The organism is Amycolatopsis sp. NPDC051106 (genome assembly GCF_040682775.1).
In the GTDB taxonomy this organism is placed as follows: Bacteria; Actinomycetota; Actinomycetes; order Mycobacteriales; family Pseudonocardiaceae; genus Amycolatopsis.
On the sequence record NZ_JBFBBQ010000002.1, the window covers coordinates 280,468 to 327,528 of the forward strand.

The 47,061-nt window shown below is 70.6% G+C and carries 47 protein-coding genes and 1 pseudogene (1 of these 48 only partly in view); 28 read left to right on the plus strand and 20 right to left on the minus strand.

The window, feature by feature from the left end:
* On the minus strand, positions 1-445 hold the beginning of the coding sequence (locus AB0M83_RS03045; RefSeq protein ID WP_364511584.1) for a DHA2 family efflux MFS transporter permease subunit. Its footprint begins 962 nt before the window's first position; the window shows 445 of its 1,407 coding nt (coding positions 1-445); the start codon lies at positions 443-445; its stop codon lies off the left edge, out of view.
* Positions 446-549: 104 nt separating this feature from the next.
* On the opposite strand from AB0M83_RS03045, the gene AB0M83_RS03050 reads away from it, so the two are divergent.
* A complete protein-coding gene (locus AB0M83_RS03050; RefSeq protein ID WP_285479989.1) occupies positions 550-951 on the plus strand; it encodes a helix-turn-helix domain-containing protein in 402 nt (133 codons plus the stop codon).
* A 101-nt stretch (positions 952-1,052) separates the two neighbouring features.
* Here the strand turns inward: AB0M83_RS03050 and AB0M83_RS03055 are convergent, their stop codons facing one another.
* Positions 1,053-2,417, minus strand: a complete 1,365-nt coding sequence (locus tag AB0M83_RS03055; RefSeq protein WP_364511587.1) for a cation:dicarboxylase symporter family transporter — start codon at positions 2,415-2,417, stop codon at positions 1,053-1,055.
* A 157-nt stretch (positions 2,418-2,574) separates the two neighbouring features.
* Between AB0M83_RS03055 and AB0M83_RS03060 the strand changes: the two genes are divergently transcribed.
* Entirely contained in the window at positions 2,575-4,149 is a 1,575-nt protein-coding gene (locus AB0M83_RS03060) for a sensor histidine kinase (RefSeq protein ID WP_364511590.1), read from the plus strand.
* Positions 4,146-4,814 carry a response regulator gene (locus AB0M83_RS03065; protein WP_364511593.1) on the plus strand — a complete coding sequence of 223 codons (669 nt, stop codon included), beginning with the start codon at positions 4,146-4,148 and terminating at the stop codon, positions 4,812-4,814. The genes AB0M83_RS03060 and AB0M83_RS03065 overlap by 4 nt, the downstream gene beginning before the upstream one ends.
* Before the next feature lie 4 nt (positions 4,815-4,818).
* On the opposite strand, the gene AB0M83_RS03070 is transcribed toward AB0M83_RS03065, so the two are convergent.
* Positions 4,819-5,928, minus strand: coding sequence for a hypothetical protein (locus AB0M83_RS03070; protein ID WP_364511595.1), 1,110 nt, complete (start codon positions 5,926-5,928; stop codon positions 4,819-4,821).
* Positions 5,929-5,990: 62 nt separating this feature from the next.
* Positions 5,991-6,638, minus strand: coding sequence for a hypothetical protein (locus AB0M83_RS03075; protein WP_364511598.1), 648 nt, complete (start codon positions 6,636-6,638; stop codon positions 5,991-5,993).
* A gap of 63 nt (positions 6,639-6,701) precedes the next feature.
* On the opposite strand from AB0M83_RS03075, the gene AB0M83_RS03080 reads away from it, so the two are divergent.
* Together AB0M83_RS03080 and AB0M83_RS03085 are read left to right on the plus strand one after the other, a co-directional pair.
* Positions 6,702-8,456, plus strand: coding sequence for a M64 family metallopeptidase (locus tag AB0M83_RS03080; protein WP_364511601.1), 1,755 nt, complete (start codon positions 6,702-6,704; stop codon positions 8,454-8,456).
* Positions 8,457-8,475: 19 nt separating this feature from the next.
* Positions 8,476-8,718: a hypothetical protein gene (locus tag AB0M83_RS03085; protein WP_364511726.1), complete on the plus strand. Its 243-nt coding sequence runs from the start codon at positions 8,476-8,478 to the stop codon at positions 8,716-8,718.
* 27 nt (positions 8,719-8,745) lie between these two features.
* On the opposite strand, the gene AB0M83_RS03090 is transcribed toward AB0M83_RS03085, so the two are convergent.
* The 8 genes from AB0M83_RS03090 to AB0M83_RS03125 all read right to left on the minus strand — a co-directional run bounded on the left by AB0M83_RS03090 (position 8,746) and on the right by AB0M83_RS03125 (position 18,724).
* On the minus strand, positions 8,746-10,116 hold the full coding sequence (locus AB0M83_RS03090; protein ID WP_364511604.1) for a beta-N-acetylhexosaminidase: 1,371 nt from the start codon (positions 10,114-10,116) through the stop codon (positions 8,746-8,748).
* A gap of 1 nt (position 10,117) precedes the next feature.
* On the minus strand, positions 10,118-10,972 hold the full coding sequence (locus AB0M83_RS03095; protein ID WP_364511606.1) for a carbohydrate ABC transporter permease: 855 nt from the start codon (positions 10,970-10,972) through the stop codon (positions 10,118-10,120).
* Positions 10,963-11,907 (minus strand): sugar ABC transporter permease, encoded by a 945-nt coding sequence (locus tag AB0M83_RS03100; RefSeq protein ID WP_364511609.1) that lies wholly within the window; start codon positions 11,905-11,907, stop codon positions 10,963-10,965. The genes AB0M83_RS03095 and AB0M83_RS03100 overlap by 10 nt, the downstream gene beginning before the upstream one ends.
* Before the next feature lie 2 nt (positions 11,908-11,909).
* Positions 11,910-13,193, minus strand: coding sequence for an extracellular solute-binding protein (locus AB0M83_RS03105; protein WP_364511611.1), 1,284 nt, complete (start codon positions 13,191-13,193; stop codon positions 11,910-11,912).
* A 77-nt stretch (positions 13,194-13,270) separates the two neighbouring features.
* Positions 13,271-14,398 carry a lactonase family protein gene (locus tag AB0M83_RS03110; protein ID WP_364511614.1) on the minus strand — a complete coding sequence of 376 codons (1,128 nt, stop codon included), beginning with the start codon at positions 14,396-14,398 and terminating at the stop codon, positions 13,271-13,273.
* A 47-nt stretch (positions 14,399-14,445) separates the two neighbouring features.
* Complete coding sequence (locus AB0M83_RS03115; RefSeq protein ID WP_364511617.1) at positions 14,446-15,834, minus strand: gluconate:H+ symporter; 1,389 nt, start codon at positions 15,832-15,834, stop codon at positions 14,446-14,448.
* Positions 15,831-17,426: a D-aminoacylase gene (locus AB0M83_RS03120; protein ID WP_364511620.1), complete on the minus strand. Its 1,596-nt coding sequence runs from the start codon at positions 17,424-17,426 to the stop codon at positions 15,831-15,833. The genes AB0M83_RS03115 and AB0M83_RS03120 overlap by 4 nt, the downstream gene beginning before the upstream one ends.
* Positions 17,426-18,724 carry an amino acid deaminase gene (locus AB0M83_RS03125; RefSeq protein WP_364511622.1) on the minus strand — a complete coding sequence of 433 codons (1,299 nt, stop codon included), beginning with the start codon at positions 18,722-18,724 and terminating at the stop codon, positions 17,426-17,428. The genes AB0M83_RS03120 and AB0M83_RS03125 overlap by 1 nt, the downstream gene beginning before the upstream one ends.
* A gap of 113 nt (positions 18,725-18,837) precedes the next feature.
* Here AB0M83_RS03125 and AB0M83_RS03130 point away from each other — a divergent pair, with 113 nt between their 5' ends.
* From AB0M83_RS03130 to AB0M83_RS03140, 3 genes are read left to right on the plus strand one after another with little or no spacing between them, the layout of a single operon-like run.
* Positions 18,838-19,809, plus strand: a complete 972-nt coding sequence (locus AB0M83_RS03130) for a sugar kinase (RefSeq protein WP_364511624.1) — start codon at positions 18,838-18,840, stop codon at positions 19,807-19,809.
* Positions 19,806-20,564, plus strand: coding sequence for an IclR family transcriptional regulator (locus tag AB0M83_RS03135; RefSeq protein ID WP_364511626.1), 759 nt, complete (start codon positions 19,806-19,808; stop codon positions 20,562-20,564). Before AB0M83_RS03130 ends, AB0M83_RS03135 begins: the two co-directional genes overlap by 4 nt.
* Entirely contained in the window at positions 20,564-20,947 is a 384-nt protein-coding gene (locus AB0M83_RS03140; RefSeq protein ID WP_364511628.1) for a RidA family protein, read from the plus strand. The genes AB0M83_RS03135 and AB0M83_RS03140 overlap by 1 nt, the downstream gene beginning before the upstream one ends.
* A gap of 38 nt (positions 20,948-20,985) precedes the next feature.
* Here the strand turns inward: AB0M83_RS03140 and AB0M83_RS03145 are convergent, their stop codons facing one another.
* The 3 genes from AB0M83_RS03145 to AB0M83_RS03155 all read right to left on the minus strand — a co-directional run bounded on the left by AB0M83_RS03145 (position 20,986) and on the right by AB0M83_RS03155 (position 23,303).
* Positions 20,986-21,981, minus strand: a complete 996-nt coding sequence (locus tag AB0M83_RS03145; protein WP_364511630.1) for a 1-aminocyclopropane-1-carboxylate deaminase — start codon at positions 21,979-21,981, stop codon at positions 20,986-20,988.
* Positions 21,978-22,613 carry a GntR family transcriptional regulator gene (locus tag AB0M83_RS03150; protein WP_364511632.1) on the minus strand — a complete coding sequence of 212 codons (636 nt, stop codon included), beginning with the start codon at positions 22,611-22,613 and terminating at the stop codon, positions 21,978-21,980. The genes AB0M83_RS03145 and AB0M83_RS03150 overlap by 4 nt, the downstream gene beginning before the upstream one ends.
* 330 nt (positions 22,614-22,943) lie before the next feature.
* Positions 22,944-23,303, minus strand: a complete 360-nt coding sequence (locus AB0M83_RS03155; RefSeq protein ID WP_364386120.1) for a DUF1844 domain-containing protein — start codon at positions 23,301-23,303, stop codon at positions 22,944-22,946.
* 186 nt (positions 23,304-23,489) lie between these two features.
* On the opposite strand from AB0M83_RS03155, the gene infC reads away from it, so the two are divergent.
* The 7 genes from infC (at position 23,490) to pheT (ending at position 30,283) form a co-directional block, all read left to right on the plus strand.
* A complete protein-coding gene (gene infC / locus AB0M83_RS03160) occupies positions 23,490-24,128 on the plus strand; it encodes a translation initiation factor IF-3 (RefSeq protein WP_364511729.1) in 639 nt (212 codons plus the stop codon).
* A 67-nt stretch (positions 24,129-24,195) separates the two neighbouring features.
* Entirely contained in the window at positions 24,196-24,390 is a 195-nt protein-coding gene (gene rpmI / locus AB0M83_RS03165) for a 50S ribosomal protein L35 (protein WP_086672342.1), read from the plus strand.
* 70 nt (positions 24,391-24,460) lie between these two features.
* Positions 24,461-24,835 (plus strand): 50S ribosomal protein L20, encoded by a 375-nt coding sequence (rplT, locus tag AB0M83_RS03170; protein ID WP_364511634.1) that lies wholly within the window; start codon positions 24,461-24,463, stop codon positions 24,833-24,835.
* 23 nt (positions 24,836-24,858) lie between these two features.
* Complete coding sequence (locus AB0M83_RS03175) at positions 24,859-25,647, plus strand: RNA methyltransferase (protein ID WP_364511636.1); 789 nt, start codon at positions 24,859-24,861, stop codon at positions 25,645-25,647.
* A gap of 48 nt (positions 25,648-25,695) precedes the next feature.
* A complete protein-coding gene (locus AB0M83_RS03180) occupies positions 25,696-26,526 on the plus strand; it encodes a DUF6159 family protein (protein WP_364511639.1) in 831 nt (276 codons plus the stop codon).
* A gap of 134 nt (positions 26,527-26,660) precedes the next feature.
* Positions 26,661-27,722: a phenylalanine--tRNA ligase subunit alpha gene (gene pheS / locus AB0M83_RS03185; protein WP_364511641.1), complete on the plus strand. Its 1,062-nt coding sequence runs from the start codon at positions 26,661-26,663 to the stop codon at positions 27,720-27,722.
* A complete protein-coding gene (gene pheT, locus AB0M83_RS03190; RefSeq protein ID WP_364511644.1) occupies positions 27,722-30,283 on the plus strand; it encodes a phenylalanine--tRNA ligase subunit beta in 2,562 nt (853 codons plus the stop codon). The genes pheS and pheT overlap by 1 nt, the downstream gene beginning before the upstream one ends.
* A gap of 370 nt (positions 30,284-30,653) precedes the next feature.
* On the opposite strand, the gene AB0M83_RS03195 is transcribed toward pheT, so the two are convergent.
* Positions 30,654-31,343, minus strand: coding sequence for a DNA alkylation repair protein (locus AB0M83_RS03195; protein WP_364511647.1), 690 nt, complete (start codon positions 31,341-31,343; stop codon positions 30,654-30,656).
* Positions 31,344-31,536: 193 nt separating this feature from the next.
* On the opposite strand from AB0M83_RS03195, the gene AB0M83_RS03200 reads away from it, so the two are divergent.
* The 3 genes from AB0M83_RS03200 to AB0M83_RS03210 all read left to right on the plus strand — a co-directional run bounded on the left by AB0M83_RS03200 (position 31,537) and on the right by AB0M83_RS03210 (position 34,198).
* Positions 31,537-33,120 (plus strand): alpha/beta hydrolase, encoded by a 1,584-nt coding sequence (locus AB0M83_RS03200; protein WP_364511650.1) that lies wholly within the window; start codon positions 31,537-31,539, stop codon positions 33,118-33,120.
* Positions 33,121-33,333: 213 nt separating this feature from the next.
* Positions 33,334-33,831 (plus strand): helix-turn-helix domain containing protein, encoded by a 498-nt coding sequence (locus tag AB0M83_RS03205; protein WP_364511653.1) that lies wholly within the window; start codon positions 33,334-33,336, stop codon positions 33,829-33,831.
* A gap of 55 nt (positions 33,832-33,886) precedes the next feature.
* Positions 33,887-34,198: a hypothetical protein gene (locus tag AB0M83_RS03210; protein WP_364511656.1), complete on the plus strand. Its 312-nt coding sequence runs from the start codon at positions 33,887-33,889 to the stop codon at positions 34,196-34,198.
* Positions 34,199-34,241: 43 nt separating this feature from the next.
* Here the strand turns inward: AB0M83_RS03210 and AB0M83_RS03215 are convergent, their stop codons facing one another.
* Positions 34,242-35,204: a YafY family protein gene (locus AB0M83_RS03215; RefSeq protein ID WP_364511659.1), complete on the minus strand. Its 963-nt coding sequence runs from the start codon at positions 35,202-35,204 to the stop codon at positions 34,242-34,244.
* Between the two features lie 83 nt (positions 35,205-35,287).
* Here AB0M83_RS03215 and argC point away from each other — a divergent pair, with 83 nt between their 5' ends.
* The 8 genes and pseudogenes from argC (at position 35,288) to argH (ending at position 42,756) form a co-directional block, all read left to right on the plus strand.
* Complete coding sequence (gene argC / locus AB0M83_RS03220) at positions 35,288-36,316, plus strand: N-acetyl-gamma-glutamyl-phosphate reductase (RefSeq protein WP_364511662.1); 1,029 nt, start codon at positions 35,288-35,290, stop codon at positions 36,314-36,316.
* Complete coding sequence (gene argJ, locus AB0M83_RS03225; protein WP_364511664.1) at positions 36,313-37,473, plus strand: bifunctional glutamate N-acetyltransferase/amino-acid acetyltransferase ArgJ; 1,161 nt, start codon at positions 36,313-36,315, stop codon at positions 37,471-37,473. The genes argC and argJ overlap by 4 nt, the downstream gene beginning before the upstream one ends.
* On the plus strand, positions 37,470-38,387 hold the full coding sequence (argB, locus tag AB0M83_RS03230) for an acetylglutamate kinase (RefSeq protein WP_364386098.1): 918 nt from the start codon (positions 37,470-37,472) through the stop codon (positions 38,385-38,387). Before argJ ends, argB begins: the two co-directional genes overlap by 4 nt.
* On the plus strand, positions 38,384-39,586 hold the full coding sequence (locus tag AB0M83_RS03235; protein ID WP_364511667.1) for an acetylornithine transaminase: 1,203 nt from the start codon (positions 38,384-38,386) through the stop codon (positions 39,584-39,586). Before argB ends, AB0M83_RS03235 begins: the two co-directional genes overlap by 4 nt.
* A complete protein-coding gene (gene argF, locus AB0M83_RS03240; protein ID WP_364511669.1) occupies positions 39,586-40,512 on the plus strand; it encodes an ornithine carbamoyltransferase in 927 nt (308 codons plus the stop codon). Before AB0M83_RS03235 ends, argF begins: the two co-directional genes overlap by 1 nt.
* The gene (locus tag AB0M83_RS03245; RefSeq protein ID WP_364511672.1) at positions 40,509-41,021 is read left to right on the plus strand and encodes an arginine repressor; all 513 of its coding nucleotides are present in this window, start codon (positions 40,509-40,511) and stop codon (positions 41,019-41,021) included. Before argF ends, AB0M83_RS03245 begins: the two co-directional genes overlap by 4 nt.
* Positions 41,022-41,056: 35 nt before the next feature.
* A pseudogene (locus tag AB0M83_RS03250) lies at positions 41,057-41,143 on the plus strand (argininosuccinate synthase); the annotation flags it as partial.
* Positions 41,144-41,340: 197 nt separating this feature from the next.
* A complete protein-coding gene (gene argH / locus AB0M83_RS03255) occupies positions 41,341-42,756 on the plus strand; it encodes an argininosuccinate lyase (RefSeq protein WP_364511674.1) in 1,416 nt (471 codons plus the stop codon).
* On the opposite strand, the gene AB0M83_RS03260 is transcribed toward argH, so the two are convergent.
* The 3 genes from AB0M83_RS03260 to AB0M83_RS03270 are packed head-to-tail and all read right to left on the minus strand — an operon-like array spanning position 42,749 to position 44,612.
* The gene (locus AB0M83_RS03260; protein ID WP_364511676.1) at positions 42,749-43,399 is read right to left on the minus strand and encodes a TetR family transcriptional regulator; all 651 of its coding nucleotides are present in this window, start codon (positions 43,397-43,399) and stop codon (positions 42,749-42,751) included. The genes argH and AB0M83_RS03260 overlap by 8 nt on opposite strands.
* Entirely contained in the window at positions 43,399-44,055 is a 657-nt protein-coding gene (locus AB0M83_RS03265) for a DUF4166 domain-containing protein (protein ID WP_364511679.1), read from the minus strand. Before AB0M83_RS03265 ends, AB0M83_RS03260 begins: the two co-directional genes overlap by 1 nt.
* Positions 44,052-44,612, minus strand: coding sequence for a hypothetical protein (locus AB0M83_RS03270; protein ID WP_364511681.1), 561 nt, complete (start codon positions 44,610-44,612; stop codon positions 44,052-44,054). Before AB0M83_RS03270 ends, AB0M83_RS03265 begins: the two co-directional genes overlap by 4 nt.
* 107 nt (positions 44,613-44,719) lie before the next feature.
* Between AB0M83_RS03270 and AB0M83_RS03275 the strand changes: the two genes are divergently transcribed.
* Both AB0M83_RS03275 and tyrS read left to right on the plus strand, forming a co-directional pair.
* Positions 44,720-45,358, plus strand: a complete 639-nt coding sequence (locus AB0M83_RS03275) for a DNA-3-methyladenine glycosylase (protein ID WP_364511684.1) — start codon at positions 44,720-44,722, stop codon at positions 45,356-45,358.
* A 32-nt stretch (positions 45,359-45,390) separates the two neighbouring features.
* Positions 45,391-46,665, plus strand: a complete 1,275-nt coding sequence (gene tyrS / locus AB0M83_RS03280) for a tyrosine--tRNA ligase (RefSeq protein WP_364511686.1) — start codon at positions 45,391-45,393, stop codon at positions 46,663-46,665.
* Positions 46,666-47,061: the final 396 nt, after the last annotated feature.

The following is a 47,061-nucleotide window of genomic DNA, read 5'->3' on the forward strand; positions in this document are numbered from 1 at the left end:
CCGCGGCCTGCGTGAAGCTGTAGACGCCGATCGCGCGAGCCCGGGCCCGCGGCTCGGGGTACATCGTGACGATCATGCCGAGCACGACGGCCGACGCGAGCGCGCCGCCGACGCCCTGCGCGAACCGCGAGACGACGAGGACACCCGCGTCCGAAGCCAGGCCCGCGACCAGGGAAGCGAAGGTGAACAGGCTGAGGCCGCCGAGGAAGACGCGGCGGCGCCCGAGCAGGTCGCCGAGCCGGCCGGAGATCAGGAGCAGGCCGCCGAAGGCGACCAGGTACGCCGTGACGACCCAGGCGAGGCCGGCGGGCGTGAAGCCGAGGTCGGCCTGGATCGCGGGCAGCGCCACCGCGACGATGCTGCTGTCGAGCACGACCATCAGCGACGCGGCGCACAGCACCGCCAGCGCGAGGCCGCGGGAGCGGATGGGATGGTTCTCGGCCATGTCAGACCTTCCAGTCGAGCGTTCCCCCTGGTCGTCGCCAGGGCACTTCTTGTAACAGTGCCCATCATGTGTGACCATGGGTGCGCCCGGAAGGAGGCACTTCCATGTCCCAGGGGAACATCGGTGTACCTGTCCAGGTCACCGAGATCGACCCGGAGAAACTCGACGTCTGCACGGTGCTGGAGGTCATCAACCGGATCAGTGGCAAGTGGGCGATCGGCATCCTCCTGGAGGCCATCCGCGGCCCGGTGCGCTTCACCGAGCTGGAACGCGCGGTCAACGGGATCAGCCGCCGGATGCTGACCCTGACGCTGCGCAACCTCGAGCGCGACGGCTTGCTGGAGCGCACGATCTACCCGACGGTCCCGCCGCGTGTGGAGTACGAAGCCACGCCGATGGCGAAGGAGCTGTACCAGTCGCTGAGCGGCCTGCTCGGCTGGGCGGAGCGGCACCGCGAAGACATCGCCGCCGCGCGCGTCGTCTACGACGGGCACGCCGCCTGCTGAAGCGGACGTGGAAACGGGCCGCTGCGCGAAGTCGGGGAACTCGCACAGCGGCCCGTCGTGGTTCGTGCTCAGCGGGAGCGTGAGCACGAACGTTTTCGGTGTTACCTGGCGGGTTCCTTGACGTCGTCCAGGTCGTCGGTGCCGGCGGCGTGGCTGTGCTCGTCGAGCATCGTGGCCTCGTCGAAGGGTTCCTGGCCGGAGAAGACGCGGTGCGCCTTCTCGCGGTCGAACTCCTTCGTCCAGTTTCCGATGAGGACGGTCGCGACGGCGTTGCCCGCGAAGTTCGTCAGCGCACGGGCTTCCGACATGAACCGGTCGATGCCGAGGATGAAACCGACGCCGTTGACCAGTTCCGGCCGGTGCGACTGCAGGCCGCTCGCCAGGGTCGCGATGCCCGAGCCGCTGACGCCCGCCGCGCCCTTGGACGCGATGATCATGAAGGCCAGCAGGCCGATCTGCGAACCGATCGACAGCGGTTCGTCCTGGGCCGCGGCGATGAACAACGTCGCCATGGTCAGGTAGATCGCGGTGCCGTCCAGGTTGAACGAGTAGCCGGTCGGCACCGTGATGCCGACGACCGACTTGCTGACACCGACGTGCTCCATCTTCGCGATCAGCCGCGGCAGCGCCGACTCCGACGACGACGTCGACAGGATCAGCAGGAACTCGCGGCCGAGGTAGCGCAGCAGGTTCCAGATGAACACGCGGGCGCCGAGCCACAGCACGATCCCGAGGACCACGAACACGAACACCAGGCAGGTCGCGTAGAACCCGATCATGATCACCGCGAGGCTCTTCAACGCCGCCCAGCCGGTCGCGCCGACCACGGCCGCGATGGCGCCGAACGCGCCGATCGGGGCGGCCCACATGATCATGGCGAGGATGCGGAACACCAGGCGCTGGATGTGCTCGATGCCCCGCAGGATCGGTGCGCCCTTCGGGCCCAGCTTCTGCAGCGCGAACCCGACGAGCAGCGCGACCAGCAGGGTCTGCAGGACCTCGCCTTCGGTGAAGGCGGATACGAGTGTCTTCGGGATGATGCCGAGCAGGAAGTCGACCGGGCCTTCGGCGCCACCGGCGGACTTCTGGACGCTCTTCACGTCGGCCGGGTTGAGGTGCAGGCCGGTGCCCGGGTGCAGGATGTTGCCGACGACCAGGCCGATCGCCAGGGCGAAGGTCGACATGATGATGAAGTAGAACAACGCCATCAGACCGACCTTGCCGACCTTGGCCGCCTTCGCGACCGAGCCGACGCCGATGACGATGGTGCAGAAGATGATCGGCGTGATCATCATCTTGATCAGGTTGACGAAGCCGTCGCCGAGGGGCTTGAGGCCCTTGGCGAAGCCCGGGAAGAGGAAGCCCACCAGGATCCCGAGCGCGACCGCGACGATCACGGCCAGGTACAGGTAGTGGGTCTTGTCCCGCTTGCGCGGGGTCTCCTCGGTCGTCGGTGGGGTCGGCACCGTTGCCTCCAGCTCAGGGGTGTTCCAGGTTGCGGCACACTGTAGGCCCATCCGGGTGACCCGGCTCACTTGTGTTCATTGAGTTCGCGATGATCGCCACCGTCCCGTTCGGACACCCGGTGAGCCCGTGTGCTGGTATGAGGAGGTGCCCCCGACGATGCGGTCCCGCTGGAGCCTCGCGCGCCAGCTGCTCGTGCTGCAGCTGGTGGTGCTCTGCGTGCTCGCCGGCGCCGGGATCACCTTCGCCTACCTCGACGCGTCGCGGGCGGTGGACGAGAACGCGCGCGACCAGGTCCACACGGTCGCCTGGACCGTCGCCGACGCGCCGACCGTCGCCGCCGCGGTGACGACGCCGGACCCGAGCGCGACGCTGCAGCCGTTCGCGTTGCGCGTGCAGGCCCACACCCACGTCGACTTCATCACGATCATGAGCCCGGCCGGGATCCGCTACACGCACCCGACTCCGGCGCTGATCGGCCGGCACTACATCGGGACCATCGACCAGGCGCAGCGGGGCCGGGAGCTCACCGAGACCTACACGGGTTCGCTGGGGCCGTCGGTGCGCACGGTCGTGCCGGTGTTCGACGCGGGCGGCCGCGTGGTCGCGCTGGTGGCCGTCGGGATCACCGTCGTGGCGATCTCGGCCGAGCTGCGGGAACGCCTGTGGCCGCTGTTCGGCGTCGCCGGCGCGGTGCTGCTGGTCGGCGCGCTCGGGGGCTGGCTGATCAGCGCCCGGCTGCGGCGCCAGACGCGCGGCGTCGCGCCGGACGAGCTGAGCAACCTGTTCGAGTACCACGAAGCCGTGCTGCACTCGGTCCGCGAAGGGGTCCTGCTCGTGGGCCGCGACGGCCGGGTCGGACTCTGCAACGACGGCGCGCGCACCCTCCTCGGCCTCGAGGCCGACCCCGTCGGGCGCGAGCTGGCGGCACTGGGGCTGCCGGACGAACTGGCGGAGGCGTTCACGTCGGCGGAGAACCGGGCCGAGCAACTGCACCTGACGGACTCGCGCGTGCTCCTGGTGAGCACGACGGCTGTCCGCTCGGGCGGCCGCTCGCAGGGCACCGTCGTCGTCCTGCGCGACCACACGGAACTGCAGGCGCTGACCGGCGAGCTGACCACCGCCCGCGGCCTCGCGGAGGCGTTGCGGTCGCAGGCGCACGAGGCCGCGAACCGGCTGCACACCGTCGTTTCCCTGGTGGAGATCGGCCGGCCGGAGCAGGCCGTCGAGTTCGCGACGGCCGAGCTCGCGCTCGCCCAGGAACTGACCGACCGGGTCGTCGGCGCCGTCGCCGAGCCGGTGCTCGCCGCGCTGCTGCTGGGCAAGGCCGCCGAAGCGAGCGAGCGCGGGGTCGAGCTGACGATCACGCCGGACACGGTGATCGACGACGTCTCGCTCGGCGTCGCGGCCCGCGACCTGGTCACCATCCTCGGCAACCTGATCGACAACGGCATCGACGCGGCCGTGCGCGGCAGCGGGCATCCCCAGGTCGTCGTCACAGCTCGCACGGACGACGACGGGCTGCTGCTGCGCGTCGCCGACACCGGGCCGGGCGTCCCCGAGGACGCCGACGTCTTCCGCCGCGGCTGGTCGACGAAGGCCGGCGACGGCCACGGGCTCGGCCTGGCGCTGGTCGGCCAGGCGGTGCGCCGCTACGGCGGCACGGTCGAGGTCGGGCACGACGGCGGCGCGGTGTTCACCGTGCGGCTGCCGCGGCAGGAGGCGGACCGGTGATCCGGGTGCTGGTGGTGGAGGACGAGCCGGTGGCCGCCGAGGCGCATCGCGTCTACGTCGAACGGCTGCCGGGCTTTTCGGTGGCGGGCGTCGTCCATTCCGGCGGTGACGCGTTGCGGTTCTGCGAACGCGAGCCGGTCGACCTGGTGCTGCTGGACTTCTACCTCCCCGACACGCACGGGCTGGCGGTGTGCCGCTCCCTGCGGGCGGCCGGGCTCCCGATCGACGTCATCGCGGTGACGTCGGCGCGCGACCTCGGCCTGGTGAAGGCCGCGGTCTCGGTCGGAGTGGTGCAGTACCTGCTGAAGCCGTTCACGTTCGCCACCCTGCGCGAAAAGCTCGAGCGCTACCGGGAGTTCCGCGACGCGTCGGGCGAGGTGACCGGTCAGGCCGAAATCGACCGCGCGCTGGGTGCGCTGCGCACGACGGAACAGCCCCCGCTGCCGAAGGGGATGAGCGTCCAGACCCTGGAGGCGATCACGGACGCGCTGTCGGGCGCCGCGGAAGGGCTTTCCGCGGGCGCGGCGGCTTCGGCGATCGGTGCGTCGCGCGTGACGGCCCGGCGGTACCTCGAGTACTTGGCGGACAACGGAATGGCCCACCGGGAGCCGCACTACGGCCAGGTCGGACGGCCCGAAGTCTGGTACCGGCTGACTCGCGTATAACGCCTTACATCCGGTCGGTCAGCTTGCGGATTAGCTGCACTGACCGCCGCTCGACGTGCGTGCGCCCGAACCGCCTGATTAGAGCGAGATAGAACGCCGCGGGCGCCACGGGCGTCCAGTTGTCGCGTCGATCCATTCGCAACAAGTGGCCCACGACGTCCGAGACCGAAAATCGAACAAACTCCGTTTCGTCGTGCTCCCACTTATCCGCGACACCACGGGTACGGTGTTCCGCGAGCTGGGTTCCCGAGATTTCGTGCAGGAAAGCAACGAAGATACACCCCCATTGGTTCGTCCGACGATCGACGTCGAAGGCCAGTAACTCGATGCGGTAGTCGGTTCGGTCTAAGCCGAGTTCTTCCCTGAGTCCTCTCCTGGCCACGTCGTAAAGGCTCGGCGGGGTACGCCCATGTGAATCCAGCGACCGGGATAGCGCCTCGTTGGCCGAGACGTCCCAACAACCAGGGAACGCGCCGACGGCCTGACTGCGCTTGGCGAACACGGTCAGATCGTCAGCGGTGACGACGACCGTGTACGTGCCGAAGCTAGCTCGCATGAACTCCGGTACTTCCGCCGGAGCGAATGGGTCCACGTACTTGCCGCGAAGCGTCGTCCCGTCCGGCAATTCTCGATCGAGTTGCTGTGTTGCGAGGAACGTGAAATAGTCGCTGCTCTTCAGTCGAAGGCGGACACCTGGGGACTCGTCCACTCCGAGTCGACGGATTGACAAGCCGGAGACGGCATAGGTCGGTCCGTTCCACTGGGCATGCAGACCAGTCTCCGTCAATGCAGCCTGACGGGCGGCGACTTCGAGCCGAAGCTGGTTCACCTCGTCCGGCAGCACAACCGGATCCGGATCAACTACCACGTCCACTGCCTGTTCGCCGATCACCTGGCTTCCGTCGCCTTCGACGATCATGACAGTGCTCTGCAGCGGTCCGAGCCTGAATTCGGTCCGCAATTGGGATGCGACTGGGTCAGCCAGCGCGCGGCGAACGGCCTTGACAGACTTGGCGATTTTGCGTTTCAACGCGTCTTCGAAGAACACCGAGAGCGCCAAGCCGAGCACAGCACCCACGACAAGCCCGATCACACCGGAACTGAGCTGCTCCATGATGGCATCAGTCGGTGACAGCGGGAGAAGTGTTTCATTGCAGCTGACTCGCGTATAACGCCTTACATCCGGTCGGTCAGGAGCTGCGCCAGCTTGGTGTAGACCTCTTCGGTGAAGGGGCGGAGGTAGAGCTCGGCCAGGCGGGTCTGGCCGTGCGACTTCTTCGCGACCAGCACCATGACGTCGCCGGAGTTGGTGCCGTCCAGCGAGCAGGTGCGGGTGGTGCCGGCCACTCCGCCGATCGGCTTCGCCGGGCCCTTGCAGTCCTTGGTCCACTCGGTGACCAGGGACGCGACCTGCCGCGTGCCCGGGACGACGGTGACGTACAGGTCGAGCAGCTGCCGCCCGCCGGTCCGGCTGGCGTAGTCGCAGTGGTAGGTCGTGGCGTCCTGCTGGGTGGTCGTCGCCTCCTCGACCGCGTAAGCGTCCAGGACGACGCCCATCGTGGCGCTCGACTCGGTCACGCCGAGGAACGGGCAGGCCGACGTCACTTTGGCCGGCGAGTTCGGCGGTGGTGGCTGCGGTGTCGTCGGTCGCTGCGAGCCCGGCCCGGGGCCCAGCGCGGGCGCGTCGGACGCCGGGGCCGGCTTCGTCGTCGACGGCGCCGCCGAAGTGGTGGTCTGCGCGACCGGCGCGGGCGCCGGAGTCGAGCACGCGGTCGGCAACGCCAGCGCGGCCGCCGTCGCCACGATTCCCCCTCGATTCCCCATCGCGGCAGAATAGCCCGACTTCCGGCGGTTACGGCGGCTTTTCCGGTGCGGTAGACCGGGACCATGTCGAAGTGGGCCGGGTTCGTCGCAGCGCTGCTGATCGCCATCGGAGTCGCCACGCCCGCACAAGCCGCCGAACCGGCCGCCTCCGTCACCGACGTCCAGGTGACCGGGCCGGCCGCGCAGCGGTTCAGCCTCGTCGTCCTCGGAGACGGCTACACGGCGGCCGAACAACCGAAGTTCTTCGCCGACGTCCAGCGGCACGTGAGCACCCTGTGGTCGCTCGAGCCGTTCAAGTCGTACCGCAGCTACTTCAACGTCTACGCCGTGTCGATCGCCTCGCCCGAGTCCGGTGTGGACTGTGACCCCTCGCTCGACGCGCCTCGCCGGGACACCCCGTTGAACATGGGTTTCTGGGGCGGCTGCAACGCGCAGAGCGTCCAGCGGCTGCTGACCGTCGACGACGACGCGGCGCAGCGGTACGCCGACCTCGTGCCCGGCACGACCCGGGCCAACCGGCAGATCCTCGCCCTCGCGAACAGCGGCACCTACGGCGGCGCGGGAGGCACGTACGCGACGGCGTCCGGCGGGAACGCGCTGTCCGCGCTGATCTCCCCGCACGAGCTGGGGCATTCGCTCGGCGGCCTCGACGACGAGTACGACTACTACGCCCGCAACGTCCCGGGTGGCGCCTACGAAGGCGGCGAGCCGGACTCGATCCACCACACCGTGCTGACCGAGCGGCAGCTGCGCGACCAGCACGCGAAGTGGTACCGCTGGCTCGGCGAGCCCAGCGACTCCGGCGGCCGGATCGGCCGTTTCGAAGGCGGGCTCTACACGCAGACCGGCGTCTGGCGGCCCAGCGCCCACTCGATGATGAAGACGCTCGGCTACGCGTTCGACCAGGTCGGCCGCGAACGGATGACCCAGCGCATCTCCGCGAAGGTGCCGCTCATCAGCGGCGGCACCCCGGCCGGCACGATCGGCGCCGACCGCGTCGTGTGGGTCCGCCCGATGCACCCGGTGAGCCACCGCCTCGACGTCACCTGGACCCTCGACGGCGTTCCCCTGCGCGGTTCCGACGCGCTCGACCTGCGCCAGGCCCACGTGAAGCCGGGGACGCACACGCTCGTCGCGAAGGTGACCGACCCGACGCCGTTCGTCCGCGACCCGGCCGTGCGGCCGACGGCGACCCGCACGTGGATCGTCGACACCGCGGTGACGACCCCGCCCGCCGGCGGCCCGGCGGTCGTCGCGTCGACTCCGGCCAATGCCCCGCTTGGCGGTCACGACGTCGTGTACGTCGAGACGGGGGAGCCGACGGGTTCGATCCCGCAGATCCGCTGGGCGCTCGACGGCAGGCCGGTCGGAAGCGGCCCCGACTTCGCTCTCGAGGAGTCACGCGGCCGGCACACGCTCACGGCGACGACCGGCGGCGCCACGTTGACCTGGAGGGTGGACGCGGACGGCCCGACGACGACGGTCTCGCTGCCGCCGTCGAAGGACCAGGTGTTCCACGGTTCGTTCACGATGCGGCTGACGGCGTCCGACGGAATGCCGGAGTTCCGCGTGGACGGCGACGGCTGGCACAAGTACTACGGCTGGCCGACTGACCCGAACGCACCGTACGTGTTCACCCCGCGCGGCACGGAGATCGACGGCCTGGCGTACGGCAACCTCGGTTCGGGCGGCCTGACGGTATCCCCGTTCGCAGACCGGACGCCCGGCTACGGCCGCCACCGCATCGAGTACCGCTCGATCGACGCGGCCGGCAACGTGGGCCCGACCCGGTCGGTTACGGTGACGTTGTTGCCGTAGAAGGAGGCCGGGCCGAGTGATGGACGACGGTGGCTTCCGTGCCCGGTTGCTGGCTTCGGTGGAAGCCGGGCGGAGCGTCATCGAGATCAGGCCGCTGCTCGTCGAGCAGCTCGAGCGCGGGGTGAAACGCGAAGACCTGTATCAGGAGCTGCTCGACACGATGATGTTCTTGCGCGCCGAGGGCCGCGAAGACGACGAGGACAGGGTGGCCGACGTAGCCGATCTGCTCTCGAACTGGGTGCTGCCGGAATTCCGGCTTTGAGCCGTCGAGCAACCGGCGAGGCCGTGATCAGCGCGGCCGGCCGGGTACGCCCGGCCGGGTCTGCCACGGGTGCGGCCCGTCCAGCGGCCGGTACTCGACCCCGAGCGCGTCCAGCCGCGGCAGGTGGTGGTCCCGCAACCGCGGCAGGAACTCGGCGTAGTCCCGGTCCCCGCTGCTCCACGCCACCTCCGCGAACGCCGACAACCGCGGGAAGGCCATGTAGTCCACCCGCCGCACGCTGTCCAGGTGCTCGCTCCACACCTGGGCCTGCACCCCGCGCAGCCGCGGCCCGGTCAGCGCCGGCTCGTACGCGTAGACGTCTTCCAGCGTGTGGACCATCCCCACCGGGATCGGCTCGTCCGGGTGCGACGACTGGCGGTGGTCCAGGTACACGTGCTGTTCCGGGCACATCACGACGTCGTGCCCTTCCGAAGCGGCCCGAACGCCCGCCGCCTCGTTCTGCCACGAGCCGATCACCATCGGGGGCAGGCCGGGGATGTCGAGGACCTCGTCCCAGCCCATCGGCGTCCGGCCGCGCGCCACCAAGTGCTCGGCCAGCCGCCGGACGAACGCGCGGTGCTCGTCGGTCGCGCCCGGCGTCTCGTCGCCGCCCAAGGCGATCACCGGGGACGGGAAGATCTCCAGCAGGTGGTCGAACACGCGGCGGAAGAAGTCCAGAGTGGACTCGGTGGGCGACAGCAGCGAAGTGCTGATACCCCACGAAGTCCAGATCTCGTACGACGACGAAGTCCCCAGGGAAGGGTAGGCGGCCAAGGCGGCTCGGGCGTGCCCGGGGATGTCGATCTCCGGCACCACCGTGATGGCCCGGGAAGCAGCGTAAGCCACGATCTCCCGCAGGTCGTCGCCCGTGTAGAACCCGCCGTGCGGACGACCGTCCTGCTCGCCCCCGCTCCCCGCCATCGACGACGGCCGCCAGCCACCCACCGACGTCAACCGGGGAAACTCGGGGACCTCGAAACGCCAGCCCTGGTCGTCGGTCAGGTGCAGGTTGAGCACGTTCAGCTTGTGCGCGGCGAGCAGGTCGACGAACCGCAGCACCTCCGCCTTGGTCCGGAAGTGCCGGGCGACGTCGAGCAGGCACCCGCGCCAGCCGAACCGCGGGTGGTCCTCGACCACGCCGCACGGCACGGACAACGCGCCACCGAAAGAAGCTGCGCGAAACGCCGGAGGACCCGCGAGCTGACGCAGCGTCTGCCGTCCGTAGAACTCGCCGGCCGCGTCTCCACACGACAAAACCACGCCCGAAGGAGTGATCTCCAACCGGTACCCCTCCGCCGGCAGCGAAGCGGACCGGACGTCCACAGTGGACGGCCACGGGCAGGAACCCGCTGAAGGCGTCACCGAGACCGGGCGGGGGAGCAGGGTGTCGAAAGCCATGTCAGCCCTTCACGGCGCCGGCCATCCCGGACACCAGCCGTCGTTGCACGAGGACGAAGAACACCAGGACCGGGATCGTCATCAGCGTCGAGGACGCCATCACCGCACCCCAGTCGGTGTCCTCCGGCTTGAAGAACACCAGGATCGCCTGCGGCAGCGTCTGGTTCTCGGTCTTGGAGATGATGAACGTCTTGGCGAACAGGAAGTCGTTCCAGGCGTGGATGAACGCGAGCACGCTCACCGCGACCAGACCCGGCGCCACCAGCGGGAACAGGATCTGCCACGTGAACCGCATCCGTGACGCGCCGTCGAGCTTCGCCGCTTCTTCGAGTTCCACCGGCACCGCGGCGACGAACCCGCGCAGCATCCAGATCGCGAACGGCAGGCTGAACGCCAAGTGCACCAGCACCAGCGAGCCCAGCTCGTTGAGGCCGAAAGCCGGCGCGACGCCGCCGATCTGACGCATCAGGAAGAACAACGGGATTGTCAGCGCCTCCACCGGAACCATCTGCGCGACCAGGGTCATCACCAGCAGCACAGTCCGGCCCTTGAACGAGAACCGCGTCAGGGCCACCGCCGAGAGGAACGACAGCAGCAGTGACAGCACCACTACAACCAGCGCGACCACCAGGCTGTTCACGAAGAACCGCCCGAAGCCGGACACCGTGAGGACGCGCGAGAAGCTGTCGAACGACGGGTCGAACGTCCACGGCTTCGGGTTCGCCGACTGGATCTCGCCCGGCGGCTTGAACGCCGAGAGCAGCATCCAGTACAGCGGGAACGCGACGATGCCGGCGATCACGACCGTGATGATCTCCGCGATCAGCCGTCCGGGGCGACGAACGGTTACAGCCATGCCGCGCTCCGGCGCTGCGACCGGACGTAGAGCCCGGTGATCGACAGCAGCAACAGCGTCATGACGACTCCGATCGCCGAGCCGAGGCCGTACTCCTGCCCGGCGAAGGCCTGTTGGTAGGCGTAGACGTTGAGGACCAGGTTGCGGCCGGCGACACCGCCGCCGTTGGTCATCACGTAGATCTGGGTGAACACCTTGAAGTCCCAGATGATCGACTGGACGGTCGCGATCATCAGCAGCGGCCGCACGGTCGGCAGCACGATCGAATAGGTCGTGCGCCACACCGACGCGCCGTCGAGCGACGCGGCTTCGAGCACCTCGTCGGGCACGCCCTTGATCCCCGCGTACATCGTGACCAGCACGAACGGGAACGAGCACCAGATCACCTCGGCGGCGACCAGCCCGAACGCGCCGAGCGTGCCGAAGGTCCACGAGTGGTGCTCGAACGGCAGCCCGATCCCCGAGAGCACCTCGTTGACCAGGCCGAAGTCGGTGTCGAAGAGGAACAGCCAGACGTAGGAGCCCGCGATCGCCGGCGTCGACCACGCACCCAGCGCGGCCAGGAACAGGAGCGTCCGGGGGAGCGAGCGCACCCGCGAAGCCAGCACGGCGAGCCCGGTGCCGACGATGAGCGAACCGAGGACGCAGGCCGCGGCGAACCCGACCGTCTTGCCGAGCACGGTCCAGAACTGCGTCTGCGACAGCAGATCGGCGTAGTTGGCGAAGCCGAGGAACACCAGTGGCGCGTTGCCCGCGGCCTGCGGCTGGCCGTAGTCGTAGAACGAAATGAGGACCAGCTGGTAGATCGGGTAGGCCAGCATCGCCGCGAGCAGGATGCCCGCCGGGGCGAGGTAGAGCGCGGCGGCCCGGCCGTCCCCCTTCCGTCTCGGCCTCCGTGCGGGAGCCGTGACGGAAGGGGCTTCCTGGACGGTCACCACTACCCGAAGGCCTTGTCCATCGCCGCGGCCGCGTCGGTGAGCGCGGCGGCCGGGTCCTTGCCCCCGGTCGCGATCTGCTGGACGGCCGTCGGCAGCACGTTCTGGCTGTCGATCTTCGACCACGCCGGCGTCGCCGGGACGAACTTCGTGCCCGCCTTGAGCGTGTCGACGAACGGCTTGAGGAACGGGTCGTTCGCGGCGAGCTTCTGCTGCACGCTGCTCAACGTCGGCAGGTTCCCCATCGCCGTGTACATCTTCTCCTGGTACTTCGCGCCGCCGAGCAGCTCGACGAACTCCAGCGCCAGGCCCCGCCGCTTGCTGGCGTTGAAGACGCCGAGGAGGTTGCCGCCGGCGAACGCGGGGGCGACGCTGCCCGCGGCCGTGCCCGGGATCGGGACGACGGCGTACTTGCCCTTCACCGCGCCCTGCTCGACGGCCTTGCGGTTGAAGTCGCCGCCGATGGTCATCCCGGCCTTGCCGCCGGCGAACGCCGTGACGCTCTGCGTGCCAGTCAGGTTCGCGCACTGCGCGGGCGGGCAGATGTCGTCCTTCAGGAGGTTCGCGTACTGCGTCACGCCGGCCTTGGCCTGCTCACCCGTGACCGTCGACTTCCACTTGCCGCCCTCTTCCTGCGCCAGCTCGCCGCCGTTGGCCCAGAGGAAGGGCAGCATCGCGTAGGTGTACTTGCCGCCGACGGAGATGCCGTAGAGGTCCGGCTTGGCGGCGCGGATCTTCCGGGCCTCCTCGGTGAGTTCCGAGAGCGTCGTGGGCGGCTTGAGGCCGAGCTCGGTGAAGACGTCGGTGCGGTAGTACAGCGCGCGGATGCCGGTGTACCAGGGCAGGCCGTAGGTCTTGCCGCCCGACTTGGCGGTGTCCAGCACGGTCGGGATGAGGTCCTTGCCCTCGCTCCACGACGCGAGGTCGCCGGTCAGGTCGGCGAGCGCGCCGGTGGCGGCGTAGTTGGAGACGTCGGTGTTGCCGAATTCGGCGACGTCCGGCGCGTTGGCCGGGTCGTTGAAGGCGCCGGAGAACTTGTCGGCGCGGCCTTCCACCGGCACCCACTGGACGTCGACCTCGACACCTTGGTGCGCGGCCTTGAACTCGGTGATGGCCTCCTTGACCGCCGCCTCCTTCGGCGCGCGGTTGGCCTCGTCGAACAGCCAGACGCGGACGGTGCCGGTCTTCTCGTCCCCGCCGTTGCCCGCGGGCGCGGACTGGGTGGGCGCGCAGCCGGCCAGCAGGGCCAGCCCGGCGACGACGGGCAGGGTGCGTCGCAGTCTCATGGGGATCCTCCAGTAAGTGCCCCTCGTGAGTGTTCAGCCGGGTTGGAACCTGGCTGAACACTCACGAGGGTTCGTGCTCAGGCGAAGTAGACGGAGTTGACGTCGGGGACCGCGAGGCTGCCGGCGACCGCGCCGGGCAGGCCGGTGGCCGGGTCGCGCGGCAGCCAGGTGACGGTGCCGGAACGCTGGTTCGAGACGTAGAACCAGTTCTCGCCGGGGTCGAGGGCGACGTGCCGGGGCCAGTTGCCGCCACTGGACACAGTGGACACCAGCTTCAGCGTCTCCCCGGCGACGGAGAACGTCGCCAGGGTGTTGGGCCCGCGGACGGTGGCGTAGGCGAACTTCCCGTCCTTGGACAGGGTGATCTCGCCGGGGAACAGGTCGCCGGTGCTGCCCGGCGGCACGGCGGGCACGACGGAAAGCGCCTTCAGTGTCCCGGCGGCCGCGTCCCAGCTCGCGACCGTCACCTCCGGGCGCAGCTCCTGCAGGATGTAGGCGAACGTCCCGGTCCGGTCGAACGCGAGGTGCCGCGGCCCGGCCCCGGCCGGCAGCTTCAGCTGCTGGTGCAGCGAAAGCTTCCCGGCGGCGACGTCGAGGGAGTAGACGTACACCGAGTCGGCGCCGAGGTCGACCGACAGCACCCAGCGCCCGGTCGGGTCGTTGACGACCTGGTGGGCGTGCGCCTGCCCGGAATCGGCCCGGTGCGTCACCAGGTCCGTGGCCGCGCCGAGCTTGCCGCCGGCCAGGATCGGCAGCACGACGACGCTGCCCGAGCTGTAGTTCGCCGCCAGCACGTACTTCTGGCTCGAGTGCACGCTCAGGTGCGTCGGCGCGCCGCCCTTCGACGAAACCTTGTTGAGCGGCTTCGGGTTCGCGGCGTCGGCGATGTTCAGTGCCGAGACGAACCCGTCCGGATCGCCTTCGTTGGTGACGTAGAGGGTCTTGCCGTCGGCGGCGCGGTCGAACCACGACGTGTCGGTGATGTCCGGCACCGTGCGGACCGGGCCCAGCGTGGCGCCCGACCGGCTCGAGACGTCGAGGCCGTGGCCGCCCGCCCCGCTGGTGTAGCTGCCGATGTACACGGTCCCTCCGGCGATGCAGCCCTTCGAAGTGGTGGCAGCGGAAGCGAGCTGCGCACCGAGCACGGTCGCGGCACTCGCCCCCGCGGCGGCGCCGAGGAACGTACGACGGGAAAGTCCGGTCATCGTCATTGTCTCCCAACGGTTCGGGCGGCGGCTCCCTCCAGTATGGTCTAGACCACGGCCATGAGCAATGCCGAAACCGCGAAACCGGAAACGGAAAGCACGGTTTCCAGTGCCGTCCACGACTTCAGCGTCTGGACCACGCTCATGTTGAAGTACCGCGAAACGATCCAGAAGCCACCGTCGTTGACGTGCGACGCGATGATCGACCCGGCGGAGATCGCCATGACCAGCAGGGCCAGCTGCACCTGCGAATACCCGAGCTGCGCCACGGTCGGCGCGATGATCCCGCTCGTGGTCACGATGGCGACGGTCGCCGAACCCTGCGCGATCCGCATGCCGCAGCTGATCACGTACGCCGCGAGCAGCACCGGCAGCCCGGCGTCGTGCAGCGAGTCGGCGACGGCCTTGCCGATGCCGGTGGCCGAAAGCACCGCGCCGAAGAACGCGCCCGCGCCGACGACGAGCAGGATCATCGCGACCGGCCGCAGCGACTTCGCGGCCAGTTCGTTGAGGTCCTTGCCGGTGAACCCGCGGCGCAGCCCCAGCAGCCAGGACGCCAGCAGCACGGCGACGGTCAGCGCGACCGCCGGCGTGCCGATGAACGCGGCGACGCCCGAGAGCGCGGAGCCCTTCGGCAGCCAGATGCTGCCGAACGTGCCGGCGAGGATGAGCACCAGCGGCACCGCGATGATCGACCCGACCAGCGCCAGCGACGGCACGCTCTCCTCTTCTTCGCCTTCTTCTTCGGCGACGATCATCTCCTGGGGCACCTCGACGTCGATGCGCTTGCCGATCCAGGTCGCGTACAGCACGCCGCCGACGAGGAACGCGGGGATGCCGCAGGCCAGGCCCATCAGGATGATCCAGCCGAGCTCGACGTGCAGCAGCCCGGCCGCGGCCACCGGGCCCGGGTGCGGCGGCAGGAACGCGTGCGTGATCGACAGGCCCGCGATCAGCGGCATCGCGTAGAGCACCAGCGAGCGCTTACCCTGCTTCGCCGCGACGTACACCAGCGGCGCCAGCACGAAGATGCCGATGTCGAAGAACACCGGGATGCCGAAGATGAACCCGGCGACACCCATGGCCAACGGTGCCCGCTTCTCGCCGAAGCCCCGCAGCAGCGCCCCGGTGAGCACCTTCGCGCCACCCGAGCGTTCCAGGATCGACCCGAGCAGCGTGCCGAGCCCGATGATCGCCGTGATGTGCCCGAGGATGCCGCCGAACCCCTTTTCCAGCAAGGAGTCCGACGACTTCTGCGCGGTGCCGACGATGGTGCCGACCGGCAGGCCCGCGGCCAGCGCGGTGAGCAGGCCGACCACGATCAGGGCGATGAACGGCTCGATCTTGAGCTTGACGATCAGCACCAGCAGGACGGCGATCGAGACGGCGGCGAGCGTCAGCAGCCCGCCGGTGGTGTGTTGCAGCCAGTGGATCATCGAGCTCTCCGGGGGTTGCGCAGGGACGCACCGGCGAGGGCGCCGGTGGGACGGCCGTCGTCGAGGGCGGCGACGCCGTTGACGAACACGTGGGTGATCCCCGCGGCCGGTTGCCGCGGGTCGTCGAAGGTGGCGGTGTCGGCGACCGCGTCGGGGTCGAACAGCACCAGGTCGGCGGCGTACCCGGCGCGGACGAGGCCGCGGTCGGTCAGCCGCAGCCGCCGCGCGGCCCGCCCGGTCAGGTGGGCGACGCACTCGGCGAGGTCCAGCACGCCCAGCTCGCGGACGTACCGGGCGAGGTAGCGGGGGAACGTGCCCCACGCGCGCGGGTGCGGCCGCGCGCCGACGAGCAGGCCGTCGCTGCCGCCGGTGTGCGTGCGGTGCCGCATGATCGCCTGGACGTTCTCCTCGTGCCCGACGTGCATCAGGCACGACGTGCCGAGGCGTTCGTCGAGCAGCGTGTCGAAGTACAGCGCCGCGGGTGCCACGTTGTGCTGGGTGGCCGACGCGGCGACGCTGTGCCCGACGAGGTGGGCGTTGTGCTCGTTGCGGACACCGTTGATCTCGATGGCGTCCCAGTCGATCGGCACGCCGTGCGCACCGTCCGAACCGGACTCCTCGATCTCGGCGCGGATCCGCTCGCGTGCGTCCACATCGGACAGCCGGGCGAGGGTCGCGTCGAGCCCGCCCTCGGTGGCCCAGCTCGGCAGCAGCGCCGAGAGGTAGGTCGCGCCCGGCAGGTACGGGTAGGTGTCGAGAGAGATGTCGCAGCCGTCGTCGAGCGCGTCGTCGAGGAGCTTCAGCAGGTCGGGCGCTTTGCCTTTGTTCACCGAGAAGTTCATCGTCGCGTGCGCCAGGTGCAGCGGACAGCCGGAACGCCGGGAGACGTCGATCATCTCGGCGAACGCTTCGAGCGCGCCCTTGCCGTAGCTGCGGTGGTGCGGGCTGTAGAACCCGCCGCCCTCGGCGACGACCTTGCACAACTCGACCAGCTCATCGGTTTCCGCGTACATCCCGGGCGTGTAGGTGAGTCCCGACGACATCCCCATCGCCCCCTCGGCGAGGCCGGTCGCGACGAGCTCCTTCATCCGGGTCAGCTCGGCGTCCGTCGCGGGCCGGTCGTCGAAGCCGACGGCGAGCATCCGGACCGTGCCCTGCGGCACCAGGTACGCGGCGTTGACCGCGATGCCCCGATCGAGCCGGTCGAGGTACTCGCCGACCGAACGCCAGTTCCAGTCGAAGCCGGCCGGGTCGTCGTTCCACCCGGCGAGCTGCTGCCGCAGCGCTTCGAGCACGGCGTCGTCGACCGGTGCGTACGAGAGCCCGTCCTGGCCGAGCACCTCCGTCGTGACGCCCTGGGTGATCTTGGCCGGGTGCTCCGGGGTCGCCAGCAGCTGCAGGTCGGAGTGCGAATGCATGTCGATGAACCCGGGCGCGAGCACCAGCCCGCCGGCGTCGATCGTCCGCCCGCCGGTCAGCGAGCCCGCGTCGGCGACCTCCGCGATCTTCCCGCCGGCAATGCCGACGTCGTGACGGGCGAGCGGTTCGCCGGTGCCGTCGGCGACCAGCGCGTTCTTGACGACGACGTCCATCAGAACCACGTCCGGACGAGGTCGACGACGGTTTCGCCGTCCGCGGCGGTCACCGGCAGCAGCGGCCACTTGTCGAACACCGTGCACGGGTGCGAGAGACCGAGCCCGATCCAGTCGCCGACCTCGACCGGCGACCCGGCGGGCAGCGTGAGGAACGCGTGCTGGTCGTTCATCTTCGCGACGACGTGCCCTTCGAGCGGTTCGGCGGGGCCGGTCGGGGTGCGGCGCAGCTGCGGCTCGGGCATGCCCTCGTCGAAGGACGCGTCGCGCTTGCCGATGGTCAGCAGCGCCAGCTCGTCCGACGGCTTGGACGTCACCTGCGCCCAGGCGCGCAGAGCGGGCCGGAACGACGCGACGCCGTCGATGCGCGGGTGGTCGCCGAGCGGGGAGATCTCGCGGTAGAAGCCGTCGTCGTGGGTGACGTACGCGCCGCTGCGCAGCACCGGCAACACGTCGAGGCCGTCCGGCCACGGCTTGGTCAGCTCGTTCGCGACCTGGTCGAAGTACGCGCTGCCGCCGGCGGTGACGATGATCTGCCCGTCGAGCAGTCCCTTGTCCGCGAACGTGATCGCGAGGTCCCGGAGCCCGTCCACATACGAGCTGATCTTCGCGAGCGCGGCTTCGTCGGTGTCGTGCGAGAGCGCGCCTTCGTAACCGCCGGTGCCGCGCAGCCGCAGGGCCGGGCTCGCGTGCACCGCTTCGGCGACGGCCAGCGCGGTCGCGGTGTCGCGCACGCCCGTGCGGCCGCCGTCGGCGCCCAGTTCGAGGAGGACGTCGACCGGCCGTTCGGTGCCTTCGAGGGCTTCTGTCATCAGCTGGACGCCGCGAACCGAGTCGACCCAGCAGACGAACTCGAAGTCCGGGTCGGCCGCCAGCTCGGCGGCCAGCCAGCGCAGGCCCGACGGGTCCAGGAACTGGTTGGCCAGCAGGATCCGGGAGACGCCGAAGGCGCGGTAGATCCGCAGGTGACCGGCATTCGCGCAGGTGATGCCCCACGCGCCGTGCTCGATCTGGCGGGCGAACAGCTGCGGGGCCATGGTCGTCTTGCCGTGCGGGGCGAGCACGACGCCGCGGGCGGCGCACCACGCGGCCATCGTCCGCAGGTTGTGCTCGAGGGCGTCGTCGTCGAGGACGACGAAGGGTGCGAAGAACCCGTCGGTGAACAGGTTCAGCCGCCGGTCCGCGGCTTCGGTGAGCGTGAGCCCGGTCAGGGCGGGGGCAGCCGAGCGGAAGCGCCAGTCGATCCGCTCGTCGCGGAGGGCGGCGAGCGCGGCGGGGTCCATCAGGCAGGGTTTCATCGGCGGCGACCTCGGTTGCGTATGTTGCAACGACTGTTGCGCATTTTGAGTGCCATAGGTGTAGCATCCGGGTCGCCACAGGTCAACGGGGTGACGAACGGGGGAGACGGAAAGTGACGAGCGGGCCCGAGGTGCTTTGTGTCGGCGAGACGATGGCCCTGTTCGTGCCCGCCGAACCCGGCCCACCGGACGAGGTGAAGCGGTGGACGCGCACGATCGGCGGCGCCGAGTCGAACGTGGCCTGCCACCTGCCGGCCCTCGGCGTGCCGAGCGGCTGGGTGAGCACGGTCGGCGACGACCCGTTCGGCCGGGCGATGCTGCGGGAGATCGCTTCCCACGGCGTCGACGTCAGCGCGTGCTCCGTCGACCCGGTGCGCCCGACCGGGCTCTACATCAAGGAAAGCGGCGCCGGCGGCAGCCCGGTGCGCTACTACCGGGCGGGCTCCGCGGCGTCCGGGATGGGCCCTTCGCTGCTGGACCGGCTCGATCTCGACGGTGTCCGCGTGCTGCACCTGTCCGGCATCACACCCGCGCTGTCCGAGAGCTGCCTCGCGCTGGTGCGCGCCCTGCTGGAGCTGCCCCGCGGCGACCGGCTGATCTCGTTCGACGTCAACCTGCGCCCCGCGCTCTGGGCGGGCCGCGACCCCCGGCTGCTCGCGGAGCTGGCCGGGCAGGCCGACATCGTCCTGACCGGTGACGACGAGGCCCAGCACGTCTGGGGGACCGGCGACCCGGCCGAGCTGCGGGCGTTGCTGCCGGGGCCGCGCACGCTCGTCGTCAAGCACGGCGAACGCGGCGCGACGCTGGTCGAAGGGGAGCCGCTGTTCGCGCCGGCGCTGCGGGTCGACGTCGTCGAGCCGGTCGGCGCCGGGGACGCGTTCGCCGCGGGTTTCCTGGCCGCGACGCTGCGGGGCGCCGAACCCCTGGCGCGGTTGCGGCAAGGTCATCTGCAGGCCGCGGCGACCCTGCTCACCCACGACGACGTCGGGGTGCCCCTGCCGCGCACGGTCGTCGATAGCCTGCTCCGGGCGGATCCGGACGAGTGGCGTTCGGCCCGGCTGACCGGAGAGGGCGTGCTCGCTTGAGTCAAAGTCTCGATCGCGCGCTGACGCTGCTGAATTCGATTGCGAAGGACGCGTGCACGCTCGACGACCTCGCCGACGAGATCGGCGTCCACAAGTCGACGGTGCTGCGCCTGCTGCGCACCCTCGAACAGCACCACTTCGTCCGGCGCGAGGGCACGCGGTACTACCGCCTGGGCAGCGCGATGTTCGACCTGGCCAACCAAGCCCTCGACTCGATCGACGTCCGCCGCAGCGCGCAGCCCGCGCTGGCCGCGCTCAACGCGCGCACCGGGCACACTGTGCACCTGGCCAGCTACGACGACGGCGAAGTCGTCTACATCGACAAGTACGAGGGCCGGCACTCCGTGCGGATGTACTCGCGCGTCGGCAAGCGCGCGCCGCTGCACTGCACCGCGGTGGGCAAGGTGCTCGTCGCGGCGATGCCGCCGGCTCGCCGTGAGGAGATCGCGCGGTCCATCGAGTACCCGGTGCTGACGCCGAACACGATCAAGACGCCGTCGGACTTCCTGGCGGAGCTGGAGCGCGTCGGCAGGCTCGGGTACGCCGTCGACAACGCCGAGCACGAGGACTTCATCCACTGCATCGCGGCACCGGTCCGCGGGGCGGACGGCGAGGTGCTGGCCGCCGCGTCGATGTCGGTGCCGAAGGTGCTGCTCGACTACGAAGGCCTGCTGGCGCTGGTCCCGGACCTGCGCGCCGCGACCACGGAAGCTTCCGTCCACAGTGGATGGACGGAGAACGGAAAGGGGCACTGATGAGCAAGACGGCAGTTTCCACCGAGAACGCGCCGAAGCCGCCGGCGAAGTTCTCGCAGGCCGTCCGCAAGGGGAACCTCCTGCAGGTCGCCGGCCAGGTCGCGTTCGACCCGGCCACCAACGAGATCGTCGGCGACGACGTCGCGGGCCAGACCCGCCAGACGTTCAAGAACATCGAAGCCGTGCTCGCCGAAGCGGGTGCGAGCCTGGCCGACGCGATCATGGTGCGGGTGTACCTGACCGACACGGCGCACTTCGCGCCGTTCAACGAGGTCTACAACGAGCTGATCGGCGACGCGCCGCACGCCGCCCGCACGACGGTGTACGTCGGCCTCCCGGGCGAGCTCCTCGTCGAGATCGACGTGCTCTGCGTGCTGGACTGAGGTCTTTCCCTGGGGCCGGTTTCCCGGCCCCAGGGGGCTCAGCCGAGCACGCTCGTGTAGCCGTTGAGCGCGGGCTGCCCGCCGAGGTGGGCGTAGAGGACGTTCGAGCCGCGGTCGATTTCGCCCCGGCCGACCAGGTCGATGAGTGCCGCCATCGACTTGCCCTCGTACACGGGGTCGGTGATCATGCCCTCCAGCCGGGCGCACGTCTCGATAGCGTCCACAGTGGACTTGTCGGGGATGCCGTAGATCCCGGCGTGGTAACGGTCGTCCAGCTCGACTTCCGCGATCTCGCCGGCGCCGATCAGTTCGGCCGTGTCGCGCGCGATGCGCGTGATCTGCTCGCGGGTCTCGTCAGGCTTCGCGGAGGCGTCGATGCCGAGGATGCGCCGGTTCTTGTTCCCGGCCACCCCGGCGACCATGCCGCCCTGCGTGCTGCCGGTGACCGAGCAGACGATCACGGTGTCGAAGAAGACACCGAGTTCCGCTTCCTGGGCTTCGAGTTCGACGATCCAGTTCGCGAAGCCGAGCCCGCCGAGCCGGTGGTCCGACGCGCCGGCCGGGATGGCGTACGGCTTGCCGCCATTGGCTTCGATCTCCGCGACGGCGTCCTCCCACGCCTGCTTGAACCCGATGCCGAAGCCGGCTTCGACGAGCCGGACGTCCGCGCCGAGGATCCGCGAGAGCTGGATGTTGCCGACCTTGTCGTAGAGCGGGTCGTGCCAGTCGACCCAGCTTTCCTGCACCAGCACGGCCTTCAGCCCGGCGCGCGCGGCGGCGGCCGCGACCTGCCGGGTGTGGTTGGACTGGACGCCGCCGATGGAGACCAGGGTGTCGGCTCCTGCTTTCAGGGCGTCCGCGACGAGGTATTCGAGCTTGCGCGTCTTGTTGCCGCCGTAGGCCAGGCCCGAGTTGACGTCTTCGCGCTTGGCCCAGACCTTCGCGCCGCCGAGGTGCTCGGTGAGGCGTTCGAGGGGGTGCACCGGCGACGGGCCGAACAGCAGCGGGTAGCGCGGGAAGTCGGCCAGGGTCATCGGTCCTCCAGCAGGTCGGTCCAGATGGTCGAGATCACGGAGACGGCGGTCCCGGTGTCGTGGGCCTCGAGCGCGTCGATGAGCTTCGTGTGGCGCTCGACCGAATTCCAGGCCAGCGCGGAGCTGAACCGGGCGTGCTCCAGCCGGCGCAGCAGCGGCGTGTAGCGGTCGAGGGTCGCGGCGACGGCGGCGTTCCCGGCCAGCCGGACCGGGACGTCGTGCAGCTCGTCGTCCGCTCGGACGGCGGCGGCGATGTCCCCGGCTTCGATGGCCTTGGCGAACCGGTCGTTGGCCGCGCGCATCGCGGCGACGTCGGCCGGACGGCACCTCGAGGCCGCCTCCCGCACGGCGAACTCGTGCAGGACGCGCACGATCTGCCGGGCATCGATGACGTCGCGGGACATGACGTCGGAGACCCGCGTGTAGCTCTGCGGCTTGGAGTCGACGAGGCCGTCGTCCGCCAGCCGCCGGAGCGCTTCCCGGACGGGTGCTTTCGAGAGTCCGAGCTGGTCGGCGAGGTCGGCGTCCCGCAGGGGAGCGCCGGGCGGCAGCGTGCCGTCGACGATGGCCTGGCGGATGCGGTCGTACGCCTCGTCGCGCAGGAGCGGGCGAGTGACCTTCGAGAGACTCACATCTAACATGTTAGATGTCGGATGGCTCGGCCGGCAAGCTTCGCTCGGAAGGTTGTCCACAGGGCATCCGTGATGTGGGCAGCTCGCCCGGGCCGCCCCCTTTCCCCGGGATTGCGTCGGGCACCCCCGATACGCTGGACAAGGGCACGCCCCCAGGGAGGGCGGGGTTCCGGCAAAGTCACCCAGCCTGGCTGCCCCGGCGCAGGCCACGGGCGCGGCGCCAGACGTCCCCAATGACTCATTTGCGACAACCGAACCACTGCCGAGCTCGCCCGGGAGACCGCCGAGCAGCCCCGCCCTCCCTGGACCTCGAGAGGGTGGGGACTGCGGTCAGTAGACGGGGCCGGTGTACTTCTCGCCGGGGCCCTTGCCGGGCTCGTCGGGCACGGCCGAGGCCTCCCGGAACGCCTTCTGGAGCGACTGCAAACCGTCCCGCAACGGCCCGGCGTGCAGGCCCAGGTACTCGGCGGACGCCGTCACGAGCCCGGCCAGCGCGGTGATGAGCCGGCGGGCTTCGTCGAGGTCGCGGTGCGGGGAGGTCGCCGGGTCGGGGTCGGCCAGGCCGAGCCGTTCGGCCCCGGCCGACAGCAGCATCACGGCCGCGCGGCTGATCACCTCCACGCTGGGGATGTCCTCCAGGTGGCGGGCTTCGGGGGAATACGGGGGCTGTTCGGAGGGTTGATCTGACACGTCTGGTACCCTTCCACGAGCGACCAGCCCCCGAGCGATCGGGGGCGGCAAGTGGAGCCCCGCTCCCACCCGTGTCACCGTACAGGTGTCCGGGTCCGGTCTCGCCCGGACGTCAAGTCCAGGGTGAAGTGTCAGGCCTCGCGGCCCGGCACGATCGGAAACAGAGTGGGCCCCGCGCACCGCAAGGTGTCGGGGCCTTCGCTATGTGGGCACCAGGTCGATAACGAGAACAGGAAACATTCCTCGGACCAAGGAGGCCCCATCAGCTCCGAGACACGCATCAACGACCGAATCCGGGTGCCGGAGGTCCGACTCGTCGGACCCGCCGGTGAACAGGTCGGCATCGTCCGGATCGAGGATGCGCTGCGCCTGGCGCAGGAGAACGATCTCGACCTCGTCGAGGTCGCGCCGCAGGCCCGCCCGCCGGTGTGCAAGCTCATGGACTTCGGCAAGTTCAAGTACGAGAGCGCGCAGAAGGCCCGCGAGTCGCGTCGCAACCAGCAGCTGACCGTCATCAAGGAACAGAAGCTGCGCCCCAAGATCGACCAGCACGACTACGAGACCAAGAAGGGTCACGTGTCGCGCTTCCTGGCGGCGGGCAACAAGGTCAAGGTCACGATCATGTTCCGCGGCCGCGAGCAGTCCCGGCCGGAGCTCGGCTACCGGCTGCTGCAGAAGCTCGCCGAAGACGTCACGGAGCTCGGCTTCGTCGAATCGTCGGCCAAGCAGGACGGTCGCAACATGATCATGGTGCTGGCCCCGCACAAGAACGTGAAGCCGAAGGCCAAGGCCGAGGCGGCCCCGGAGCCGACCCCCGAGGCGTAGGCGCCGACCAGCACAGTCAGCGGCTCACCGGAATTTCCGGTGAGCCGCCGCACGAAAGAGGACTGAAATGCCGAAGATGAAGACCCACAGCGGGACCTCCAAGCGGATCCGCGTCACGGGCACGGGCAAGCTGCGCCGCCAGAAGGCCGGTCGCCGCCACCTCATGGAGAAGAAGTCGAACCGCCTCACCCGCCGTCTCGAGGGCACCACCGAGCTGGCGAAGACCGAGGCCGGCCGCGTCAAGCGCCTGCTCGGCATCTGATCCCGCAGAACTTGCTGTAACCACCCGGGGCGGCTCCCCTTTCGCCCCCTGAGATCGACAGGATGGACCCGTGGCACGCGTCAAGCGGGCGGTCAACGCCCAGAAGAAGCGTCGCGCAACTCTCGAACTGGCCAGCGGCTACCGCGGCCAGCGTTCGCGGCTGTACCGCAAGGCCAAGGAGCAGACGCTTCACTCGCTCAACTACGCCTACCGGGACCGTCGTGCCCGCAAGGGTGACTTCCGCCGCCTCTGGGTCACCCGCATCAACGCGGCCGCCCGTGAGAACGGCGTGACCTACAACCGGTTCATCCAGGGCATCAAGGCCGCGGGTGTCGAGGTCGACCGCAAGATCCTCGCGGACCTCGCCGTCAACGACGCCGCCGCCTTCACCGCGCTGGCCGAGCTCGCCAAGGCCAACGTGAACACCGAAAAGAAGTCGGCCTGACCGCCAGTTTTCCCCGGCCCGGGGTGGATCCGTTCACCGAACGGACCCCCCGGGTCGTTGCTGCGCGCAAGCTGACGCGGCGCGCGGAACGTGACAAGACCGGCCGTTTCCTGGCTGAAGGTGCCAACGCCGTCGAGGCGGCCCTCGACCACGGCACCGTGCATGAGCTGTTCGTCACCGAGCGCGCGGCGGCGCAGCACGCGGACCTGGTCGACGCGGCCCGCGCGGCCGGCGTCGCGGTCTCGCCGATCACCGACCGCGCCGCCGACGGCCTGTCCGAAACCGTGACGCCCCAAGGCATCGTGGCGGTCTGCGCGCTGCTCGACCGTCCGCTCGACGCGGCCGTGGCACCGGGCGCCCGGCTCGTCGTGGTCCTGGTGGACGTCGCCGACCCCGGCAACGCGGGCACGGTGATCCGCGTCGCCGACGCGGCGGGCGCCGACGCCGTCGTCCTGGCGGGCGACACCGTCGACCCGCACAACGGCAAGTGCGTCCGCGCGGCCGCCGGCAGCCTGTTCCACCTGCCGATCGCGCGCGTCCGCGACGTCCCGGCAGCCCTGTCCGCCTGCTCGTCGGCAGGCCTGCGCACGTTCGCCGCGCACGGCTACGCCGACGCCGACCTCGATCGGGTGGATCTCACCGAGCCGACGGCCTGGGTATTCGGCAACGAGGCCCACGGCCTGTCCGCCGACGTCCTCGACCGCGCCGACCTCGCCGTCCGGATCCCGCTCTACGGCAAGGCGGAGAGCCTCAACCTGGCCACCGCGGCGGCCGTCTGCGTCTACACGAGCGCGATGGCGGCACGCCGCTGACCAGCCGCTAGGCTGCCCCGGTATCCACTGTGGTCACCGGGGGGAATCATGGGCAGGCTCGCCCGTTCGTACGCGTTGTTCGTCGCTTCGCTCAGAGTGCTGCGCGCCCACAAGGGCCTGGCCTGGTTCACGGTGCTGGCCGGCGTCGCCGGGCTGTTCGTCGCCGGGGCGTTCCTGACCCCGGCGTTCTTCCTGTCGCACGTCGAGATCACCGACCACGGCAGGCTCACCGCCGGCTCGTGGGTGCTGCTCGCGGCCTTCTACCTCGTCTCGGCGTTCGTCACGATCTTCTTCAACGCAGGGCTGATCTCCCAGGCCGACGTCGCGCTGCGCGGCGGCTCCCCGGCGGTCAGCGCGGGCCTGGCCGCGGCGGCGAGCCGGTGGCCGGCGCTCCTCGGCTGGGCCGGCATCTCCGCGACGGTCAGCGCGGTCCTGCGCGCGATCGAGGAGCGGCTCGGCTTCCTCGGGAGCATCATCAGCGGCCTGATCGGCCTGGCCTGGCGGCTCACGACGTTCCTGGTGCTGCCCATCATCATGCTGGAAGGCGCCGGGGTGAAGGCAGGCGTCCGGCGCTCGGTGGAGCTGTTCCGCCGGACGTGGGGCGAGAACGCCGCCGGCGGCGCCGGGATCGGCCTGATCGGCTTCATCCTCAGCCTGGCCGGCTACGCCGTGCTGCTGCTCGCCGGCTTCCTCCTGGGCGGAACCGCCACCGTGTTCGTCTGCCTGGGCCTGGCGATCGTGTGGTCGGTGCTCGTCGCCGTCTTCTCCACGACCTTGTCCGGGATCTACCAGACGGCGCTGTACCGCTACGCCGCCGACGGCGCGGTTCCCGGCGAGTTCGCGTCGGTCGACTTCGCCGGCGCGTTCCGCGCGCGCTGACAGCGCATCCGCGCGGCCCGGGGCGACCGGGGGCGCGCGGACCCGATCCCATAGACTTTTCCCACCTTTGACCTCTCGTGCGCCGCGTGTCCGGCGGCGCGCGTACGACCAGTCCCAGCGGACGCCGAGGAGTTATGTCCGGAGCCAAGGAGAAGGAAGCCCAGAGCGCGGTGCTCGCCCCCGAGACGCTGCAGGAGGCGGTCCAGGCCGCCGAAGCCGCGTTCGCCGCCGCGACCGGGCTCGAAGCGCTGGCCGAGGTCAAGCCGGCTCATCTCGGCGACCACTCGCCGCTGATGCTGGCCCGCCGCGAGATCGGCGCCCTGCCCAAGCAGGAGAAGGCCGAGGCGGGCAAGCGCGTCAACGAGGCTCGCCAAGCCATCCAGTCCGCCTTCGACACCCGCCGCGCCGAGCTCCAGGTGGAGCGCGACGAGCGGGTGCTGCGCGAGGAGGCCGTCGACGTCACGCTCCCGTGGGACCGCGTCCCGCGCGGGGCCCGGCACCCGATCAGCACCATTTCCGAGCGCGTCGCCGACGCGTTCGTCGCGATGGGCTACGAGGTGGCCGAAGGCCCGGAGCTCGAAGCCGAGTGGTTCAACTTCGACGCGCTGAACTTCGGCAAGGACCACCCCGCCCGCCAGCTGCAGGACACGTTCTACGTCGGCGAGGAGGACTCCGGCCTGGTGCTGCGCACGCACACCTCGCCGGTGCAGGCCCGCACCCTGCTGCACCGCGATTTGCCGGTGTACGTCGTCTGCCCGGGCCGCACGTACCGCACCGACGAGCTCGACTCGACGCACACCCCGGTGTTCACGCAGGTCGAGGGCCTCGCGGTGGACAAGGGCATCACGATGGCGCACCTCAAGGGCACGCTGGACGCCTTCGCCCGCGCGATGTTCGGCGAAAGCTCGAAGACGCGGCTGCGTCCGCACTTCTTCCCGTTCACCGAGCCGTCCGCCGAGGTGGACGTCTGGTTCGAGGAGAAGAAGGGCGGCCCCGGCTGGGTCGAGTGGGGCGGCTGCGGCATGGTCAACCCGAACGTGCTGCGCGCCTGCGGCGTCGACCCCGAGGTGTACTCGGGCTTCGCCTTCGGCATGGGCATCGAGCGCACCCTGCAGTTCCGCAACGGGATCCCGGACATGCGCGACATGGTGGAAGGCGACGTCCGCTTCACCCTTCCCTTCGGAACGGAGGCGTAGTGCGAGTCCCCGTCAGCTGGCTGACCGAGCACCTCGACATCGGCGAGGAGGTCACGCCGCAGGACCTGGCCGACGCGTTCGTCCGGATCGGCATCGAGGTCGACGACCTGAAGCAGCTCGGCCCGGTGACCGGCCCGCTGGTCGTCGGCCGGGTGGCCGAGATCGAGGAGCTCACCGAGTTCAAGAAGCCGATCCGGTTCTGCCGCGTCGACGTCGGCGAAGAGGCCGAGGAGCCGGAAGAGCCGGCCGACGACGAAGACGAGGACGACGACGAAGCCGGCGAGTTCGACGAAGGCCCGCACGGCATCCGGACTCGCGGCATCGTCTGCGGCGCCCGCAACTTCGCCGAGGGCGACCTGGTCGTCGTGGCGCTGCCCGGCGCGGTCCTGCCCGGCGACTTCACCATCGCGTCCCGCAAGACCTACGGGCGGGTCAGCGACGGCATGATCTGCTCCGCCCGCGAGCTCGGCCTCGGCGACGACCACAGCGGCATCCTCGTGCTGCCCTCGGGCACCGCGAGCCCGGGTGACGACGCGGCCGAGCTGCTCGGCCTCGCCGACACCGTGATCGAGCTGACGCCGACCCCCGACCGCGGCTACGCGCTGTCGGTCCGCGGCCTCGCGCGCGAGCTGTCGAACGCCCTGGACGTGGCCTTCGGCGACCCGGCGCTGCTGGAGGTCCCGGCGGCCGAGGGCGACGCCTGGCCGGTCCACGTCGAAGACCCGGAAGGCTGCCCGCGGTTCGTGCTGCGGCGCGTCACCGGCCTGGACGCGACCGCGCCGACGCCGTGGTGGATGCGGCGGCGGCTGATGCTGGCCGGCATCCGGTCCATCTCGCTGGCCGTCGACGTCACCAACTACGTGATGCTCGAGCTCGGGCACCCGCTGCACGCGTTCGCCACCAAAGCCATCCAGGGCGATCTGGTGGTGCGCAGGGCGAAGCCGGGCGAGAAGCTGACCACGCTGGACGACGTCGAGCGCACGCTCGACCCGGACGACGTGGTCATCGCCGACGACAGCGGGGTCATCTCGCTCGCCGGCACGATGGGTGGCGCGAGCACCGAGATCACGCCGGAAAGCACCGACGTGCTGCTCGAGGCGGCGCACTGGAACCCGGCCTCGATCAGCCGCACCGCGCGCCGGCACAAGCTGTTCTCCGAGGCCGCGAAGCGGTTCGAGCGGTTCACCGACCCGCAGCTGTGCCCGGCCGCCGTCGAGCTGGCCGCGCGCCTGCTGCGCCAGTACGGCGACGCCGCGATCCAGCCCGGCCGCACCGACGAGGGCACGGTCGAGCCGAACCCGCCGGTCATGATGCCGATCAACCTGCCCGACAAGGTCGCGGGCGTGAACTACAAGCGCGGCGTGACCGTCCGGCGCCTGTCGCAGATCGGCTGCAAGGTCTCGGTCAGCACGGGTGACGACGGCACCGGCCGGGTCACGGCGATCCCGCCGAGCTGGCGCGGCGACCTGCGCCAGCCCGCGGACCTCGTCGAAGAGGTGCTGCGGCTGGAGGGCTACGACAGCATCCCGTCGACGCTGCCCGCCGCCCCGGCCGGCCGCGGCCTGACCGACGCCCAGCGGCGCGTCCGGAGCGTTTCCCGGGCGCTGGCCGAAGCCGGCTACATCGAGGTGCGGCCGTTCCCGTTCATCAGCGACACGGTCTGGGACGCCTTCGGCCTGCCTGCGGACGACGTCCGCCGCACCACGGTGAAGGTCCGCAACCCGCTGGAGGCCGACCGCGACCGGCTGGCGACGACGCTGCTGCCGGGCCTGCTGGACACGTTGCAGCGCAACGTGTCGCGTGGGATGAAGGACGTCTCGCTGTACCACATCGGCCAGGTGGTGCTGCCCGCGCCGAACCCGCTGAAGGTGCCGGACCTCGGCGTCGACGGGCGGCCTTCGGACGAGGAGCTCGCGCTGCTCGAAGCGGCCGTGCCGCAGCAGCCGCTGCACGTGGCCGTGGTGCTCGCCGGCCAGCGCCACCGCGCCGGCTGGTGGGGCGCCGGCGAACCGGCGAACTGGGCCGACGCGGTGCAGGCCGCCCGGACGGTCGCCGAGGCCGCCGGGATCGAGCTGACGGTGCAGGCCACCGACCTGCCGCCGTGGCACCCGGGCCGCTGCGCGCGGCTGCAGGTCGGCGACTGGCCGGTCGGTCACGCCGGTGAGCTGCACCCCAAGGTGGTCGAGGCCCTCGGCCTGCCGCCGCGGACGGTGGCGATGGAGCTGGACCTGGACGCGATCCCGCTGCCGGACTCCCGGCCGGCGCCGAGCGTGTCGGGGTATCCGCCGGTGCTGCTCGACGTGGCCCTGGTCGCGGCGGCGGACGTGCCGACGGCGGACCTGGCCGCGGTCCTGCGCGACGGCGCGGGCGAGCTGCTCGAGGACATCACGCTGTTCGACGTGTACGCGAGCGAGCAGATCGGCGAAGGCAAGCGGTCGTTGGCGTACAAGCTGCGTTTCCGCGCGGCGGACCGCACCTTGACGGTCGACGAGGCCACCAAGGCCCGCGACGCGGCGGTGGCGGCGGCGGGCGAGCGCTTCGACGCGACCCTGCGCGCCTAGCCGGCGAGCGCGAGGTAGTTCCAGTGCGGGAGGGGCCGGGAAACCGGCCCCTCCCGCCATTTCCAGCCAACCCACACGCTTGCACTCCGACCCCCGGCGGCCTCCCGCAAGCTCACTCCGCACGCCCCAACACCCAACCCGCCCGCTCAGGCACACAACCCGACCCTCCAGGTACGCGAGCCGACCCTCCAGGTACGCCAGCCGACTGTTCCGGCACGCGAACCGACCCTCCAGGTCGCGGGCCGACCGTTCGGGTGCGCGAGCCGACTGTTCAGGCGCGCCAGCCGACTGTTCCGGTACGCGACCCGCGCGTGTCGTCCGCCCAGGTACGCGTGTCGTCCGTCTGGATACGTCCGTCCGCGGCTGGACCTCAGCCGATGTGCTTGAGCGCCTCCCGGCGGGACAACCCGGACAGCCCGGGGTGATCGTCCACGAAGGACCGGACCCAGTCCGGTGCCGTCTTCGCGTACTCGCGCAAGGCCCAGCCGATTCCCTTGCGCAGGAAGAACTCCGGCTCGGCGATCGCCGGCTCGATCGTGCGGGTGAGCAGGTCGGTGTCCGTGTCCTCCTTGGCGCCGATCTGGCAGATGATCGCCGTGCGGCGGCGCCAGAGGTCGCGGTCGGCCGCCCAGCTCAGCATGAGCGCCGTGACCTGGGCCCGGTCGGCGCGCAGGATCGGCCCGATGCGGCGGATGGCGAGCTCGTCCACGTGGTCCCACCACGCGCCGCTGACGATCATCTCCTCGTACATCGGCACCAGCTCCGGGTCCTGCCACTGCCGGTACGCCCGGTGCCCGGAAAGCGCGATGGCCGCGTAGCGCTCCTCGCGGAATTCGGCTTCCCGCCACAGCTCCAGCACGGTCGCCGTATATGTCACCCGATCGGGCAGTATGTGGTCGGCCAAGATTCCCTTGAGAAGCACGCTTCGCTCGGGTGAAGCCACCCCGCGGAACGGCATGGTCGACTTCATGTACGCCTGCATGGCCGGCGCCTTGACCGGGTCCGCCAGCCCGGCCAGCCCGGTGCGGATCGCCTTGACCAGCTGTTCGTCCGCGCTCATGCGTCCTCCTGTCGTGCTCCGGCGGTCCGGAGCGTACTGCCGGGCACCGACGGTTTTCCGACGCGAAGACCGGCGCAGGTTCCGACGAAAGACGGATGGCGGAAGTCGCGCCGGTCGACGAGATTGGCGAAGGTTGCCGGTAGTTTCGCCGGAATACGGCGAAATCTGTCCAATGCGGATGAAAAGGACGACTGTGAAGAGAATCGTTGCCGCTGTCGCCGCGGTGGGGCTCGCGGCCGGGCTGTTGGCCGCCGCGCCCGCCGCTTCGGCGGATCCCGGGGTGCAGTTCAGCCCCGCGCCGATCGCCTGGGGGCCCTGCGCGTCGGCGAGCCTGAAGGCCGCGGGCGCCGAGTGCGGCTTCCTCGAGGTGCCGATGGACTACGCGAAGCCGGGCGGGGCGAAGGTCTCCGTCGCGGTGTCGCGGATCAAGCACAAGACCCCGCAGTCGCAGGGGATCATGCTGGTGAACCCGGGCGGCCCGGGCGGGTCCGGCCTCGGGCTCTCGGTGCTCGGCAAGTACGTGCCGAACCACGCGGGGGACAACTACGACTGGATCGGCTTCGACCCGCGGGGCGTCGGGTCCAGCAAGCCGTCGATCAGCTGCGACGGGAACTACTTCAGCTACAACCGGCCGGCGTACGTGCCGACCACGTCGGCGCTCGAGAAGACCTGGCTCGCCCGCTCGAAGGGCTACGCCGAGGCGTGCAAGAAGAACGGCGTGATCCTCGACCACCTCAAGACGACGGACGTCGCGCAGGACATGGACAGCCTGCGCAAGGCGCTGGGCGAGAAGCAGATCAACTACTACGGCTTCTCCTACGGCACCTACCTCGGCCAGGTGTACAGCACGCTGTACCCGAAGAACGTCCGCCGGATGGTGCTGGACGGCAACGTCGACCCGCGGAAGGTCTGGTACCAGGCCAACCTCGATCAGGACGTCGCGTTCGACAAGAACATCAAGATCTACTTCGACTGGCTGGCGTCCCACGACAGCGTTTACCACCTCGGCAAGACCGGTTCCGCCGTCGAGAAGCTCTGGTACGACACGCAGCGCAAGCTCGCCAAGAACCCGGCGGGCGGCGTCATCGGCGGCGACGAGTGGACCGACATCTTCCTGCGGGCCGGCTACTACGTGTTCGGCTGGGTCGACATGGCCCAGGCCTTCGACGGCTACGTCCACAAGGGTGACTGGCAGACGCTGAAGGCGCTCTACGACAGCTCGAACCCGCCCGGCGACGACAACGGGTTCGCCGTCTACCTCGGCGTCCAGTGCACTGACGTCCAGTGGCCGACCAACTGGAACAAGTGGCGCGCCGACAACTGGCTGACCTACTTCAAGGCCCCGTTCGAGACCTGGGGCAACGCCTGGTTCAACGCGCCCTGCGTGTACTGGCCGGCGAAGGCGGGCAAGCCGGTGGACATCGACGGCCGCAAGGTGGCCGGGGCGCTGCTGATCAGCGAGGAGCTGGACGCGGCGACGCCGTACGCCGGCAGCCTCGAGGTCCGGAAGCGGTTCCCGAACTCCAGCCTGATCAGCGCGCCGGGTGGCACGACGCACGCCGGTTCGCTGTCCGGCGTGTCCTGTGTGGACGACCGGATCGCCGACTACCTGGCCACCGGCAAGCTGCCTCAGCGGCAGCCCGGCAACCACTCGGACGTCCAGTGCGAACCGGTGCCGGCGCCGGAGCCCGACGGCGCCGCGGCGCAGAAGTCGGACAACTCCGCGAAGGCCGCCCAGGAGAAGCAGAGCACGCTGGCCCAGCTGCTGCACTTCTGAGCGAAATCGACGCAGTCCGCTGCCCCGGTCCGGTTCGCCCGGACCGGGGCAGTGTCTTTTCCGGGTCTTCCGCCGCTGTCCCATCGTCGCCTCCCGATCACGTGGTGTGGTCGAGGAGGGACGTTAGGCGAGGGGTCCGACAGTTTCGGAGCGAAGTGGGCCGTGAGCAGCGCGTGGCCGAAAATTGTCGGGGGTGCGCGCTAGCTTCGTGGCATGTCGATCATCGAAGAGCGCCGGACCGAGGTCCGGGCCCAGGAAATCACCTACCAGATCGTGGTCGCGACCAGGACGGACGACGACCGCGCCGAACCGACTCCGCGGGTGATGATCACCCTCGAAGCCGGCGGACCCGGCGGCGAACCGGTCGCCGAGGGCAGCCTCGACCTGGACGTCGCGGTGGCGGCCACGGTGGCCGATCTCGTCGCGGACGGTCTGCTGTCCACGACCGGCACGGGCCGGGGGCCGCGGCGAAGATCCGCGGGCCGTCCTGCCCAGCAGGGCCGCCCGTGGAACGAGGAGATGGACGCGGAGCTGGAGACCCGGTGGATCGCGGGGGAGAGCGTCGCGGCGATCGCGGCGTACTTCGAACGCACCCCCGGCGGCATCCGCGCCCGGCTGCCCCGCGTGGGCTGCGACCCGGAGAACCCGGGCTGCTACCTCCCCGTGCCGCCGAGCAGACGCACGGACCTGGACGGAGGCGAGCCGACCTGAGCGACGCCGGGCCGGTCCACAGTGGACCGGCCCGCTGCCGGCCGTCCCTCTTCCCGTGAACGCTTGCGACGGATCGCACGTCGAAAACCCGGACGCAGCGCAGATCGAGGCGGTGCTGGGAAGGCTGTCGGCGAAGAACTGGTTGGCGTCCTCGAACGAGGAGATCACTTACATCCGGGCCGGTCCGGGAGAGTGGGCGGCCACCAACCGGTCATGGTTCGCGGTGAAACACAGCGAAGGATCGCCCGATCGGCACTTCCGGGTCGAGGTCGCCGATCCGGCCCGGGTCGTCCAGGCGTTCACGGCCTTCGCCGCGGGTGACGACAGCTGGCGAGATGGGCTCAGCCGGCAACGCATGAAGTTCTGACCGGGTCGTCGATCGAGGAGGGGGAGCAGTGTCGTACCACCGATCAAGCCCGCGCGCCGGAAGCCGCGGCAGCGCGATCCGCGAGCACCCTCAGGTGCGCCACCAGCTCCGGTGGCTCCTCGACGGTGAACGCACAACCGAGCCCCAGCAACCGGAACGCGAGCCAGTCCACCGTGTCCGCGTGACTGTGCCACCGGCAGCGGCCGTCGCCGAGGTCGGTCAGCTCGCCGGCCGCGACGCCGAGGCGGGGTGCCACCCGAGACGCCGGTTCCGTCAGCACCGCCACCGCCCGATACGTCGGCACGAGGTCGTAGAGCCGTTCGACGACGTAGGCCGCCAGGTCCGTCGCTGGAGGGTTGCGCGGGGTGGCGCGGCCGCCGGTCGCCTGGGCGTCGCGGACCCGGTCGACGCGGAAGATGCGCCAGTCCGCGCGGTCGAGGTCGTAGGCCACCAGGTACCAGCGGCGGCCGGTGGCGACCAGCCGGAGGGGCTCGGCCCGGCGCCGCGTCTCGGCACCGTCGTTCGCGCGGTAGCGGAATCGGACCGTTTCGCGGTTGGTGATCGCGCCGGCGAACATGGTCAGCTGGGCCGGGTCGACGGCCGGTCCCACGGCCGGCACGGCGACCGTCGCCGTGCCGATCGTGCCCACCCGGCGGCGCAGGCGCGCCGGCAGGACCTGTTCCAGCTTGGCCAGCGCCCGCACGGACGCCTCCTCGATCCCGGAGACCGTCTGCCCCGCGGCCGTCCGCAACCCGACCGCGATCGCCACGGCTTCGTCGTCCTCGAGCACCAGCGGCGGCATCGCGGTGCCGGCCACCAGCCGGTAGCCACCCGCGACGCCGCGGCTGGCCTCCACCGGGTAGCCGAGGTCGCGCAGCCGCTCGACGTCGCGGCGGATCGTGCGCGGGCTGACGCCGAGCCGGCCGGCCAGCTCGCTGCCCGGCCACTCCCGGGGCGTCTGGAGCAGCGAGAGCAGGCCGAGCAGCCGCGCCGGGGTGTCCGTCATCGGTCCAGCATCCCAAGGTGGCGGGGACCACTTCCCGGTAATCCTGTTTGTTTAGCCTTGCAAGGGCGTGCATAATCATGCGTATGACGGTGAACATCGCGGTGGCCGGAGCCAGCGGGTACGCGGGCGGCGAACTGCTGCGCCTGCTCCTGGCCCATCCCGAGGTCGAGATCGGCACGCTCACGGCCGCCAGCAGCGCGGGCACGAAGCTCGGCGTCCACCAGCCCCACCTCGTTCCCCTGGCCGACCGGGTCCTTGCCGAGACGACGCCGGAGACCCTCGCTGGCCACGACGTCATCTTCCTCGCGTTGCCCCACGGGCATTCGGCGGAGATCGCGGCACAGCTCGGCCCGGACGTCCTGGTGGTCGACCTCGGCGCCGACCACCGCCTGGCCGACGCCGCCGACTGGCAGCGCTGGTACGGCGGCGACCACGCCGGACAATGGCCGTACGGCCTGCCCGAACTCCCCGGCGCCCGCGAGAAGCTCGTCGGCACCAAGCGCGTCGCCGTGCCCGGCTGCTTCCCGACCGGCGGCTCGCTGGCCCTCGCGCCCGCCTTCGCCGCCGGGCTGGTCGAACCGGACGTCACAGTGGTCGCGGTCACCGGCACCTCCGGTGCGGGCAAGAGCCTCAAACCGAACCTGCTCGGCTCCGAGGTGATGGGTTCGGCCAGCGCGTACGGCGTCGGCGGCGCCCACCGCCACACCCCCGAGTTCGCGCAGAACCTCTCGGCCGTCGCGGGGGAGAAGGTCACCGTGTCCTTCACCCCGGTCCTCGCGCCGATGCCCCGCGGCATCCTCACCACGGCGAGCGCGCCGCTGAAGGGGGACGTCGACGAGGCCGCCGCCCGCGCGGCGTACGAGAAGGCCTACGAAGCGGAGCCGTTCGTCCAGCTGCTGCCCGCGGGCGCCTGGCCCACCACCTCGGCGACGCTCGGCTCGAACAACGTCCAGCTGCAGGTCACGGTCGACGCCGACGCACGGCGCCTGGTCGTGGTCGCCGCGATCGACAACCTCACCAAGGGCACCGCCGGCGGTGCCGTCCAGTCGATGAACCTGGCCCTCGGCCTCCCCGAGACCACCGGCCTTTCCACCGTAGGAGTGGCACCGTGACCGTCACCGGCCCCCAGGGTTTCCGCGCCGCCGGCGTCGCCGCCGGGATCAAGGCCTCCGGCGCGCTCGACTTCACGCTGGTCGTCAACGACGGCCCGCTCGACGTCGCGGCCGGCGTGTTCACCCGCAACGTCATCAAGGCCGCGCCGGTGCTCTGGTCGCAGGAGGTGCTCAAGCAGCAGCGGCTCAAGGCCGTCGTCCTCAACTCCGGTGGCGCCAACGCGGCCACCGGCCCCGGCGGCTTCCAGGACACCCACGCCACCGCCGAAAAGGTGGCCGAAGTCCTGCAGGCGGGCGCGATCGAGGTCGCCGTCTGCTCCACCGGCCTGATCGGGGAACGGCTGCCGATGGACGCCGTCCTGTCCGGGGTGGACACCGCGTTCAAGGCCCTCGACGCGAGCGCCGAAGCGAGCCTGAACGCCGCCACGGGTGTGATGACCACCGACACGAAGCCGAAGCAGGCCTTCGCGAAGCACGACAGTGGCTGGAGCGTCGGCGGCTTCGCGAAGGGCGCGGGCATGCTCGCCCCGAACCTGGCCACCATGCTCTCGGTGCTGACCACCGACGCCGTGGTGGACAAGGAAACCCTCGATCGGGCCCTGCGTGCGGCCACCCACGTGACGTTCGACCGCCTCGACGTCGACGGCGGCACGTCCACCAACGACACGGTGCTGGTCCTGGCTTCCGGCGCGAGCGGCGTCGAACCGGGCGAGGCCGAGCTCACCGAGCTGCTCACCAAGGTCAGCCTCGACCTCGTGCTCCAGCTGCGCGCCGACTCCGAAGGCGCGACGAAGGACGTCGACATCACCGTCCAGGGCGCCGGGTCCGAGGCCGACGCGATCGCGGTCGCCCGCACGATCGCCGAGGACAACCTGGTCAAGACGGCGCTGTTCGGCTCCGACCCGAACTGGGGCCGGATCGCGATGGCGCTGGGCCGGGTCCCGGCCCGCATCGACCCGGAGACCGTGTCGATCGCGATCAACGGCGTCACCCTGTTCGCGCAGGGGATGCCCGCCGCCGACCGCTCGGAGGCGGACCTCACCGCGCGCGCCATCGAAATCGTCGTCGACCTCGGGGTCGGCGGCGAGGCGGCCACCATTTACACCACCGACCTTTCGCACGGTTACGTCGAAGAGAACAGCGCGTACTCCTCATGAACCAGGAGGCACTGATTTCCGCGGACGAAAGACTCGCGACGGCGGCCGAGAAGGCCGGGGTCCTCATCGAAGCGCTGCCGTGGCTGCAGCGGTTCCACGGCGCCACGGTGGTGGTGAAGTACGGCGGCAACGCGATGATCGACGACAGCCTGAAGGCCGCCTTCGCCGAGGACATGGTGTTCCTCCGGCTGGCCGGCCTGCGCCCGGTGGTCGTGCACGGCGGCGGCCCGCAGATCACCGCGATGCTCAAGCGCCTCGGCGTCGAAGGCGAGTTCAAGGGTGGCCTGCGGGTCACCACGCCGGAGACGATGGACATCGTCCGGATGGTGCTCACCGGGCAGGTCAGCCGCGAGCTCGTCGGGCTGATCAACGCCCACGGCCCGTACGCGGTCGGCATCTCCGGCGAAGACGCCCGGCTGTTCACCGCCGAGCGCAAACAGGCCACTGTGGACGGTGAGCAGGTCGACATCGGGCTCGTCGGCGAGGTCGCCGAGGTCAATCCGGACGCGGTGCTCGACATCGTCAACGCCGGGCGCATCCCGGTGGTCTCCACCGTCGCCCCGGACGTCGAGGGCGTGGTGCACAACGTCAACGCCGACACCGCCGCGGGAGCCCTGGCGGCCGCGCTGGGTGCGGAGAAGCTCGTCGTGCTCACCGACGTCGAAGGTCTGTACGCGAACTGGCCGGACCGGTCGTCGCTGATCGACCGCATCCGCGTCGACCACCTCGAGCCGATGCTGCCCACCCTGGCCAGCGGCATGATCCCGAAGATGGAGGCGTGCGTGCGCGCCATCCGCGGCGGCGTGCGCCGGGCGCACGTGATCGACGGCCGCCTCGCCCACTCGGTGCTGCTGGAGGTCTTCACCTCCCGCGGCGTCGGCACCATGGTCTTCCCCGAAACGGAGCTCCCGTGACCGACCTCAAGTCCAATGTGGACGGCCAGGCACACTGGCAGTCCGCCCTGATGGACAACTACGGCACGCCCGCGCTGACCCTCGTGCGCGGCGAAGGCGCCAAGGTGTGGGACGCCGACGGCAAGGAGTACGTCGACCTGGTCGGCGGCATCGCCGTCAACGCGCTCGGCCATGCGCACCCGGCGATCGTCGAAGCCGTCACCGCGCAGATCAAGCAGCTCGGCCACACGTCGAACCTCTACGTCAACCCGGTGGCCGTCGAGCTCGCCGAGGCGCTGCTCGACGTCGCCGGCCTGACCGGTAACGGCAAGGTGCTCTTCGTCAATTCCGGCGCCGAGGCCAACGAAGCCGCGCTGAAGATCAGCCGGCTGACCGGGCGCACCAAGGTGATCGCCGCCGAGGGCGCGTTCCACGGCCGGACCATGGGCTCGCTGACGCTGACCGGCCAGCCCGGGAAGCGCGACCCCTTCAAGCCGCTGGTGCCCGGGGTGGAGCACGTGCCGTTCGGGGACGTCGCGGCGCTGAAGGCGGCCGTCGACACGGAGACCGCGGCCGTCTTCCTGGAGCCGGTGCTCGGGGAAGCGGGCGTCATCCCGGCGCCGGATGGCTACCTGCAGGCCGCCCGCGAGATCACCAAGGCCACCGGCACGCTGCTGGTGCTCGACGAGGTGCAGACCGGCCTCGGCCGCCTCGGCACCTGGTTCGGCTACCAGCAGGCCGGCATCGTCCCGGACGTGATCACGCTGGCCAAGGGCCTCGGCGGCGGGCTGCCGCTGGGCGCGGTGATCGGCGTCGGCGCGGCGGGCGACCTGCTCAAGCCCGGCCAGCACGGCACCACCTTCGGCGGCAACCCCGTGTGCTGCGCGGCCGGCCTGGCCGTGCTGAAGACGATCGCCGCGGACGGCCTCCTCGACCACGTCTCGACACTGGGCAAGGACATCGCGGCGGGCGTCGAGGCGCTCGGCCACCCGCTCGTCGCCGGGGTGCGCGGCGCCGGCCTGCTGCTCGGCATCGCCCTGCGTGAGCCCGTGTCGGCCGCGGTGGCCAAGGCCGCCCAGGACGCCGGCTACCTCGTCAACCCGGTCGCGCCCGGCACCGTCCGGCTCGCGCCGCCGCTCGTGCTCGACGCCGCCCAGGCCGAGGGCTTCCTCGCCGCCCTCCCGAACGCGCTCGACTCCACCACGAAGGACGCCGACTGATGCTCCGCCACTTCCTCCGCGACGACGACGTCAGTCCCGCCGAACAGAAGGCCATCCTCGACATCGCCGACGCGCTGAAGGCCGACCCGCTGGGGAACAAGATCCTCGCCGGCAAGTCCATCACGGCGATCTTCGAGAAGAACTCGACCCGCACGCGGTTCTCGTTCGAGGTCGGCATCAGCCAGCTCGGCGGGCACCCGGTGATCGTCGACGGCCGCTCGATGCAGCTCGGCCGCGAAGAGACGATCGAAGACACCTCGCGGGTGCTGTCGCGGTACGTCGACGGGATCGTGTGGCGGACCTTCGCGCAGAAGCGCATCGAAGCCATGGCCGCGGCCGCGTCGATCCCGGTGGTCAACGCGCTCACCGACGAGTTCCACCCGTGCCAGGTGCTCACCGACCTGATGACGATCCGCGAGCGCAAGGGGAAGCTCGAGGGACTCACCCTCGTCTACCTCGGCGACGGCGCCAACAACATGGCGCACTCGCTGCTGCTCGGCGGCGTCACCGCCGGGATGCACGTCCGGGTCGTCTCGCCGGTCGGCTTCCAGCCGGACCAGCAGGTCATGCTCGACGCCAAGAAACGCGCCGAGGAGACCGGCGGCACCGCCACGGTGTTCACCGACCCGTACGCGGCGGTCGCCGGCGCGGACGTGCTCGTCACCGACACGTGGACGTCGATGGGCCAGGAGAACGACGGCCTCGACCGGGTCGGCCCGTTCCGCGCCCTGCAGGTCAACACCGAACTGCTGAAGAAGGCCGCGGACGACGCGATCGTCCTGCACTGCCTGCCCGCGCACCGCGGCTGGGAGATCACCGACGAGGTGATCGACGGCCCGGCCAGCGCGGTGTGGGACGAGGCGGAAAACCGGCTCCACGCCCAGAAGGCCCTGCTGGTCTGGCTCTTCGAAGAGAGCCGGCGATGACCAGCAGCCGGGTGGGGCGGCAGGCGCGGATCACCGAACTGGTGTCCACCATGACGATCCGCAGCCAGACCGAGCTGGCCAAGCTGCTGGCCGCCGAAGGCATCGAGGTCACCCAGGCGACGCTGTCGCGCGACCTCGACGAGCTGGGCGCGGTCAAGCTGCGCGGGCCGGACTCGGGTGCGCCGGTCTACGTCATCCCGGAGGACGGCAGCCCCGTCCGCGGGGTGCAGGGTGGCACGTCGCGGCTCTCCCGGCTGCTCGCGGAGCTGATGGTTTCGGCCGACTCGTCGGGCAACCTGATGGTGCTGCGGACGCCGCCGGGCGCGGCGCAGTTCCTCGCCAGCGCGATCGACCGGGCGGCCCTGGAAGAGGTCGTCGGCTCGATCGCGGGTGACGACACCGTCGCCGTGATCGCCCGGGAACCGCTGACGGGCAAGGAGCTGGCCGAGCGCTTCGCCGCCCTCGCGCAGCGCTCGGCGCACGAAGCGGGAGACGAAGGACCACCATGACCGCGCTCGCCGACATCTTCCCGGCCGAGGGGGAGTTCCTCGCGCCGGACGAGGTCGTGATCACCTTCGACCACGGGGTGCCGGTGGCGATCGACGGCGAGACCGTTTCCGTCGCCGAAGCGCGCCGGATGCTGGGCGCGCGCGGCGAGGCGCAGAGAATCGGCCGCCGTGAAGCGTGCGCCGCGCTCGAACGGCGGGCCGGCCGCGGATGCGCCACTCTGGCCAACGCCGTGTCGGGCGAAGTCCGCCTGGTCCTCCACGACGGCCGCGTGACGGCCGAAGACTTGAATCCGACGAACACCGAGGAGAAGCGAGAACAGTGAGCGGCAACGAGCAGCCGGTGCAGCTGTGGGGCGGCCGGTTCGCCAGCGGCCCGGCGGAGGCCATGGCGGCGCTGAGCGCGTCGACGCACTTCGACTGGCGCCTGGCGCCCTACGACATCGCCGGGTCCCGCGCGCACGCCCGCGTGCTGAGCAAGGCGGGCCTGCTCACCGAGGACGAGCTCGCCGGCATGCTGGCCGCGCTGGACACGCTCGCCCAGGATGTCGCCTCGGGGGAGTTCACCCCGACGATCGCCGACGAGGACGTGCACACGGCCCTCGAACGCGGTCTTCTCGAGCGGGCGGGCACGGAGCTCGGCGGAAAGCTGCGCGCCGGCCGCTCCCGCAACGACCAGGTCGCCACGTTGTTCCGGATGTGGCTGCGCGACGCGGCCCGCCGCGTCGTCGCCGGCACCCTGGAGGTCATCGACGCGCTGGTGTCGCAGGCGAAGCGGCACCCGGACGCGATCCTGCCCGGCCGCACGCACCTGCAACACGCCCAGCCGGTGCTGCTCGCCCACCACCTGATGGCCCACGGCCAGGCGCTGCTGCGCGACGTCTCGCGGCTGCAGGACTGGGACGCGCGCACGGCCGAGTCGCCGTACGGCTCGGGTGCGCTCGCCGGCTCGTCGCTGGGCCTCGACCCCGAGGCCGTCGCCGAGGAGCTGGGCTTCGCGACGAGCGTCGAGAACTCCATCGACGGCACCGCTTCGCGCGACTTCGTCGCCGAGTTCGCCTTCGCCGTCGCGATGCTCGCGGTGAACCTGTCCCGGATCGCCGAAGAGGTGATCATCTGGAACACCGCCGAGTTCGGCTACGTCACGCTCGACGACGCGTGGGCGACCGGCAGCTCGATCATGCCGCAGAAGAAGAACCCGGACGTCGCGGAGCTGACCCGCGGCAAGGCCGGCCGGCTGATCGGCAACCTCACCGGCCTGCTGGCCACGCTCAAGGCGCAGCCGCTGGCCTACAACCGCGACCTGCAGGAGGACAAGGAGCCGGTGTTCGACTCGGTCGAGCAGCTCGAGCTCCTGTTCCCGGCGATCGCCGGGATGCTCGCCACGCTGACCTTCCACACCGACCGGCTCGCCGAGCTGGCGCCGGCCGGCTTCACCCTGGCCACCGACATCGCGGAGTGGCTGGTGCGCCAGGGCGTCCCGTTCCGCATCGCGCACGAGGCCGCGGGTGAGAGCGTCCGCGTCGCCGAGTCCCGCGGGGTCGGCCTGGACGAGCTGACCGACGAGGAGTTCGAAAAGATCAATCCGGCGCTGACGCCCGAGGTGCGGGCCGTGCTGACCGTCGAAGGCTCGGTGAAGTCCCGCGACGCCCGCGGCGGCACCGCGCCGGTTCGGGTGGCCGAGCAGCGCGCGCGGCTGGAGGAGCGCGTCACCGCGGCGCGTCAGTGGCTCAACTGAGGGTTTTGCGGAGCTTGGCCCGGACGGCCCGCGTGGCCACCGGGCCGAGCCCGTCCAGGACGTCGACGAGCACGGCCAGCCGCTCCAGCGCGGCGACGGCCTGCTCTGCGCCCTCGGGGTCGACCGTGTCGAACAGCGTCAGCCCGAGGAACCCGGTGGACACGGCGTGGGCCAGTCCGTCGGGGTCCGCGAGCTCAGCCAGCGGCGACCCCGCGAGCACGCGCTCGAGCGCCGTCCGGACCTCGGTGATCCACTTGTTCAGGCCTTCGCGGGTCGCTTCGGCGAGCCGTTCGCTGCCCTGCGCCCCGGCCAGCGTCTGGGCCAGCAGGGCGAGATTGCCTTCCGCGCGTTCCGCGGTGCGGATCTCGCGGCCGAGCGCCAGCAGCTCGCCCACGGTGGACACCGTGGCGAACCGGTCCCGGTAGAGGGCAACGCGGGCCTCCGTCGCGGAGAGGCATGCCTGTGCGACGAGTTCCTCGACGCTGCCGAAGTGGTAGAACACCAGCGCCTGGTTCGCGCCCGCGGCACTGGCGACCGACCGGGCGGAAACGGCGGTGATGCCCTGCTGCCGGACGACTTCCAGCACGCCGTCCACGAGCCGCTGCTTCGTGTCCTGCGAACTGGAGTTCCGGCCGGTGCCCATCAGTCCATGACCTTCTCACGGAGTGGCTTCACCGCTCCGCTGACCCCATTGGCGACGTCGACGTACCGCGCGCTGAAGCTGCCCTCGTAGCCGAACACCGGCCCGAAGCGGGGATGGACCACCGCGACCTCGATCCGGAACCGGTCGAGGTCGTCGTCGAACCACTCGTCGACCGAGGCCATCCCGGTGAGGCCCCGCGGCAGGTGCGCCCCCGCTCGGATCCGGAACTCGCCGGAACGGATCCGGAACCCGCCGTCCGGCCGCACCGACATGGCGAGGTCCACGGCCAGGTGCTGGTGCGTCCCCAAGTAGTCGACGAGCCCGCGCCCGGTGCTGTGCACCATCTGGGCGTCGAACCGCCGGCGTCGCCTCGGGAACTCGAAGGTGCGCACGAAGGACACGGTTTCGCGGCCGTGCCGGTCGACGTACGGGTAGTTCTCGATGGTGAACGGCACGTTCCGCCCGCAGTCGGGGAACAGGATGTGCCGCGTCGACCCGAGCCACAGGAACGGCAGGGTGAACCCGGGCCCGCGCCAGATCCGGTCCATCGCGCCGTGGCCGATCATGCCGCGCCCGCCCGAGAGGGCGAGCCGCTCCCGCATCCGCGGGTGCAGGAACGCGAAGTCCGCGCCGAGGGCGCGTTCGAAGACGCTCACGCCGGCACCCCGATCCGGCCGGCGACGCGGTCACGCGGCCGCGTCCGCACGCAGCGCGCGGCCGAGGGCGCGGTCAGGGGCTGCTCCTCGGGCGGCGTCCCGGTCTCCAGCCAGATCCGCAGCCGGTCGAACGACCAGGCCGTCAGCCGGCCGAACGCCGGGCGGAACACCCGGTCGGCCACCTGCCCGAAGCGCCCCCAGCGGGTGCCGTAATCGAAGCCGGTGACGAAGCGGACGCCGTCGCCGACCGGCGTGTAGCGCCAGAACCCACCGCCCGCGCTGATCAGCGACAGCGGGTCGGCCGACGCGAACCGGAGCACCGATGTGCGCGAGCCGTCCGGCCAGGTGCGCGACGCCGCGCTCACCCCGACCCCGGTGACGGTCACCCCGAGGAACCGCGAGGCGTAGCGGAAGTGGCCGTCGTGCCCGGCTAGCGGGCTGATGTCGGCGAAGCGGAGGTCCCAGCGGCAATGCAGGCCGGGGTCCTGCGTGTGCCGCCAGAGCGTGTCCAGGTCCGTGCGGATCACGGTCTCGACGTAGAGCGCCTTCGGTCGCATCTCTCGGCTCCCCTCAGAGTTTGAGCGATCGCTCAAACCGACTGTAGAGATGTTTGAGCGATCGCTCAAGAGTTAGGGTGATCGGGAAACGTGAAGGAGGAGCTCGCTTGAGCGGCGACGCAGGCCGGTTGTTCACCCGTGAGGAGCTCGCGCTCGACCCCGTCGACCTGGCGCACCTGCTGCTCGGCGCGGTCCTGGAGGCCGACGGCCCCGACGGCACGGTCGGCGTCCGGCTCGTGGAGGTCGAGGCCTACCGCGGCGAGGACGACCCGGCATCGCACTGCTACCGCGGCCGCACCCCGCGCAACGCCGTCATGTGGGGACCCGCAGGTCACCTCTATGTGTACTTCGTCTACGGGATGCACTTCTGCGCGAACGTCGTCGGCACCCACGAGGGCATGCCCGGCGCGGTGCTGCTCCGCGCGGGCGAGGTCGTCGAGGGTCTCGACGTCGTCCGCAAACGGCGCCCGACTGCGCGGGGGACCGGCGAGCTCGCGAAGGGCCCGGCGATCCTGACGTCGGTGCTGCGCGTCGACCGCGCGCAGAACGGCGTCGACCTGACCGACCCGGCGTCCCCGGTCCGGCTGCGCGTCGGCGAGCGCGTGCCCGCCGAGCGGATCCGCACCGGGCCTAGGGTCGGCGTCGCGATGGCGATGGACACGCCGTGGCGGTTCTGGGACGGCGCCTCGCCGGCCGTGTCCACCTACCGCCGCGGCGGGAAGCGCCGGGTCCGACCCGCCAGTTAGTCGGTTGACCTGGTGCGGGAGGATCTACAGGCGTGAGCGAACACATCCTCGACGAGCTGTCCTGGCGCGGCCTCATCGCGCAGTCCACCGACATCGACGCCCTCCGGCGCGAGCTCGACCAGGGTCCCGTGACGCTCTATTGCGGCTTCGACCCCACCGCCCCCAGCCTGCACGCCGGCAACCTGGTCCCGCTGCTCATGCTCAAGCGCTTCCAGCGCGCCGGGCACCGGCCGATCGTGCTGGCCGGCGGCGCGACCGGGATGATCGGCGACCCGCGCGACACCGGTGAGCGCACGCTGAACACGCTCGACGTCGTCGCCGAGTGGGCCGGGCGCATCCGCGGCCAGCTCGAGCGGTTCGTCGACTTCGACGACTCGCCGACCGGCGCGATCGTCGAGAACAACCTCAACTGGACGGGGCAGCAGACCGCCCTGGAGTTCCTGCGCGACGTCGGGAAGCACTTCTCGGTCAACGTCATGCTCAACCGGGAGACGGTCAAGCGCCGGCTCGAGGGCGACGGCATGTCCTACACCGAGTTCAGCTACCTGCTGCTGCAGTCGCAGGACTACCTGCAGCTGCACCGCAAGTACGGCTGCCGGCTGCAGGTCGGCGGCTCCGACCAGTGGGGCAACCTCGTCGGCGGGGTCGACCTGATCCGCCGGACCGACGGGGCGGCCGCGCACGCGCTGACCGCGCCGCTGGTCACCGACGCCGAGGGCCGCAAGTTCGGCAAGTCGACCGGCGGCGGGAACCTCTGGCTCGACCCGGACATGACCTCGCCGTACGCCTGGTACCAGTACTTCGTGAACGTCGGCGACGCCGACGTGATCCGCTACCTGCGGATGTTCACGTTCCTGAGCCGGGAAGAGATCGCTTCGCTGGCGGAGGACACCGAGCAGCGTCCCCACCTGCGCGCCGCGCAGAAGCGGCTGGCGGAGGAGTTCACGATCCTCGTCCACGGCGAGGAGCAGACCCGGCAGGTGATCAACGCCAGCCAGGCGCTGTTCGGCCGCGGTGAGCTCGGCGACCTGGACGAACGCACCCTGGACGCGGCGATGGCCGAGGTGCCGAACGGCAAGGTCGACCCGACCGGCGAGGCGACGATCGTCGACCTGCTGCTCGCCGGGGGACTGGTGGACAGCAAGGGCGCCGCGCGCCGCACGCTCAAGGAGGGCGGCGCGTACGTCAACAACATCAAGATCGTGGACGAGGCGTGGAAGCCGGCCCTCACCGACGCCCTGCACGGCAAGTGGCTCGTCGTGCGCAAGGGCAAGCGGAACGTCGCCGGTGTCGCCCTCGGCGGCTGACCGGCGCAGGCGGCCCGAAACAGGCCCCTGACCTGCGGCAACGCGGTTAAGGTACCCCCCTGTTTCGGGCCTCTTCCCGGGGTGTAAAGTTCTCCAAGTCGCCAGGGAAACCGGGCGGCCGCCGGGACACGAACCAAGCTCTCGCTCGAAGCGATTGAGTGGGTGTCCCACCAAAAACTGCTAGGAATACTCGCTTCGGGTAAGGCCGCTTGACGGCGGTGCGACTCGGGGTGTGTTGCTTGAGAACTCAACAGTGTGCTAGTGAACTAAGCCAGTAGAGCTTATGTAGTGAACCTCGTATTGAGGTTCCTTTGAGAGCATTAATTTGCCTCGATTAAACTGTTCATTGTTGGAGAGTTTGATCCTGGCTCAGGACGAACGCTGGCGGCGTGCTTA

Excerpts from the sequence above, each read along its gene's own strand:
- AB0M83_RS03050 (WP_285479989.1), top strand. The coding sequence starts at position 550 with ATGTCCCAGGGGAACATCGGTGTACCTGTCCAGGTCACCGAGATCGAC.
- AB0M83_RS03060 (WP_364511590.1), top strand. The coding sequence starts at position 2,575 with ATGCGGTCCCGCTGGAGCCTCGCGCGCCAGCTGCTCGTGCTGCAGCTG.
- AB0M83_RS03070 (WP_364511595.1), bottom strand. The coding sequence starts at position 5,928 with ATGGAGCAGCTCAGTTCCGGTGTGATCGGGCTTGTCGTGGGTGCTGTG.
- AB0M83_RS03075 (WP_364511598.1), bottom strand. The coding sequence starts at position 6,638 with ATGGGGAATCGAGGGGGAATCGTGGCGACGGCGGCCGCGCTGGCGTTG.
- AB0M83_RS03080 (WP_364511601.1), top strand. The coding sequence starts at position 6,702 with ATGTCGAAGTGGGCCGGGTTCGTCGCAGCGCTGCTGATCGCCATCGGA.
- AB0M83_RS03085 (WP_364511726.1), top strand. The coding sequence starts at position 8,476 with ATGGACGACGGTGGCTTCCGTGCCCGGTTGCTGGCTTCGGTGGAAGCC.
- AB0M83_RS03090 (WP_364511604.1), bottom strand. The coding sequence starts at position 10,116 with ATGGCTTTCGACACCCTGCTCCCCCGCCCGGTCTCGGTGACGCCTTCA.
- AB0M83_RS03095 (WP_364511606.1), bottom strand. The coding sequence starts at position 10,972 with ATGGCTGTAACCGTTCGTCGCCCCGGACGGCTGATCGCGGAGATCATC.
- AB0M83_RS03105 (WP_364511611.1), bottom strand. The coding sequence starts at position 13,193 with ATGAGACTGCGACGCACCCTGCCCGTCGTCGCCGGGCTGGCCCTGCTG.
- AB0M83_RS03110 (WP_364511614.1), bottom strand. The coding sequence starts at position 14,398 with ATGACCGGACTTTCCCGTCGTACGTTCCTCGGCGCCGCCGCGGGGGCG.
- AB0M83_RS03115 (WP_364511617.1), bottom strand. The coding sequence starts at position 15,834 with ATGATCCACTGGCTGCAACACACCACCGGCGGGCTGCTGACGCTCGCC.
- AB0M83_RS03120 (WP_364511620.1), bottom strand. The coding sequence starts at position 17,426 with ATGGACGTCGTCGTCAAGAACGCGCTGGTCGCCGACGGCACCGGCGAA.
- AB0M83_RS03125 (WP_364511622.1), bottom strand. The coding sequence starts at position 18,724 with ATGAAACCCTGCCTGATGGACCCCGCCGCGCTCGCCGCCCTCCGCGAC.
- AB0M83_RS03140 (WP_364511628.1), top strand. The coding sequence starts at position 20,564 with ATGAGCAAGACGGCAGTTTCCACCGAGAACGCGCCGAAGCCGCCGGCG.
- AB0M83_RS03145 (WP_364511630.1), bottom strand. The coding sequence starts at position 21,981 with ATGACCCTGGCCGACTTCCCGCGCTACCCGCTGCTGTTCGGCCCGTCG.
- rpmI (WP_086672342.1), top strand. The coding sequence starts at position 24,196 with ATGCCGAAGATGAAGACCCACAGCGGGACCTCCAAGCGGATCCGCGTC.
- AB0M83_RS03180 (WP_364511639.1), top strand. The coding sequence starts at position 25,696 with ATGGGCAGGCTCGCCCGTTCGTACGCGTTGTTCGTCGCTTCGCTCAGA.
- pheS (WP_364511641.1), top strand. The coding sequence starts at position 26,661 with ATGTCCGGAGCCAAGGAGAAGGAAGCCCAGAGCGCGGTGCTCGCCCCC.
- AB0M83_RS03195 (WP_364511647.1), bottom strand. The coding sequence starts at position 31,343 with ATGAGCGCGGACGAACAGCTGGTCAAGGCGATCCGCACCGGGCTGGCC.
- AB0M83_RS03205 (WP_364511653.1), top strand. The coding sequence starts at position 33,334 with ATGTCGATCATCGAAGAGCGCCGGACCGAGGTCCGGGCCCAGGAAATC.
- AB0M83_RS03215 (WP_364511659.1), bottom strand. The coding sequence starts at position 35,204 with ATGACGGACACCCCGGCGCGGCTGCTCGGCCTGCTCTCGCTGCTCCAG.
- argC (WP_364511662.1), top strand. The coding sequence starts at position 35,288 with ATGACGGTGAACATCGCGGTGGCCGGAGCCAGCGGGTACGCGGGCGGC.
- argB (WP_364386098.1), top strand. The coding sequence starts at position 37,470 with ATGAACCAGGAGGCACTGATTTCCGCGGACGAAAGACTCGCGACGGCG.
- argF (WP_364511669.1), top strand. The coding sequence starts at position 39,586 with ATGCTCCGCCACTTCCTCCGCGACGACGACGTCAGTCCCGCCGAACAG.
- AB0M83_RS03245 (WP_364511672.1), top strand. The coding sequence starts at position 40,509 with ATGACCAGCAGCCGGGTGGGGCGGCAGGCGCGGATCACCGAACTGGTG.
- AB0M83_RS03260 (WP_364511676.1), bottom strand. The coding sequence starts at position 43,399 with ATGGGCACCGGCCGGAACTCCAGTTCGCAGGACACGAAGCAGCGGCTC.
- AB0M83_RS03270 (WP_364511681.1), bottom strand. The coding sequence starts at position 44,612 with ATGCGACCGAAGGCGCTCTACGTCGAGACCGTGATCCGCACGGACCTG.